This is a genomic window from Bacillus sp. GMa5/1 (assembly GCF_050172015.1).
Taxonomy (GTDB): domain Bacteria; phylum Bacillota; class Bacilli; order Bacillales; family Bacillaceae_G; genus Bacillus_A; species Bacillus_A cereus.
Genome location: NZ_JBNLYC010000018.1, coordinates 1 through 55,607, shown reverse-complemented (window position 1 = coordinate 55,607; position 55,607 = coordinate 1). Strand labels below are relative to the sequence as shown.

The following is a 55,607-nucleotide window of genomic DNA, read 5'->3' as shown; positions in this document are numbered from 1 at the left end:
GAGGTATTGCTCAAACCTAAATTCAAACCTTATTGAAGTAATTAATGGATATTACGTCTAGTTTTCGCTAATGACGGCATTTAAAAGTTCGGCAGGATTACCTGTTCCTGCACCGCCAATTGTAATAGATCCACCAGGAGGAATTTCACCATTCCATCCTGCGTTCGTAATTACATAATGATTATTTGTTTTACTACTAATTTTAGAATCCCAAACTTGTGTTAAATTGCCGCTATAATCAAATTCTAATTTCCAATTTTTAATAGGAGTCGTTCCATTATTTTTGATTATAATCGAGAAGTTATAACCGCTGCCCCAATTCGAAGTGACTGAAAATGTAGCAGTACCATTTCCATCAGGAGGTGTCGTATTAGCTTCATCCGTTTTGACAGTAAGAGCGGTAGGTTGTGATTTATTTCCAGCAGCATCTTTGGCAATTACCGAAAATTTGTATTCCGTATTAGGTTTTAAGTTTTTAATTGTAATGCTATTTGTTGTTGTACTCCATTTCTCTTCTCCAGCAGTAATTTCATATTCCGTAACTCCTACGTTATCAGTAGATACAGTCCAGTTTAATTGAACTGAGTTTGAATTTTTATTCGTAACTACAATGTTTTTAACATTCGTTGGTGGCTCAGTATCTTTTTGACTAATAGGTCCACCAAGTAATTCTTTTACTAGCGTATCAAGTAATTTTGGACCACTGCAACTATATTTTGGACTTGTACGGCAATCTCCGCTTAGTTCCCAAAACATTGCTCCACTTAAACCTTTCGTCTTTATATAGTCTGTTTTGTATTTCATAGATTCATTGTCATCGTAGCTAATAAATGTGCCTGTAGTTGCATTATATAAGTAAGGTACTTTAGCTGTGTCATTCCAGTAGCGTACAAAACCATTTTTATTAACGTAATTGGCTGCTAAATCACCGTAATCATACACACCTGTGTCACCGGTAGAGTAATCATCCCAAGTACCTTTAGAAGCAAGTTTCCCATCACTACCTGGTTTGCAAGGTTGATATTGTCCGTTATTTTCTTTGCCACAACTTTTCCAGCCACGTCCGTAAAAGGGTACGCCTAATACTAGTTTATCGACTGGAACACCTTCATTTGTATAAACATTTATAGCACCATCTACGTAAAAATTCGTATTTGCTGCTGGGTCATTTGGATCCTTATATAGAGCTGCATTATGATTAGAAGTAGCTTCCCATCCGCCGTGGAAATCATATGTCATAATATTAATCCAATCGAGTATTTGAGAAATTTTCTTTAGTTCTGTATGATCAGCGTAGCGTTGACTTGCACCTGAAGCGATTGTTAGTAAATATTGTTTGCCATCTTCAGCACCTGCTTTATTCAAAGCATTTCGGACGTCTTGAAGAAGGAGAGTGAAATTTTGTTTATCTTCAGGACGATAACTACCACCAGGAATCGTTTCAACGCCCGGATATTCCCAGTCTAAATCTACGCCATCAAACCCATATGCGCGAAGAAAAGCTACTGTAGATTCAGCAAATACTTTTCTTGTTTTTTCATCAGCGGCCATATCAGAAAAGCGGTTAGACCAAGTCCAGCCACCAACGGAAATAATTGTTTTTAAGTGAGGATATTTAGCTTTTAATCGTTTTAGTTCCCCGAAATTTCCGCAACGGGCATATTTATCGCAATCTTCCCAAGTTGTCCCTGAGCCAGGATACGATTTGGTAACATCAGCCCATGGTTCACCGAGTACGAGAGTACCATTAGGAACCTCTTTATTTTGCAATGGTACACCAGATTCTTTACAGTTCCACGTTTGTTTATTTGGATTATCAGGATGAGTAGAAGGGTTTCCATGTTTTCCGTTCCAACAAATATCCGCGAAAGCATAGTTAAGGTGAGTAAGTTTTGATGCATCAATGTCAGCAACTTGATAATTACGTCCGTAAACGCCCCACGAAGGAAAGTATCCAACAATTTTTTGACTTTGCTTTGGTGAATCTGCTAATGCGAGATTTGGATTAATAAAATTTGTGAGAAAAAGAGGTAAGAAAAGTAGTAGAGATAGTAATAACAGTGTGAATTTTTGAGACCTCATAGCCATTTCTCCTTTCAAAATAAAAGATATATTTAAAGGCATACGCCAATAAATCAAAATGAATCTAGACGTATAAAACGTCTAGATAAAATGATCAGACATCACGAAGTCTATACAAGGGAGCTGGGGGTGATTAAATCGTAACAAATGTAAGATTTAGTGTAAACGCTTTATTAAATTGAAAAAGACTTTCTCAATACAAAAAGGCTTGAATACAAACTATATATGAAAACGAAAAATCGGTATGGGAGGAAAAAGCTCATTATAAATAAATTTGAGAAAAAATTGTATGGAGCCAATTATTAAAGACGTAGAAAGATAAGGAAATATCATGTAAAATAATAGTAAAAATATGTAAAGGAGGGAATAGTGTGGATGTGTTTTTGAACATTGCTGAAGAAAAAATTCGACAAGCAATACGGAATGGTGATCTTGATTATCTTCCGGGAAAAGGAAAACCACTACAATTAGAAGATCTTTCAATGGTACCTCCAGAACTTAGAATGAGTTATAAAATTTTAAAAAATGCGGGAATGATTCCACCAGAAATGGAACTACAAAAAGATATATTAAAAATAGAGGATCTAATTGCTTGCTGTTATGATGAAGCAGAGAGAAAAGAATTACAAGAAGAGTTAACAGCAAAAACGCTTCGTTTTCAGCAGGTAATGGAAAAGAGAAAGATTAAAGATAGTTCAGCTTTTCGTATGTATCAAGACAAAGTATTTCGTAAATTACGCTAAGAGGGATAAGATGACTACATTTAAAACGATAGAAGAATTAGCGACCTATATCGAAGAACAACAATTGGTACTTCTGTTTATTAAAACGGAAAATTGTGGTGTTTGTGATGTTATGCTAAGAAAAGTAAATTGCGTATTAGAGAATTATGATTACGTAGAGAAAATAGAGATATTACTACAAGATATGCAAGAGATTGCGGGGCGATATGGAGTATTTACAGGGCCAACAATTTTATTATTTCATAATGGAAAAGAAATTCTTCGTGAATCACGCTTCATTTCACTTGAAAATCTAGAGAGAACCATTCAATTATTCGAGGAATAAGGGAGGCTTTTAAATGGAATTTATTATTGTCATACTATTATTTGTTGTAGTTGGAACAATCGTAACAGCAGTTCGATCGAACAAAAAGAAGGTAAATCTTACAAAACAAAATAACATTCATAATTCATCTAACAGCTCATCACCATTATTTTTCTTTGCTGGATCTGATAATGATAGCTCGCATGATGGCGGCTCACATGATTGTGGAGGATCTTTTGGGGGAGATAGCGGAGGAAGCTGTGGTGGCGGTGGTGATTGATAAAAATGCGCCTTATATAGGCGTATTTCTTTTTAAACAAACGTTTGATTAGTCGGCTTACATATGCATAAACATAGTTAAACAAACATTTGTTTAATATTTTAACATACTAAGGGGAATGGAAATGAAAAGGGAACCGAAAGTGAAAAATAAGGGGAAAGTAGTGTTATTTTTATTAGCTGCGGGAGGCGTATTTCTTGTTAAATTAGCATTTAAATTTGGAACCATACATATGATTCGAACTTGGTTTGAAAGTACGTTTTCTTAAATAAGGAATATAGCCTCTTGCGATAGAGGTTTTTGATTTGTTATTATTAGACTGAACGGTCGGTTTAAAGAGGTGTGAATATGAGGAGAAGCGCAGAAGAGATAAAGAAAGAAATTGCATATAAAGCAGAAAGTCTATTTTCACAGAAGGGCTACGCAGCTACATCTATGGAAGAGATTTGTGAAATTACAGAGCGAAGTAAAGGAAGTATTTATTATCACTTTAAAAGTAAAGAAGAATTATTTTTATTTGTAGTGAAACAGCATACGTATGATTGGATTGAAAAATGGAATGAAAAAGAGAAGTTGTATAGCACTAGTACTGAAAAACTATATGGTCTCGCGGAATATCATGTAGAGGACATACAGCAACCAATTTCAAATGCAATAGAGGAATTCTCTATGAGCCAAGTTGTAAGTAAAGAGATTCTGGATGAACTGTTAGCTTTAACTAGAGAATCATATGTTATGTTTGAGAAATTAATTGAAGTAGGTATACAGTCTGGAGAGTTCCGTGAAGATAATACTCGTGATCTTATGTATATTGTAAACGGATTATTATCAGGACTTGGAGTGCTTTATTACGAATTAGATTATAAAGAGCTGAAACGTATTTATAAAAAGGCAATAGATGTATTGTTAAAAGGAATGGCAGCTGAATAATAGGTCAGTTGCTTTTCTTACAAAATAAATTAGACCGAACGGTCGGTTTATGAAAGGGGAATGAAAATGAACGCTTTATTTAAAAACCGAGCATTTATGCTCGTTATGGCGTCTGATATTTTACAACAATTTGCAATTTGGATCAGAAATATGGCTCTTTTGTATTTTATAATGGAGCGAACGAATAATGATCCAGTTTCTGTTTCGTTGTTATCAGTTATGGAATATGCACCTATTTTTATTTTCTCGTTTATCGGTGGTGCGCTAGCTGATCGCTGGAATCCGAAAAGAACAATGGTCGCTGGAGATGTATTAAGTGTACTGTCTATTATAGGAATTGTCTTGTTGTTAAAGCTGGATTATTGGCAGGCTATATTTTTTGCAACACTCATTTCCGCGATTGTAGGTCAGTTTTCTCAGCCCTCATCTTCGCGTATATTTAAGCGCTATGTAAAAGAAGGAGAGGTAGCAAATGCGATTGCATTTAACCAAACATTACAGTCATTATTTCTGATTTTTGGACCAGTGGTAGGATCGCTTGTGTATACACAACTTGGTTTATTTACATCACTATATAGCTTAATCATTTTATTTTTGTTATCTGCTATCGCCCTTTCATTCTTACCAAAATGGGTTGAAAAAGAGCAGGTGGCGAGAGACTCATTAAAAAATGATATAAAAGAAGGTTGGAAGTATGTTCTTCATACGAAAAATTTACGTATGATTACGATCACTTTTACAATTATGGGTTTAGCTGTTGGATTAACGAATCCATTAGAAGTATTCCTTGTAATTGAACGTTTAGGTATGGAAAAAGAAGCTGTTCAATATTTAGCGGCAGCTGACGGAATAGGTATGTTACTCGGTGGTATTGTTGCTGCAGTTTTCGCTTCAAAAGTGAATCCGAAAAAGATGTTTGTATTCGGTATGGGTATATTAGCCATTTCATTTTTAGTAGAAGGGCTATCTACATCATTTTGGATTACTAGTTTCATGAGATTTGGAACAGGTATTTGTTTAGCTTGTGTTAATATTGTTGTCGGTACGCTTATGATTCAACTTGTACCAGAAAATATGGTTGGAAGAGTAAATGGAACGATTTTACCACTGTTTATGGGGGCAATGCTAATTGGAACTTCATTAGCTGGAGGATTAAAGGAACTAACTTCACTAGTTACTGTGTTTTGTATAGCGATGGCACTTATTTTATTAGCGATAGGGCCAGTTGTACGTATGCAAATAAAGAAAGAAGATATCGCTAACAAAGAGGCACTAACAAATTCATTAGCTTCAAAATAACTATTGTAAGGGAGCAATATTGCTCCTTTTTTCTTTGAGGAACTTTTGACAACTATATGAGCCAATTATATACTGATGTTGTAAAAACGATTTTACAGGTTAGGAGCAATGGTGTGAAAAATCAAATCTATGAATTACGCACTGAAAATAATATTTCACAAGGCGCATTAGCTGATAAATGTAAGGTTTCTAGACAAACGATAAATGCAATTGAGAATAATAAATATGATCCAAGCTTAGCGTTAGCGTTCTGTTTAGCTGAAGTATTAGGAACAACTGTTGATAAATTATTTTTGTACAAGCAGTAGAGTCGTTCATTATAAGGCGCACCTTTAAAAATAAAAAAGATCCTCTTCTTATGAGAAGAGGATCTTTTCTTATAGCGTTTTAGTCTTTGGACTAGGTGGTGTAACGGATGTATTATTTTCTGGAACTCTAGTTAGTAAGAATCCTCCGATAATAAATAGAACAATAATACTAAGAACACCAGCGTTTGTTTTTCCTGTTAATTGCGTTGTAACACCGACTAATACCGGACCCATAATTGCGGCAAACTTCCCAAATATATTATAAAATCCGAAGAATTCATTAGCAGATTCTTTTGGTACTAGTTTTGCAAAGTATGAACGACTTAGTGCTTGAATACCACCTTGAGATGTAGCAACTAACATTGCTAAAATCCAAAAATCAAGTGTCGTTTTTAAAAAATAAGCATATGTGCAAATAATGATATAAATAATGATACCGACATATAGCATTTTTTTGCCAGTAAATGTTTCAGATAATTTTCCGTATAGTAAAGCAAATGGACAAGCGACAATTTGTGTTACAAATAATATGATTAATAGATTCGTTGCACTAATACCGAGATCGGTTCCGTAAGCGGTAGACATAGTAATAATTGTATCGACTCCGTCAATATAGAAAAAGTAAGCGATTAGAAACATAAATACAGTTTTATATTCTTTAATATTTTTAAAAGTATCAGCAAGACGTTTGAAGCTCATTCTAATAGGTCTTGGATGACGCTCAATATAGTGTGTTTGCTCTACGTTTTTTAGCATTGGAATTGTAAATAACCCCCACCAAAGAGCTGTTATTGCAAAGGAAATTTGACTAGCAATGCCGACCGATAAGGGAATAGTTCCTTTTTGAGAAAGAATAATAAGAGCGATACAACCGATAAAAGGAATTGTACTCCCGATATAACCTAATGCAAATCCTCTTGTAGAAATTCGGTCCATTCTATCTTCAGAAGTGACGTCTACTAAAAATGCATCATAGAAAATGTTTGCTCCAGCAAAGCCGATTAAGGCGAGCATATAGCACCCTAGCAATAAGTACCACTGAGAGGTTGGAACGACTGCTAACATACTTGTAAATACGATACCGAGTCCAAAGAAGAATGTGAAAAAACGTTTTTTAAATCCTTTATAATCAGCAACTGTGCCAAGAATAGGAGCAAGTATAGAAATTAAAAGTGTTGCGAATGAGTTTGCATATCCCCAATATGCTGTTGAAGTTGCCCCAGATAGTCCAGCTTCTTTTGCAGCTGCTTTAAAGTAAATTGGAAATAATGCAGTTGTAATGACGAGCGAGTATACAGAGTTCGCCCAATCGTATAATATCCAGCTTTTTTCTTGTCTGGACATTTTTTTCATATAATGTTCCCCCTTAAATTTGTTTTACTAACAGTGTACAAAAATAAAAATTATAAAAAGAGAAACAGTGATGAATTTTACATAACTTTTACATATATACACAGTTCTTTACAATTGGAGTAAATCCTCTACAATTGCTCCGTCTGTTTCACCTAAGTGTAAACCGAGTAGTCTAGCGATAGTTGGACCTTCATCAATAAGTCTCATATACGGGACGGTAAAGCCACTTTTTATTCCTTTCCCAGCAGCGATAAAAATTGTTTCATAGTTAGGTTTTGTTGGAGAGTATCCATGCGTACCAAATGTATATTTTTTACTAGGCGTAACATCTTTTTCAGTAATTTCTTTTATAAAATCTCCTGTATAGTTTTCAGTGAAATAATACCCTTCTCGTGCTTCTAACATGAATAAACAATTACCGTCTGCACCGCAGTCTTTGGCAGCTTCATCATGAAGTATAAATTCAATTCCGTTTTGTTTATTTTGAAGTAGTTCTTCAAGGAGTAGTTGTACCTCCCGGATTGTATCCGTATCATTTTTGTCCTTTACATATACATAGGCAGAGCCGTCGCAACTTTGGCAATAGGCTTTCCAGTCTACTAATTTTCCTTTTTTATTAAGAGATATAAGTCCTCTTTGATGGAATAGCACATTTAATTGGATGGATTTGTTTTCACTTAAAGCGCTATGATCACCAAGGGCAATAATTGTACTTTCTTCGTATAGGTTACTTTCTTTTAGTGCTTGAATAATTTTCCCTAGACGTTCGTCGTGTCTCTGGATAGCAGCTGTTGTTTCGTTAGATTCAAAGCCGTGATAGTGTCTTTGTGTGTCTAGATCGGTGAAATGTACGAACATGACATTAGGCTTTTTCGTCTGGATTGTATGCACAGCAGAGGCGAGGACGAAATCATCCAGCTCTGGTTGTGATAAACCATTTCTTATATGGCCGAAACGACGATTTAAATCTAATTGGTATAGTGGGCTACCGCTAAATAAGGAAACTAACACTTGATTTTGCCAAGGTCTATTGGGGAAAATTTCTGGTAAATTGTAATCGATGTTCGCTCTTCCAGTAACAGGCCATAGAAGGGCAGCTGTCGTTAAATTTGCTTTGCGCGCTTCATCATACAATGTTGTTCCTTTTATTGATTTTCGGTACCAATGCCAATCAGGTGATTCACGCCCTGGTTGAAGTAACGTATTGCTAACAACACCGTGCTTGTTAGGGTAATTACCAGTTACGATTGTTGAGTGGCTTGGATATGTTACAGAAGGATAAATTGGTTCTACTTTTTCGACAACCGTGCCCTTTTTTATTAGAGATTGGAAATGAGGTAGTTTTTGTAGTATAGGAAAATCTAAAGCTGATAAACAGTCGAATGATAAAATGATGACGTGGTTTGTTAATGCTTTATCCATAAAGTTCCCTCCTGATTATATAAAACCTATTATTATATATTACTATTAACACCTAGTAATAAATATATATTTTTAGGTGAAAGTTTATTGTTTATTTTCAGAAAAATTAAACATATAATTAAGTATAAGGGAATCTATGGAGGGAGGGAACACTATGGATTGGTTAGAGGGATTTGGTATTTTTTACATCATTGGCGGAATCACGATTATCCTTGTATTTGCTATTTCATATTTACTAAAGAAACGGTTTCCAGACAAACAGTTTGATATTATATTTGCACTTAGTTTAATACTTCTTTGCTTAGCGTCCTTTCCCGTTACAATGATGGTTATTGGTGGGTGGGAAGGAATGGGATATGGATTTATTGGTTTCTTTGTCCTACTTGGTACACTTATCGGTATGATTGCACATCAACTTGTGAAAATTACGCGGAAAAGCTACGTATAAAACTGCAAAAAATGAAAAGGATATATAAAAATAAGAAAATTAGCTATTGTTTTAAAAAAGAATTTGTATTATGATAATCAACAAATTTATTTCGTTATAACGATGAAAAAGGACTAGTACATGTTCAACCTTTTTAGCAGAGAGAGAATCCGTTAGGGTGAAAGATTCTTAAAAAGGCAATATGGAACCTGCCTTTGAGTTCTGCATATGCAGCGGGAATTTCCCGTTATCAAAAAGAGAGCATGCGCAATTTTTGTGCATGAATCAGGGTGGTAACGCCGGCAAAGCTCGGTCCCTATTTAGGGACGCGGGCTTTTTTGTATTTTCTAGAAGGAGGAAGACTGACTATGGCAAAAGAACAAGTGCAAGCCATTACGAAGATGGAAGAGGACTTTGCGCAGTGGTATACCGATATTGTAAAAAAAGCCGAACTTGTTGATTATTCAAGTGTAAAAGGGTGCATGATTTTACGTCCGTATGGCTATGCCTTATGGGAGAATATGCAGAAGGTGATAGATGAGAAGTTAAAAGGAACTGGCCATGAAAATGTATATATGCCAATGTTTATCCCAGAGAGTTTATTGCAAAAAGAGAAGGATCATGTTGAAGGATTTGCTCCTGAAGTAGCATGGGTTACGCATGGTGGAGATGAAAAGTTAGCGGAAAGACTTTGTGTACGTCCTACATCTGAAACTTTATTCTGTGAGCACTTTTCAAAAATTGTGCAATCCTATAATGATTTGCCAAAGTTATATAATCAGTGGTGTTCAGTAGTTCGTTGGGAGAAGACAACTAGGCCATTCCTTCGTACGACTGAATTTTTATGGCAAGAGGGTCATACAATCCATGAAACGGCAGAAGAATCGCAGACTGAAACATTAAATATTTTAAACTTATATGCTTCTTTTTGTGAGGATTATTTAGCGATACCAGTTATTAAAGGGCAAAAAACAGAAAAGGAGAAGTTTGCTGGAGCAAAGGCAACTTATACAATTGAAAGTTTAATGCATGATGGAAAAGCGCTTCAAACAGGAACCTCTCATAACTTTGGAACGAATTTCTCTGAAGCATTTGATATTAAGTTTTTAGATCGTAACGGTAAGTGGCAATATGTGCACCAAACATCTTGGGGTGTATCAACAAGAATGATAGGCGGGCTAATAATGGTTCATAGTGATAATAATGGACTTGTAATGCCACCAAAAGTCGCTCCAGTGCAAGTTGTTATTGTACCGATTGCTCAGCATAAAGAAGGAGTTTTAGCAAAAGCAACAGAGTTACAAGGACATATTCAAAAGGTTGCACGAGTAAAAATAGATGCTAGTAATAAAACACCAGGCTGGAAATTTAATGAGTATGAAATGAAGGGGATTCCAATTCGATTAGAAGTTGGCCCTAAAGATATTGAAAAGAATCAAGTTGTACTTGTAAGAAGAGACACGAAGGAAAAAGAGTTTGTACCAATGGATCAATTAGAAGAACGTATTCCAGCATTACTTGAAGAAATTCATATTGCTTTATTTGATAAAGCAAAAGCATTTCGCGATGAGAATACGTATGTTGCGACAAATTTCGAAGAGATGAAAAAAATAGCTGACGAAAAGCAAGGCTTTATTAAGGCAATGTGGTGCGGGGAATTAGCTTGTGAAGAAAAACTAAAAGAAGAAGTTGGAGTATCTTCACGTTGTATGCCTTTTGAGCAAGAGCATTTAGCTGATGAATGTATTTGTTGTGGTAAAGAAGCTAAACAAATGGTGTATTGGGGAAAAGCGTATTAATACTTTTTCTGATAGGTGATAAAAAGGACTTTGGGCTGCATAATAAAATGCAATCCAAAGTCCTTTTTAGTTTTATAAAGTATTTCATGTATTCTTTAGATGGAAGTATGTTGCTCTTATTTTACGTTTTTACGACGAATAAACAGTAACATACCAATTAGGAATGTTGAAAGACCCATTAAAATAGATATAGGGTAATGCGTTGCGGTATTCGGTAATTTATCACCTTGTTTTTTCGTATTATCTTTTACATTACCCCCTTGAGAACCGTTGCCCTCCTGAGAATTGCTATCGCCTTTAACACGATTGCCACCTTGAGAGCCATTACCGCCGTGTGAGCCACTGCCACCAGAACCATCGCCACCAGAACGGTTACCACCAGAACCGTTACCGCCAGAACCGCTGCCACCAGAGCCGTTGCTACCAGAACGGTTACCACCAGAACCGTTACCGCCAGAACCGCTGCCACCAGAGCCGTTGCTACCAGAGCCATCGCCACCAGAACCGTTATCGCCGGAACCACTGCCACCAGAGTCATTGCCACCAGAACCACTGCCACCGGAACCATTACCGCCGGAACCGTTGCCGCCAGAACCACTGCCGCTAGAACCGTTGCCACCAGAACCGTTACCGCCAGAACCACTGCCACCAGAGTCATTGCCACCAGAACCGTTACCGCCAGAACCACTGCCACCGGAACCGTTGCCGCCATCGCCACCAGAACCACTGCCGCTAGAACCGTTGCCACCAGAACCGTTATCGCCGGAACCATTGCCGCCAGAGCCACTGCCATCAGAACCGTTACCGCCGGAACCATTGCCGCCAGAGCCATCGCCACCAGAACCGTTTTCACCAGAACCGTTTTCACCAGAACCGTTTTCACCAGAACCGTTTTCACCAGAACCGTTTTCACCAGAACCGTTTTCACCAGAGCCGCTGCCACCGGAACCACTATCGTCCTGAGAACCGTTATTTCCTGGAGGTTTATTATTATCCTTTGAGTTTCCTTCTGCAAAATGATTGCTATTTTGTACAATAGCGTTTGTTAATGGTTGGAAGTTTTCAGTTGCAGCATTACCGATATTTAAACCGCTAAAAAAAGATAGAGAGAGTGTTGATGCTAAAATGAAGATTTTCGTCATGGTTTTCCTCCTAAGAAATGAATGTTCCATCTAAAATACATCCCTTTGTAATATTTCTTAGGAAAAAGAGTTTTATGCAAAAAAAACTATATATAGAAAAAGGTGGTATATTTGTCAAAGCAGAAAAGAGTTAATGTAGATTTCCTACAAATAGGTGGAGAATTTACATTCATAACGGTAGAGGAAGTGGCAGTAGATGAAAGAGTATATAGCGTTTGATATTGGCGGTACGCAAATTAAGTATGGCATTATTTCAGAAGCAGGGAGAGTATTAAAGCGTAAAACAGTTGCAACAGAAATTCACTTAGGCGGAGAACAAATTATTCAAAAACTCATTCTTTTATCAAAAAAATTAATGAATGAACATACTATTGCCGGAATTGGTATTAGCACTGCGGGAATTGTTGATATTAATAAGGGAATTGTGACGGGAGGCGCGGATCATATTCCGGGATATAGTACTATTCCTATTATTGATAGATTGCAAGAGATATTAAAAGTTCCAGTATCGATTGACAATGATGTGAATTGTGCAGCGTTTGGAGAAAAGTGGAATGGTAGTGTAAGAGAGAAAGAGAACTTTATTATGCTCACCATTGGAACAGGAGTTGGGGGAGCAATTTTTATAGATGGAGAATTGTACCGAGGACATTCATTTAGTGCTGGTGAATGGGGGAATATGCTAATAGAAGGAAAAACGTTTGAAGAGGTTGCTTCGATTTCAGGATTAATTCGGCTTGTAAGAAAATATAAAGGCAAAGGCGAGTGGAATGGGAGAACAATTTTTGAGTTGTATGATAAAGGAGATAGAGAAGTTGCTCAAGCAGTTGGGATTTTCTTTAAACATTTGGCAATCGGAATTAGTAATCTTGCTTATATTTTTAATCCAGAAACAATTATTATTGGGGGAGGAATTACCGATAGAGGAAATGAGTTTTTAAAAGAAGTAAAAGAAGAGGTCAGTAAATACTTAAATCAAGAGATTTATAATAATTGTGAGATTGAACTTGCACAAAACGGTAATTGTGCAGGAATGATTGGTGCTATTTACCACTTATTACATCATCATAAGTAAATTATATGAATGTTTTCATATAACTGAGAATTTATCCTTTTTATCAATAGGTAAATAATGCTACAATATAAGAGAAGAATACAATATTTTCCGATATGGAAAATGCTTTGTAGAAAGGGAGAAACTTCATGCCTATTATTTTAGAAAAAGGTCAAAAGATCGATTTAACGAAAGGACAACCAAAAGTAGCAAAACTACAGGTTGGCTTAGGCTGGGATCCAATTGGGCAATCAGGTGGATTTCTGTCTTCATTATTTGGAAGTAAACCAAATATAGATTGTGATGCATCTGTTGTTATGTTAGAAGGAGATCGTTTTTTAAACAAAAATGATTTAGTTTACTTCGGAAACAAACTTTCTACTTGTGGTAGTATTATTCATTCAGGAGATAATTTAACAGGTGAAGGCGAAGGTGACGATGAAACAATCTTTGTAGAATTACATAAAGTCCCAAGTCGTATTAACCGTTTAGTATTCGTTGTAAATATTTATGACTGTGTAAACAGACGTCAAGACTTTGGTATGATTCGTAACGCTTATATTCGTATTCAAAATCCTCATACAGGTGAGGAATTAGCACGTTATAATTTATCAGAAAACTATGCTAGTAAAACAACTTTAATTGCAGGAGAAATGTATCGCTACGAAAATGAGTGGAAGTTTTCAGCAGTTGGAGAAGGCACGCAAGATAAAAACTTAAGTGAGATTGTATCACGTTATCAATAGGATAAACTAAGGAGGAATTTTTAAATGGCATCTATTTCTTTAAAAAAGGGACAAAAGGTAGATTTAACAAAAACAAATCCAGGTTTATCAAAGGTACTTGTAGGGCTTGGCTGGGATACAAATCGTTATGATGGACAAGCTGATTTCGATTTAGATGTTAGTATCTTTTTAGTAGGTGCGAACGGTAAAGTTTCAGGAGCAGAAGATTTCGTTTTCTATAATAATCCCAAAGGTGCGAATGGTGCTGTAGAGCATTTAGGAGATAACCGAACTGGTGAAGGCGAAGGCGATGATGAAGCGATTAAAATCGATTTAAAAAATGTTCCTGCTCACATCGAACGTATTTGTTTCACAATTACAATTTATGATGGAGAAGGCCGCAGCCAAAACTTTGGTCAAGTTTCTAACTCATTCGTACGTATTCTCGATGAAGAAAAGAATGCAGAGTTAATTCGTTACGATTTAGGAGAAGATTTCTCTATTGAAACAGCGGTAGTAGTAGGTGAATTATACCGCCATGCAGGTGATTGGAAGTTCAATGCAATCGGAAGTGGATTCCAAGGTGGGTTAACGTCTCTATGTAATAACTTTGGTTTAGATGTAGAGTAATAGATTCAATTTATATATCCATTGGTGAAATGCATGTTTACTGATGGGTATATTTTTAAAGATAAAAATATAGAGGTGAATATAAATGGCTATTCAGTTACAAAAAGGACAGAAGATTGATTTAGGTAAGACGAGTCCTGGTTTAACAAAAGCAGTAATTGGTCTTGGATGGGATATTAAATCTTATGATGGCGGAGACGATTTCGATTTAGATGCATCTGCTTTTTTATTAGATGCGAACGGGAAATGTACGAAGGAAACTGATTTTATCTTCTATAATAATTTAAAGTCTCCTTGTGGATCAGTTTTACATACTGGCGATAACAGAACAGGTGAAGGCGAAGGCGACGATGAGCAACTTGTTGTAGATTTGAAAAAGGTTCCAGCAGACGTTCATAAAATTGCTATTACAGTTACAATTTATGATGCGGAAGGCCGTAATCAAAACTTTGGACAAGTAGGAAACGCATTCGTTCGTTTAGCGAATGAAGAGACGAACGAAGAAGTTCTTCGTTTTGATTTAGGGGAAGACTTCTCTATCGAAACAGCAGTTGTCTTTTGTGAATTATACCGTCATAATGGACAGTGGAAGTTTAATGCAGTAGGAAGTGGATTCCAAGGTGGTTTAGGTGCGCTTGTAAGAGCGTATGGCTTGGATGCATAGAAAGGAAACGATATTCGTTTCCTTTTTTTGACCTTTCTATAAATCTAGCAAAGAATAGGGGATAAAGGTAAGATGAGTATTTTGCAAGGAATCCTTGATACGTATGCTCAGTTTTTCGACTTGGACATGTGGATTAAAGTGTTGCAAGATCCAGTATCTTGGGGATTAATTGGTACACTTGTTGTACTTGAAGGGTTGTTATCTGCTGATAACGCACTTGTGTTAGCGGTAATGGTAAAACACCTTCCTGAAGAGAAACGTAAAAAAGCATTATTCTATGGACTTATTGGAGCTTATATATTCCGCTTTATTGCAATTGGAATCGGAATGTTCTTGATTAAATTATGGTGGGTAAAACTTCTTGGTGCACTTTACCTTGCTTGGTTATCAGTAAAATACTTTATTGATAAGCGTAAAGGTGCAGGTGAAGAAGAGGAAGCTCATGGTATGAACCAAAACAGTATTTTCTTCAGAATGTTCGGTGTCTTCTGGGGAACAGTTGCAATGGTCGAATTAATGGATATCGCATTCTCTGTAGATAGTGTACTTGCTGCATTTGGTGTATCTAATGAAGTTTGGATTTTATTATTAGGCGGAATGCTAGGTATTTTAATGATGCGTGGTATTGCCGGTGTATTCTTGAAATTATTAGAGCGTATTCCAGAGCTTGAAACGACAGCATACATTTTAATCTTAATTATTGCATCGAAAATGTTACTGTCTTTAATCGAGATTGAGATTAGTCATACACTATTCTTTATTATTTTAGTTGTAGCATTTGGAGCAACATTTATAATTCACTACATGAAGAATTCTGGACAAGCTAAAGAAGAAGTTGCAGCTACTAAAGAAGATAATAAATAATTGAAATGGGTTTGCTCGTTTTGCGAGCGCCCATTTTTTATAACAAAAAATAGTTTATAATAGAAGAAGGACTTAGAAAAAACGTAACTGTTTTTGGAGGTGAACTGTTGTGTTTTCACGTTTTACACTTCAACCATATGCATTAAAAGATGAATCAGATTTAAAGCAATTTGAAACGCTTTTAGAAAAACGTCCACAATATGAACTGACAGAGAATGAGATGAAATTTAGTTATATAGCATGTCGAATCCTTGGCGTTCCTAATGATGTAGATGAATATTTTAATGAACTGTTTGATTATAGTGAAGCGAAAGGAATCGAAGTTTTACACGAACAAAATTTAAACAAAGTGATTGATTCGGAAAAGCTTCGTCATATTCAAGAAGTGTTCGGATTACATCAAGAAGCACCAAATGGTCTGACAGTAAATAGGTTAGTTGCACACTTATCTGGGAAACAACTTTTACCGAAAGTAGACAATCCTGATTTACAGCATTACATACATACGACGTTTATTTCACTATTGAAATTATATGAGAAACAACATAATCAGTCGTTAAAGACAGAAGGCTTCCGTCGTTTCTTAATCGACATAATTAAACTAAGCGAAAATTATGTAGCGAAGTGGTTTTCTACGATTAATTATAAGAAACAGATGCCGCGTATCGTTTGGTATGGTGATGCACAGGAAAGCCGTATATATTTCTTATACTTTCTTATTATGCTCGGTTGTGATGTGCTTTATTATCACCCAGAAGGAAAAGATGGATTTGAGAATGTTGATGAAGAGGGAAGGACCTTTATTGTGTCTCATCCAGGCCGTATTTCTCTTGAACCATTTCCAGATCGCCGCCGCGAGCGTGTGGCAACAGTAGCGTATCAAGCTTCAAAAGAAATTGAGCAAGTACTTCACCACGATAATTCACTGCTGTACAAGCCGTGGCAATTCCGTTCCTATACGCCTGTAGCTCGTACACTAAAAACAACATATGATGAGCTCTTTTTAATTACGAAAGAAAAGGCGTTTGTACGCCCGACATTCTTTGTTGAAAATAAACATATTTATATCCCTTCTTTATTTGCGAAAATATCAGGCGTTTCAAAGAATGATAAAGAGTATTTTCAACGATTAAAGGCTGTTACATCATTTGATAACAGTATACTAGTTAATACATTCCCATTTACGAAAGAGCAAAAAGCAAACTTCCAATATCATTATCGAGATGCATTAGACCGTGGGGGGAAATTACATCCTGATCTAATTATGAATAGCCATTGGTGGCCGCATAAGCGTTTACCGGAAGGTTTACAACATGGGATTGCAGAAGCGATTATCCATACGTGTGAAAGTGAAATGTGCAAACCAATTGCGAAAGAGACAAAACAAGATGTAGCGCTATATGTTTTCGCGCAACTTTCTCAAATACCACCGAATATTTTAGAACAGCTTGAGAAATTTGATTATTCACAAGATGTGCCGAAAATTGTTATATTTAATAATGAGAAGAGTGGAGAGTTAACTCGTTCTGATGCTGTTTTATTACTATTTTTAAATCAAATTGGAGTAGATGTATTCCATTTCAATCCAACGGGAAGAAACGATATTGAACCGTATATTGAAGCGGGGGCATTTGATTCCCATTGGCTTGAAGAGGTTAATTTCGATCTTGAGTTTCATGGTTCATCAGCCTATAAAAATTTATCACAAACAATAAAAGGACTATTTCGTCCATTTTTATAAGGAAAGGGAGAATACCATATGAATAACCCAGTCGTACTAGATCCGAAAACAGAATTAAATGAGCAAACAGCACAAGATGTTCGCTTGCAACTTAGACAAGATGCGGATGTACAACGTATTTATAATGCGGTAGATATTAAAGATCAATTAGAATTAATTGAACTTGGAAAAGAACCTTCTATGGAAATTTCACGTTTTGCTGATCAAATTTTACATACAATGTCATTATCAAAGATAGAAGATTCTGGTGAATTATTAAAACAGCTTGGTAAAATTATGGACAGATTTGATAGCAAAGACTTTGCGGAAGAGAAAAGTGGTTTCTTCTCACGTATGTTCAAAAAAGCGGATAAAATGATTGAACAAATCTTTAGCAAGTATCAAACGATGGGCCGTGAAATTGATAAAGTGTATGTGGAAATTACGAAGTACCAAGATGAGATGAAAAAATCAATTGGTACGTTAGATGGCTTGTATGAGCAAAACTTAAAATATTATTTAGACTTAGAGAAGTATGTAGTAGCAGGAGAAATGCTATTAGAGCGTTTAAATACAGAATTAGTTCCGATGTATGAAGAGCGTGTGCGTAATAATGATCAATTAGCAGGTATTGAATTAGAGTCGCTTAAAAACTCGGTTGAAATTTTAGAGCAACGTATTGATGATTTAGAAAAAGCGCGTATGGTTGCACTACTTACAGCACCACAAATTCGTATGATTCAACGTGGTAATAATAAATTAATTGGTAAAATTAATACAGCATTTATTACAACGATTCCGATCTTTAAAAATGGTATCATTCAAGCGGTAAATGCGAAGCGTCAAAAGCTTGTTGCAGATTCTATGGCTGAACTGGATCGCCGTACAAATGAATTACTTAAGAAAAATGCACAAAATATCGCAACGCAAAGTGTAGAAGTAGCGAGATTATCAGGTTCTTCTAGTATTAAGATGGAAACACTTGAGGAAACTTGGAACATTATTTCAAGAGGTATGCAAGAAACACAACAAATTGAAGAACAAAACAAACGTGAGCGTGAAGAAAGCCGCAAGCGTATGGCTACATTAACTGAAAACATTAAAAAAGAATTACAAGGATAAAGTGAAACTTTAATCAGTGGGGTTTTGTTCATCCCCACCGATTATTAGCCTTCACCAATTGGACATTTAGGGGCAGTTAATCTACCACCTAACTTCTTTGCTCAAACTGAATTTTGAGGTGGGAGTTTTACTGCACGGAAAATAGTAGGGTAAATGAAAAGGCAATGAGGAATAGTCCTCATTGCCTTTTAGTTTCTCTTCACTAATTTAATAATCTCATTCACAATAAGTGGAATGATACTTAATAAGAGAACAAATCCCCAATCTCGCATCGTTAATGCATGTACACCGAATATATTTGCAAGGGGCGGGATGGAGATGATACAAACTTGCATAAGAACACCGATAAGAAGGGAGAAGACTAAATATTTATTGGTAAAGATCCCAATTGAAAAAATTGATTTCGTTCTTGAACGCAAGTTAAATGAATGAACGAGCTGAGAAAAACTAAGAACGACAAATGCCATCGTTTGAGCGTGTAATAGAGCATCGTCATCAATTCGTTCTGGGAAAAGAGGGAATAAATTTGTATCTCCAGTATAGAATTTTGCTCCGGCGATAAAAGCTATTAGCGTTAACAGTCCAATGATAACCCCATTGAAAATCAGAAAAGGAATGCTACCACTAAATAAACTTTCTTTCGCATGTCGTGGTTTTTCCTTCATCACATCTGGATCTTCAGGATCAACCCCAAGTGATAATGCAGGAAGTGTATCTGTAATTAAATTCACCCACAAAATGTGAATAGGTCGTAGAGGTGTTGCCCAGCCAAGTAAAATGGCTAAAAATAAAGCGATAATTTCTCCGAAGTTACAAGAGAGTAGGAAGAGGATTGATTTTTTTATGTTACGATAAATATTTCTACCTTCCTCAACAGCCTTCACAATAGATGAGAAATTATCATCTGTTAACACGACATCTGCTGCCCCTTTTGCAACGTCTGTTCCTGTAATGCCCATCGCTACGCCAACATCAGCTTGCTTTAAAGATGGTGCATCATTGACACCATCACCAGTCATAGAAACGATATTTCCTTTCGCGCGTAATGCCTTTACAATTTTCACTTTATGCTCTGGAGAGACTCTAGCGAATACATTTAAATGATTAATTTTGCTAGCTAGTTCTGTATCAGAAATGTTATCTAATTCAGTTCCAATCATAATTTCCGATATTTCTTCAGCAATGCCAAGTTCTTTGGCAATTGCAAAGGCGGTATCTTTATGGTCACCGGTAATCATAACTGTGCGAATACCGGCTTTTTTACATTCTTTAATTGAATCTTTCACTTCAGTTCGTGGTGGATCAATCATACCGACAAGACCAATAAAGATAAGATTTTCTTCAAGATGATTTATATCCATATCGTTTGAATTGTATTGTTTAAATGCGAATGAAAGTACTCTTAAAGCTTCTTGAGACATTGCTCCGGAAGCTTCTAATATTTGATTTTTATCAGAATCAGTTAAAATCTCGATTTTGCCGTTTTTAAAAATATGGGTACATTGAGGTAAGAGCTTATCGATAGCGCCTTTCGTCATGCTATAGTAGCTTTCATCGTATGTATGCACGGTTGACATCATTTTACGATCTGAATCGAAAGGTACTTCGTTAACACGTTCATGTATTTTTTCTAAATAATCTTTTTGCATGTTAAAAGTGGTTCCAGCAACGAGAAGTGCAATTTCAGTCGGGTCTCCCGTTTGTGATTCTTTATTATAAGATGCATCATTACATAGCACCATATTTTCTAACAATAGACGTTGCACATCATTATTTACATTTAAACTTTCTAAGCGATCGTATGTGTTATCACTATAAAAGTGAGTAACGGTCATTTTATTTTGCGTTAACGTACCTGTTTTATCTGAACAAATAATTGTGACAGAACCGAGGGCCTCAACAGCTGGTAGTTTGCGAATGATAACGTTTTGTTTAATCATACGTTGCACACCAATTGCAAGAACGATGGAAACGATAGCTGGCAAGCCTTCTGGAATAGCTGCAACGGCTAAACTAATAGCAGTCATAAACATTTCTAACGTATCCCGCCCTTGTAAAAAACCGATGAGGAACATAATGATACAAATAGCTACAGCGACAAAGCCTAAATATTTTCCGACTTGTGCTAAGCTTTTTTGAAGTGGTGTCATATCATCGTCTGCTTCATGTAAAAGGGTAGCAATCTTACCAATTTGTGAGTTCATTCCAGTTTCAACAGCAACACCGACGCCTCTTCCGTATGTTACAAGAGTAGACATAAAGGCCATGTTTTTTTGATCGCCGAGTGGTACTTGTTCATCACTTTGCATGGAAGGGTGGTAGATTGCATCTTTATCAACAGGGACAGATTCACCAGTTAGAGCAGATTCTTCAACTTTTAAATTTGCGGTTTCAATAAGGCGTAAATCGCATGGGATATATCGTCCGGCATCGAGCATAACGATATCCCCTGGAACGACGTGTTCAGATGGAATTTCTTTTAGTTCACCATGTCTCTTGACGATAGCTTTAGGTGTTGCCATCTTTTTTAGTGCCTCTAAAGCTTGTTCTGCTTTAGATTCTTGGACAACACCGATAACAGCATTTAAAACTACAACAAGCGCGATAATACTGGCATCCGCCCATTCACCTACAAAGGCAGAAATAAGGGCAGCAATAATAAGGACATATACGAGGACGTCATTAATTTGGGCGAAAATACGCTGCCATAAAGTGCGTTTTTGTTTTGTAGCTAATTCATTAGAACCGTATTGCTTTAAACGTTCACTTACAATTTCATCTGTTAAACCGTGTTGTTCGTTTGTTTCTAGGTCAATTAATGTTTGATCTTTCGTCTTACTGTACCAATTGCTCATAAGTAAGCACCTCCAGTAAAAACAGTTAGCAATGGTAGTGTTGCTATTATTTGTGAGTAGTATGTATGGAGAAAAAATCTAAGATGAGGTTCTACTTCTATTGTACAATATTTTACAGTTGGTTGAGGGAAAGAGATGAGTTGTCATGAATTTGTTGGAAATAAAAAAGAGCCTCATATAAGAGAGGCTTTTTTACTTTTTAATTAATGTACCTAATTCTTCTGTAATAGCTTGCATTTCACTAATGCTGAATGTTTCACGTTTCATAACATGATCATAAATGTCACGTAAATCTTCGTACATTTCTTCGTTAAAACTAGCAGCTCTCATCGCTCCAGCATTAACCATACGTAATTTTTCTTTAATAGCTTCGACCATATATTCAACGTTTTCTTCTGACTTTACGGATAAATCCACCGAAGTGTCCCCCTTTAAAATAACATAAGGCTATCTTAACATTTTTTATCATTTTCGTTAATGAATCTTTTCAATCCCATTAAATTAGTAGGGATTTCCTTTATATTTAATAATTGGTTGTTTATACTATAAGTATATATTAAGAAATGCACCAAGAAGGGAAGAAACAAAAGTATGGTTCAAGTATTGTTTGTTTGTCTTGGGAACATTTGCCGTTCTCCGATGGCAGAAGCGATTTTTCGAAATCTTGTCGTAAAAGAGGGACTTGAAGAGAAAATTGTCATTGATTCTGCAGGAACTGGAGATTGGCATGTTGGCCATCCGCCACATAAAGGAACACAAAAAATTTTAAAAGAAAATGCAGTCACTTTTGAAGGAATTAAAGCAAGGCAAGTAGAAAAAGAAGACTTAACAAAGTTTGATTATATTATTGCCATGGACAACAAGAATATAGCAGATTTAAAAAGTTTAGGTAAAACTGGAGGCTATATTGGTAGGCTGTCCGACTTTGTTCCAGACGGTGGCTGGACAGACGTTCCTGACCCTTACTATACAGGGAATTTCCAAGAAGTATATGACCTTGTAACAGAAGGGTGTGCAAAGCTATTAGCTTTCATTCGAAATGAACAAGGAATATGAGGAAGCTTAGAAAGAAATACTTTCTAACATAAGAAATGAAAGGGTGAAGGAATATGGCAAAGAAAAATAATATTGCTCGAAACATTGCGATTGGTGTAGCGGCAGGTGTAGCTGTATCCATGTTAAAGAAAGAAAACCGTGAAAAAGTAAAAAATACAGCAGAAAAAGCAAAAACAAAGATGATTGAAATTGGTGAAAATGCAAAGATCAAAGAAAAAGTGCAAACTGTTACAGATAAAGGACGCGAACTTGCTGATTTCAATGTGGTAAAAGCGAAAGTAGCAGAAATTAAAAAATTAACGCCATCTGTTGTAGAGACGTTAAAAGAAACGAAAGAAATTTTTAGTAAGAAAAAAGTTGAGCCAGAAGAAAAGCCAGAAACGATTGAAATTCAAGCTGTATCTCCAAAGGTAGATGAGCTGAAAGCAGAAGAAGAGCCAGTAGTTGCTGAAGATGGTGGTATGAAAGAAGCGCGTGAATTATTTATGAAAGACTCAAATGCAGTGGAAAAAAAAACTGAAGCGTACATTGAGTTAAAGCAAGATAAAGAAGAGAAGAAAAGCGTTTAAACATATATGAGAAAAATTTTAGAAAAGGTGAGAAGAAATCGTACTTATTCGTTTGGTAAAGATTTATATGACCGGACGATGCGCGATGATGTAGCGGGCTTGGCAGCACAGCTCGCTTATTTCTTCTTGCTTGCAATTTTTCCTGGGCTCGTTTTCTTAATTACGCTTCTTGGATTTATTCCCATTCAAACAGAGGATGTGCTTAGTTTATTAGAGGTTTATGTACCAGATGATGCAATGAACTTAATTGAGGTAAATGTAGATAAAGTTGTAAACCAGCAAAATGGTGGTTTATTATCATTTGGTTTATTATCCATGTTATGGTTTGCCTCAAATGGTGTTAATGCGGTTATGAATGCTTTTAACCGCGCTTATGACGTGAAGGAAACACGTTCTTTTATTACAACAAGAGCGTTATCAATTGTGTTTACATTAGCTATTATTTTTATGATTGTCTTTGCGTTAATTGTTCCGGTATTCGGACAAGTTATTGGAGCAGCAGTGTTTAAAGCACTCGGTTTATCAGATAGTTTTTCTTTCGTGTGGAGCATTACACGATTAGTAGCGAGTTTCTTCGTGCTATTTGCTTTGTTTAGTTTCTTATATACATTTGCCCCAGATCGAAAGTTAAAAAGAAGAGAAGTTATTTCAGGGGCGTTATTTGCTACTGTAGGATGGATTGTGGTATCGTACTCATTTGCTTATTATGTAGATAAGTTTGCGAATTACGCCAATACATATGGTGGTCTCGGTGGTATCATTATTTTAATGTTATGGTTTTACTTAACTGGATGGGTAATTTTACTTGGCGGTGAAATTAATGGTTTACTCCACCATTATAGAACCGGTGACAATAATTCCCGTAATGAATAATGAGCTCTTGTTCCATAATAAAAAGGAACAGGGGGGATATTTCATGAGTAATAATAAAAAGAACCATAATAATAAAAGTAATAATAAACAAAAGAGCAGTTCGCATCCAAAGCATAAAACGAGTAGCAGTGCGAACGGTCATAATAGCTATCATTAAAAAAAACGGGTCCTCTATGAGGGACCCGTTTTATTTGCTGCCTTTTAATAATCGTAAGCCATTCAAAATGACAAGAATCGTACTTCCTTCATGGCCAATAACACCGAATGGAAGAGCTAAAAATTGCAAGAAGTTTGAACAAATTAGCATGGCAATAACGGCTAGCGAAAAGATTACGTTTTGCTTCACAATACGGTTCATTCGTTTTGATAAACGAATTGCTTGGGAAAGACGAGATAGTTCGTTCTTCATCAGTACAACATCCGCAGTTTCTAAAGCTACATCTGTTCCTTCTCCCATTGCGACACCAATGCTAGCAGTAGCTAGTGCAGGTGCATCATTTATACCGTCTCCGACCATTGCTACTGTACCGTATTTTTCTTTTAACTTTTTAATCGTTTCAACTTTTGTTTCTGGTAAACATGATGCGTAATATTCCTTTATATTACTTTCAGAGGCAATTGCTTTTGCCGTTTCTTCATTATCTCCAGTAATCATAATTGCTTCGACACCAATGCTTTGTAATTCACGAATAGCAGCTATTGTTTCTTGGCGAAGCGTATCTTTTAAAGCGATAAGTCCAAGAATGCCTCCCTCATCACTAATATAAACGACAGTTTTACCTTCCTTTTCAAGTGAGGCAGAAATACCATTATGAAATGTTTTTGTTTCTTCACCGATAAAATCAGCTTTACCTATTTTATAAGCGTTGTTTTCGAATATTCCTTTTAGCCCAAAACCAGTTACATCTTCAACCTTTTCAGGTTTTTTTAATGTAATGTCGTACGCATGTTGTGCATATTTAACAATAGATGCAGCCAAAGGATGTGTAGAGTGACTTTCAATGGATGCTGTAATAGAAAGTACTTCTTTTTCTGTCATATTTTCTCGAACATATACATCTGTTACGGTAGGTTTTCCTTCTGTTAATGTTCCTGTTTTATCAAAGGCGATTGCTTTTACTGAAGCGAGGCGTTCTAAATGTATGCCACCTTTAAAGAGAATTCCATTTCTTGCTCCGTTAGAAATTGCAGATAACGTTGCTGGTGTAATGGCAGCAACGAGTGCACAAGGAGATGCGACTACAAGTAAGATCATAGCGCGATAAAACGTTTCATTCCAGCTCCAGTCAAGTAAGAAATGAGGAACGAACATCATAAGCGCAACAACGAGTAGTACACCTTTTACGTATGTTCCTTCAAACTTTTCGATGAATAGTTGTGATGGTGATTTTTCACTTTGTGCACTTTGGACGAGACGGATAATTTTTTGGAATAATGTTTGATCGCTTGGCTTCGTAATTTTAACTTCGATAGCACCACGTAAATTTACAGTACCTGCAAATACTTCATCGCCATGTCTTTTCTCATTTGGAATAGGTTCTCCCGTGATTGCTGCTTCATCAATATTTGTTTCACCGTTATGAATCGTACCGTCAGCGGGAACACGTTCACCTGGTTTAATTAAAATAATGTCGTTAATTTGTAACTCTCCAACAGGAACACGTTCCTCCGTTCCGTTGGAAATGCGTAATGCTTCTTCGGGTTGTAAGTCAAGAAGAGCGGAAATTTCTTTTTGGCTCTTACTTAATGTATAAGATTCCATAGCACCGCTGAGCGCAAAGATAAAGATTAAGATAGCCCCTTCTGCCCAGTAGCCAATAATTGCAGCACCAATAGCTGCAAAGAGCATTAGCATTTCAACATTTAGCTCTTTTTCTTCAATCGTATCTTCAATGCCTTCTTTCGCTTTTGCATATCCACCAACTATATAAGCAAGGATATAGCAAGTAATACCTACATTCATTACATCGTTCTTTGTGAATAACCAGCCAACTAAAATAAAAATACCAGATGCTACTGCAAATACAAGTTCATAATGTTTTTTTAATGTGTCCCATAAAGAGGAATGAGAAATTGTTTCTTTTGACTGTAACGTTTTTACTTCTGAGTTCATTACTACCCGCTCCTTCCGCATTCTTATTGAGAAAAATAATCAAAATCGAAACCCCTATAAAACGACGAAAGCTGCCATCCATAATGGATAGCAGCATTTCTGTTGAATCTGTTTTTAATAGTTCTTATGTTGTAATTATTCTATAGTATATCATATGTTTTTATGAGATGGTACGGTTTTGTTTCAAGTATAAACGGAAAACTTGTGTTTTCGCAACTCCTCTGGTATATATGAATATTGTTCATAAAAAGATCGGAAAGGAAGACAACAAGTGAAGACAGAGAAAATTTTTACCCATCCGATTGGCGTATTTATTGCTGCAATAGTAGCAACTTTTTTATGGGGAAGCGCATTTCCTTTTATTAAATTAAGTTATGTTGAACTTGGAATTCAACCACAAGAAGTTGGAGAGCAAATATTATTTGCCGGTTATCGTTTCTTTTTATCTGGAGTCATGCTCTTATTATTCTTTAAAGTGTTAGGAAAAGATATGAGCTTCAAAAAAGGAACAGGGAAACAGTTAATACAAATTGGTTTATTCCAAACGTTTCTTCAATATATCTGTTTTTACATTGGAATGAGTTATAGTTCAGGAATTGAAGGAGCTATCATTTCAGGAACATCATCATTCTTTCAAATTTTACTCGCCCATTTTTTATATAAAGATGATGCTCTCAATATGCGAAAATTAATTGGGGTATCTATTGGTTTTTGTGGCGTCATTTTAGTAAATGTGCCGAGTGATGGTAGCTTATCATTTCATTTTGGGATCGGAAGCTTATTACTTCTTAGTGCAGCAATGCTGTATTCATATGGAAACATATTAGCAAAAGAAGGTAGTAAAACATTAGATATTGGTTATATGACAGCATACCAAATGATTTTTGGTTCTACAGGATTATTATGTATAGGGGCTTTACAAGTTGGAGTCATGCCATTCACATTTAGTCTACATGCACTACTTATGCTAATTTATTTATCTTTCTTATCTGCAGCTGGTTTTTGCATTTGGAATACAATTATGAAGTATAACAAGGTTGGAAAAGTATCTATGTATATGTTCTTTATACCCGTATTTGGTGTGTTATTATCGAGCATGATTTTAGGTGAAGCAATTCATTCATTTGTGCTACTCGGTTTAGCATGTGTAGCCGCGGGAATCATTGTGGTAAATAGGACACCAGCTAAGCAAAAAATGGAGCAAGAAAAACAAGTAGCATAGAGAGCAGAAAAGCGATTACAATGGAAGAACAGTACTGTTCTTCTTTTTTTATAGAAAAAGGATAATAGACTAAGTGTAACGAAAAAAGATACAAAAAGCATTTATTGAGGAGAAAATATTATGAATCTACTTTACGTGGTGTTAATTGGGCAAATATTTCTTTTTTTTATTGGTGCAATTTATGCAATGGGGCAGACAAAAAGAACGAAAGATAATATGCCGTTACCTTTAGCAATTCGTCTTATTCTTAGTTTTTCTTTAACAGGTAGTGCAATTTGCATATGGTTACAAGATCCATCTGTAGAGTATAGTACGTGGGTTGCACTTGGTATGACTTTATCAACTGTGGGAGATTTGTTTATGGCTGGGCTGATTCCAATTGGTCATCGATTAATTGGAGGGATGGTTACTTTCGCTGTTGCTCATTGTTTTTATGTAAAAGCATTTTTGCAAACAGGAATTTCATGGAATGGTTTTTGGATTGGCTTACTCGTATATGGGCTCTTTCTAATTGTAGGATGGTTCTTCTTTATCCGAAATGATAAACAGGATAAGTTGTTTACGATAGGAGCTCTAATTTACGGATTGTGGGTTGGAGGAATGGCTTGCTTTGCATTCGCCTTATATTATGAAAATACAGGGATATGGTGGATACCAGCGTTTGGTGGCTTACTGTTTGTAATTTCTGATTTCATTATTGGCGTGACAGATATCGGAGGGCGTAAATTGAAGTATGAGCCACTTTGGATTTGGTTTACATATGTAGCTGCTCAAATGTGTATTATATATGTGGGATTATAAAAAGATACTCTCAAAATAGTGGATAGACTATTTTGAGAGTATCTTTTTTGCTTGTTAATTTGATTAGTATTTTTATTTTGAAATTTCTAATATTATAATTTTATAATTCAGAATTTTGTAGAAAATCATCGGTCGTATTATTTATAATAAAAGTAAAAAGATGATGAGTTGGTGAAATGATGCAAAAGAAAAAACGTTGGCGTGAATTCTTTGGAACTATTGCAATTGCATGTTTATTGGTGTTTTTGGCGAAAATTTTTGTGTTTTTTCCGACGACTGTAAAAGGAGCATCTATGAGGCCAACGTTGCAAGATGGAGATAAGGTGATTGTTAATAAGTTAGCAAAACAATTTGAAAGCTATGGGAGAGAAGATATTATTGTTGTGAAAACAGATAATTTTTATGTCAAAAGAGTGATTGGATTGCCTGGAGATATAATTGAGATGAGAAATGATCAATTATATGTAAATTCTGAAGTGAAAGATGAAGAGTATTTGGATAGTAATAAAAAACAAGCAGAAAAAAAACTTATGAATTTAACAGAGGACTTTGGACCGATTACAGTTCCTAAAAATAAGATTTTTGTTATGGGAGATAATCGCTTAATAAGTAAAGATAGTAGAAATGGTTTAGGTTTTATTGATAGAGAAGATGTGTTAGGAAAGTTAGCAGGCATTTATTATCCGTTTGAACATATGAAAATAATAAAGTAAAAAAACCAAGCAAATTTTAGTTTGCTTGGTTTTTTTGTTAAACAGTAGGAGATTCGTTTGATACAGAGATATCTTCATGTTTCTTTGTAGTACTTAAAACAAATTTATGTTGTAGTAATTGTAGTTTAAATAACGCCAAAGGATCATGATATGTTTCTGGATTGCTTCTTAGCGTCGCTAATGTTTGCTCGTCTTCCTGTATCTCAAGTTGAGCTGCATCTACATTTTGTTTCAATATATTAAGTGGATCTTTGAAGAACATCATGATATCACGTTCTAATGCACCTTCAAATACTTCAAATTGAAGGAAGAATTGTTTGGAAATTGTGTGAGCAATTTCTGTATAGTCTTCTGTTTCAATATATTGTTTATATTTGTTGGCGAGCATAGATTGGTTTTTTTGCATATTACCAAATAATTTTCCGGCACTTTTTAAGAAAAACTGTGTCGGTGTAAAGCGTAATAAAATATTGATGTTCGTTACTGTAATTCGATTTGTCATTCGTGCAACATCTCGATTCCAATCATCTAATAATTTGAAATCGCAAGGAAGTTTCATACGTTCTTCTTTATATAATTTATTAAACGTTTCACTCATTTCATCTAAATAAGCTTGAGCTTGAATAAATTCATTATGTGCTGTTTCAATCCATTCTTGAATAGACCCAGTAAATTTAGGAAGAAGTACCTGTTGTACATGCTTTTGAACACGTTCATTCATTGCAGCATTTAATTCTTCATGAACTAGTTTGAAATCACTATCTTCTTGAACAAGATCAGAGCAACTCTGTAATAATTCAGGAATTTGAGAATGTATATCTCGTGTAATTTCTTCTTTCGTTAAAAGATAGGATTCGGTAATAGAGCGAATTTTATCTTTTTCAAGAGCAGTAAGGTTATTAATAAATCCAGTAAGTTTCACTGAGATGTGTTTATTCCAGCGTACGGATTTTACTAATGTATTTTCTAATTCCACACGTTCATTTATGAGATAAGCAATTGTCTTTTGTGTAAACCATATTAGCTTTTCTATACGTTCTTTTTCTATATCGCGTTTTGCAAGATTAGAGAGAATAGATTCTGTTACATCTCCAAGTTGCTGGCTACTCTCTTGCGAAGGAGAGTATGGGAAGAATTGTGCATCTGGAAAATGTACTTTAAGTTTACTAATTAGTTTTTCATTAGTAGTCGTATTATTTGTGTGTAATACGAAGTGAATTTGTAAGTTTGGTACTTGTTCACGTAAATAAATTAATGTATCAATTTCTTTACTATGCAATGGTGAAGAAGAATTTAATACGTAAACAAGACTATCTGCTGCTTGTAAGTATTCAAAGTATGCATTGTTTTTATCCAATTGCTCTTGAATGGATGGTGTAAGAAGAAATGTAAACTTATTTTTTCTTAAAAACCTACTTGGTAGCTTAATTTCTATACATTTTTTCTCAAGTTCTGACTGAGCAGATGTAGCCGTTATTTGATGGAATTCATCAAGGTTAGGGATATTTCGTATATCTAACTCGGTAAATTCTGTTATTTCAGTTTGACTAGCGTCTTTAAATAGAATAGGAGTTGTTAAAGTTTCAGTTAAGATGTTCTCTCCCAATATTGAATTAACAAATGATGTTTTATCATGGTCACTAGTTCCGGCTATTAGTAGTGGTGTGACATTTAAATCACATAGTTCATGGACTAGTAGCGTAAATTGATGACTTAAATCTACATCATTTTTCTCAGCCCATACAGCGATTGTTTCGAATAAATGAGAAACTGTTTCCATATTTACATCTGCTTCAGCTGATGTATTAGAAAGTAAGGATCCAGCACTTTTTACGAGTAATGATTCTAAAGTTGTAGGTGAGACTTCATTCCATGCTAACACTGCTGCAGAGACAACTAGAGAATCTTTTGCTTTCGTTAAACTAAACCAATTTGTTAATAAATTTGGTACAAGTCCGTTTAATTCATGCATAAAATGATTTCCGGTAATTAATGCAAAGTATGTTTCTTGATAGCGAGTAGAAATTTCATTCCAATCGTCATTATTGTCTGTTTCAATATGCAAGAATAAATGATTAATACTTTGAATCCAAGGAAGGTATAAGGATTCATGTTGATAGCTATTCCAAAGAGCAATAACAAGCTCTTTAAATTGAGCTTGATCAACAGCATATAGAGCTTTTAAAGACTCATAGAAATATTCAGGCTTAATATTTTTTGTAAATCCTTTGTTTATGTAATTTATTAACGTATCAAACCAGTGTAAAGATTGTGTTCGAATACCTTCTTGAACAGCTAGTTCGATAGCGTTGTTCCAATCTTCTTGTTTTTCATAGAAAGAACGTGCAATTGCAGTAATATTTGGATAATCCGGTTGGAATGCAACAGCTTCACTAATCGTCTTAAAAGCGAGTCCTAAACGATCTTGTTCGATATAAAGAGAAAGAAGTTGTAAGGAAACCTCCATCGTAAGAGTTGTATCTTCCGTTTGAATAGATTGATAAATTTCTTCTGCCTTTGGTAAGAATCCTAGTTCAAAATAAGCATCTGCAATATTTTTTGTCGCCCAAAGTGCAAGAGCATTATTTACTTTTTCCCATTTAAATATAGCTGCTTCAAAATCTTTATTTTGATAATAAAATTCACCTTGAGCAAATCGAATATTAGAAATGTTGGAGAATTCATTTTTAGATTCATTTATATATGCTTCACCGAGTACTTCCGATGCAGGAGTAGAAGTTTCTTCTGTTAAAAATGTTTTATAGTAAACTTTTTGAATAAATTGATTTTCAATGGTCATGTTCGTTCCCCCCTGTATAATTTAGAAAAATGATGTCGTATGTAAAAGGGTGTATGTTCTTTTAATAGGTAGAAGTTGCATTATATAGACCAAACTATGTTTTTGCTAGATATATCATTTTTCTTGAGAGTTAAACCGTTGCGAAAAGTAACTTTCCTTTATTGTAACAAAAAAACACGCATATGAATTTTTATTTTTTATCGGGTTATTTGCGGGCAGTAAGAATCTAATCTCAAAATTGTTGAATGTAAGTAAGTTATGTGGGAGTCGGGATGTCTGTAGAAGCAAGATTGGCATAGGTTAATAATTAGTAGAGGATGAACAAAACTCCCACTGATTAAAGTTTCACTTTATCTCTGTTAAAGGAAAGAATAGAAGTAGAGTTCATTATAAAAACAATGTATAGTGAATATGTATACCATGTTTGCCTTAAAGATAGAAAGGGTACAATGTGGAATAACGATCGTGCATAGGATGTGTCTTCCGAATGGAACAACATATTGGCGAGTTAATCGCGCATTATGGCTATTTTGGAATTGTTATAGCTTTGGCTGGTGGTATTGTCGGATTACCGATACCAGACGAGTTTTTATTGACCTTTGTTGGTTATAATGTTTCAAAAGGAGTTATGTCAGGAACTGCTGCTTTTTTAAGTGGGATGGCTGGTGCGATGTTAGGGATCACGTTAAGCTACATATTAGGTTTAAAACTTGGGCTCCCTGTTTTAAAGAAATATGGGCCGAAAATTAGAATTAAAGAACATCACATTGAAAAAACACATATTTTATTTGAAAAATATGGGCCATTTCTTTTAATGATTGGTTATTTTATACCGGGAGTACGTCATTTAACGGCATATTTTGCTGGGGTATCAAATTTGACACTTTGGCGTTTTTGTTTGTACGCTTACGGTGGTGCGCTCATTTGGATAAGTGTTTTTATTGGGCTTGGCTGGAAGTTAGGCGAGAAGTGGCGCTTCGTTGAGTATAGTTTACATCATTATGGAATATGGATTTTATTAATTTCAGCAGTTGTTACATGTGTTGTATGGTTGTACATAAAGAAAAAGAAAAACCGCTAATAGCGGTTTTTTTAGCTGAAAGCAATAAATAATACACCAGCTGTAATAAAGACTACACCAACACCGGTCATAAAGTTTAACTTTTCACCGAGGATAATCATAGCGAGAATGATAGAAAATACGACGCTTAATTTATCGACAGGAGCTACTTGTGAAACCTTTCCTGTTTTGAGGGCAAGAAAATAAAATAGCCATGACGAAGCACCTGCAACCCCACTTAATGTGATAAATAGCAGTGCTTTTTTATTTAGCAGTACGTCGCCGATATTTTGAAATTTACCTTGTATGATAATAACGCCTATCATAAATAATGCCATAATAATAGATCGAATTGTTGTTGCAACGTTTGCATCGATGCCGTCTAAACCAAACTTTCCAAAAATAGATACAAGGGCAGCAGCAATTGCTGATAATAGTGCAAATAAGAGCCACGAACTCATAGTAAAATTCCTCCAATCTTACAGTATTATACATGAAAATGATTCTCATGTATAAAGTTGAAGCAATTGAGCTTTATAGGAAGTGCGACTTCAACTTAACTTCTTGCTCCACCTGAATTTTAAGGTGGGAGTTTTACTGCCTGTAAATAGTGGGCTAAATAACGAAATAATCCCCACCTTATATTTTTAATAAGGTGGGGATTATTATACTACTCTGCAATTTCCTCATATAAAAAGTACGTTACATTATAAATATGTTCTACTTCATCGTCTGTCATAAACAATAATTCGTCACGCTCAATCCCTTTTTTCTTTTCAATAAACTCAATCATATTTTTGCGTTCTTCTCTCTTCATCAATTTTATTTCTCCTCTCAATCTGTTTTAATACAGTTTATTTAAGTTACTGCTATTATATAACAGAATCTTTGGAAAGTTCCACCTATTTTATTATTTTTTTTAAAAGAACTTTTCGACAAAACAAGCCCACCTAAGGGGGGCTTGTTTTATTTTATAGTCGTAAAAACTCAGGCTCCGTCGTACCCGCACCATCAATGTAATAAATTGTGTCGGGATTGATTTTGATCAATACGTAATTAGGGTCTTCAGGACCGAGTAACCAACGTTTTAAGCTATTATTCCAAAACTTGTTTTTTAATGTTGAGTCTTCCTCGATTGAAGCTAACCCTTCAACTTCAATATAATCTTCATCTAATTTTTTTCCTTCTCGTCCGAGTAGTACATGGACATTAGGATTTTGTTCAATATCTGTTATCTTTTTTGATTGTCGATCTGTTGCAACATATAGTACAAAATCTTCATGGAAAAACATCATAAAGGCGCTATGAGGTTTCTCATTTCGTACTGTAGATAATACACCAGTACGTTGACCTTGAATAATAGTTGCGATTTTTTCTTTTAAGTGCATAATTTTAACCCCTTTTCACAATTTATAATTCTGTCTGTTTAAACAAGATAATTTAAATATCTTTCATACTGTTTTCTTCAATCCGATTTTTTAAACGTAATTGTGATGAAATCGGACAAGTTAGGAGAAGAATAATAATAATATTGAGGAGAAATACATACGATGGAAGGATGAAAAGCATGTTTAATAAAATATTTCTTATAGTAGCGCTTATAGGTGTACCACTATCTGTACTTGGAAAAACACTTCATTGGCCAGAAACAATTATGTTCGCTGTGTATTGTATTACGATTATCGCATTAGCTGGTTTTATGGGGAGAGCAACAGAGAGTCTAGCAATTGTTTCTGGTCCTAGAATAGGCGGATTATTAAATGCTACTTTCGGTAATGCTGTTGAACTTATCATTTCAATTTTTGCACTTCAAGCAGGGTTAATTGAAGTGGTGTTAGCTTCTTTAACCGGTTCTGTACTTGGAAATTTATTATTGGTAGGAGGGTTATCTTTCTTTGTTGGAGGTCTTAAATACAAAAGACAAAGTTTTAATGTATATGATGCAAGGCATAATTCAGCTTTATTAATATTTGCTGTTGTTGTGGCCTTTGTTATTCCAGAGATCTTTTCAATGAAGATGGACGCTGGCAAGACGTATCAATTAAGTATAGGTGTTTCTATTATTATGATTATCATGTACCTTGCTGCATTACTATTTAAGTTAGTTACGCACCGTGGTGTATATCAACATAAAAGTGACGAAGTAGCGCATGAAGAAGAGCCAGAGTGGTCAAAAGGGAAGGCGCTCCTTATTTTAGCGATAGCAACACTGGCAGTAGCTTATGTGTCAGAGGCACTCGTACATACTTTTGAAACTGTTGCAAAGTCATTTGGTTGGTCAGAGTTATTTATAGGGGTTATTATCGTTGCGATTGTTGGGAATGCAGCGGAACATGCGTCTGCAATTATTATGGCTTATAAAAATAAAGTAAATATTGCAGTCGAAATTGCAATAGGCTCTACATTACAAATCGCCATGTTTGTTGCTCCTGTATTAGTATTGCTATCTATGTTCTTCGCGCAAAGGATGCCTTTAGTATTTACTATACCAGAACTTGTGTCTATGATTACAGCCGTTTTCTTAACGATTGCGATTTCCAATGATGGAGATACAAACTGGTTTGAAGGTGGCACTTTACTAGCGGCGTATGTCATTATGGGAATTGGTTTTTATTTATTATGAAAAATAGGCATAACAATTGCGCTCAGAGAAAACAATAAACGAAGTAGTATATATACCTACATAGGAAGGAGCCAGACAGGTGAAACGAGTATACAGCATATGTCTTTCAACTATGGTCTCGTTTATTTTATTATTTCCTAACATGAGTTTTGCAAAGACAACAGTAGGAACAAAAATGCCTTCATCTGTTTTAAATATTTCAAAAGACAATACATTTCCAAATGATGCGCAAGATTTGCCACGTTTACAACCAAGTAAATTTGCTCAAGAGCTATTGAAAACGGCTAATATTAAAATTGAAAATCCAGACTTAATTCGGATGTTTAATGAAACGACAATTTCAAATGCGCCGCTTGCAGTAGGGTATCGGGCAAAAATTTATTTGGGTCAATGGGCTTTACATTATGAATCAGTAGACACATCGATTAATTGGGAATATAAACAAGTGAATCGAAATGTGTATGATAATCGCGGAGGAGACCGTTTATATCCACTTCGCTATAAGCAAGAAACACAAAAGACGGTTGAAGGCGATTTAACAGCAGATATGAAAGATGCTGCAGATGTGAAAAAAATGATGCTTCTCAAAGCACTTGAAAAAGTACAATTACCCCTTTCGTTTAAAACGACCATTGGTTATGGTACTGGACATGAGCGTGTGTATAATATTAGTCCGAGTCAACTCGGATATTTATACGCTTATACACCAGCAGTAAATGAAAAAGGAAAAGTAACATTTGGAGAAGTGTATCTTGTATTAAAGGGAAATCAAAAAAGACTTGTTGTGAAAAATATTACTTCTCAAGGAATTGGAGCTGCTATTCCAATTCATGATCATTTGTATTTTAAATTCATTTCTTCTTCCCACTCGCAATAACATGAAAAAACGTCAGCTTATAAGCTGACGTTTTTTTATAATGTAATGTTTGCTGTTTTTGATAAGAAATCTTCTGTCGGATAGTAGCTGTTTTTTACAAGAACATTTGGTCCAAGACATTTTACTGCAGGACAGTGACAGCTTAATGATTTTGCTGTTTTTGAAGCGCTCCATTTTTCATACGCTTCTTGTAATGTGTTTGTTTGTATGTTTCCTAGAAGTGGAACATCACCAAAATCAGTAACGATAATATTGCCATCAAAAATATTTACATTTAAGCGTGAACGACCATCTGGATCGTTACGAACAGTTACATTTTTGCTCTCTTGTAACTTTTTAAATGTGGCAATGTCTCGCTCGTCATCGCTACAAGCATAGAAAGGTAAAGTTCCAAATAACATCCATACATTTTCATCGCGAATTTCTAGTAAATGCTCAATCGCATCACGAATTTCAGCTTTTGTTAAAATCTCTAGATTACTCGCGAAGTCACTTGGATACATTGGATGAACTTCATGACGTTTACAGCCCATCTCTTCGACGATTTGGCGGTGAATATGTTCAATATGTGGTAGAGTTCTTTTGTTTAACATTGTTTCGGCAGATACAAGTACACCTGCATCTGATAGAGCCTTACTATTTGTAATCATTCTTTCGAATAATTTTGCACGTTGTTCGTAAGTAGGCTTACGCTCCATCATTGCAAATCCGCCTTCAACGAAGTCATCAATTGTTCCCCAGTTATGAGAGATATGCAATACGTCTAAATAAGGAATAATCTGTTCGTAACGTGCTAAATCTATAGTTAAGTTAGAGTTGATTTGAGTGCGAACGCCTCGTTCATGGGCATATTTTAAGAGTGGTGTTACATAGTTGTCGACGGATTTTTTTGAAAGCATAGGTTCTCCGCCAGTAATACTTAAAGAACGTAAATGAGGAATCTCATCTAATCGTTTTAATAAAAGATCCATCGGAAGCGGATTTGGGTCTTTCGGCTGTAACGTGTAACCAACAGCGCAATGCTCACAGCGCATATTGCATAACGTCGTCGTTGTAAATTCAACATTTGTTAATAGTAGTTTGCCGTACTCTTCAAGGTCCATATACGCTTCCCATGGATCGTAAGAAGGAGTAATCGGCTTCATTTTTTGTGATATCGTCATATGAAATACTCCTTTGACTATTGAAATAACAATTTGTCCATTCTCTATAATAGAAGAATATGTGCTTTTTATAAAGTGAAACTTTTTAGCATGAAAAGAGAGAGGGCTTACATTATAGTGGATGACTGTGACAAAATTGATGAAATTTCATGCCCATAGCAATCGTTTTTGCGGTATAATAAAAGCAACTCGAATTAAAAGGAGAGTGCCTTCATGGGAAAAGCAATTCAAGATAAAGATACACAATTAGTATATTTAAAAGAACGTTTAAATATGTTCATTGAAGTAATTGATACAATTGAACCCGAAGAAGTAGAATTAGAAGATGTAGATCGTCTTCTTGCAATGTTAGATGAATTAGAATTAAAATGTGAGCAATTTAAAAAAGACGAATAATATATTAAAAAGGCTACCAATTCCAATTTGGTAGCCTTTTTCTGTTCGGGTAATAGAAGGACGATAGAAAAAGAGGTATAATCAAGTTGTGAAAAATTTCATTTATGCTCTAATAGCGTGAAATAAATAGCTAAAGAGCATAACAATTGAATTTTCAGCTCATAACGTTTTGGTAGCGTTCACAATTGAGGGGGAAGTAACAATGGAAAAGCTTCAAGAAAGCATGTATCAACTAATTGTTGAAACGTCAACGAACTTACCGAAAGATGTTCGTCGTGCGATTCAACAAGCGAAAGAGCGAGAAAATGCAGGGACTCGTTCTGCGATGGCACTTGGCACAATTACAAATAATATTAAAATGGCTGATGATAACATTTCGCCGATTTGCCAAGATACAGGGATGCCAACGTTTAAAATTTATACACCAGTTGGTGTGAATCAATTAAAGTTGAAGGAAGCTATCTATAATGCGCTTGAGCGGGCGACAAAAGATGGTAAACTTCGTCCCAATTCTGTTGATTCTCTTTTTGGAGATAATAGTGGAAATAATTTAGGACCAGGTACGCCGGTGATTAAGTTTGAACAATGGGAAAAAGATTATATTGATGCACGTTTAATCCTAAAAGGTGGTGGCTGTGAGAATAAAAATATTCAATATAGCTTACCGTGTGAACTAGAAGGACTTGGACGAGCTGGCCGTGATTTAGAAGGGATTCGTAAATGCCTTCTTCATGCAGTATATCAAGCACAAGGGCAAGGATGTAGCGCTGGTGTAATTGGTGTTGGTATCGGGGGAGACCGCACATCAGGTTATGAATTAGCAAAAAATCAATTATTCCGTACATTAGATGATGTCAATCCAGTACCAGAGTTACAACATCTTGAAGAGTACGTATTAGAAAATGCGAACAAGCTTGGCATTGGTACGATGGGATTTGGCGGAGAAACAACTTTACTTGGTTGTAAAATTGGCGTCTATAATCGTTTGCCAGCTAGTTTCTATGTATCTGTTGCGTATAATTGCTGGGCATATCGTCGCCTTGGTGTGAAAATCCATCCTGAAACAGGAGACATTATGGATTGGCTATATCAAGAAGGGGAAGATACACTTCAGCATGAAGTACAAGAAAAAACAGAGCAACGTGAGATTGTATTAGAAGCACCAATTACAGAAGAGCAAATTCGTGAACTTCGCGTTGGTGATGTTGTAACAATTAATGGCATGATGTATACAGGTCGTGACGCAATCCATAAGCATTTAATGGATAATGATTGTCCAGTAGATTTAAATGGACAAATTATTTACCACTGTGGTCCAGTTGTTGTGAAAGATGACAATGACAATTGGCAAATTAAAGCGGCAGGTCCAACGACAAGTATTCGTGAAGAACCGTACCAAGGCGATATTATGAAGAAATTCGGTATTCGCGCTGTCATTGGAAAAGGCGGTATGGGTGCGAAAACATTAGCGGCTTTAGAAGAACATGGCGGTGTATATTTAAACGCAATCGGTGGTGCAGCGCAATATTATGCTGAATGTATTAAAGAAGTGAAAGATGTTGATTTCTTACAATTTGGTATTCCAGAAGCAATGTGGCATTTACGTATCGACGGGTTTAAAGCAGTTGTAACGATGGACTCTCATGGTAATAGCTTACATGCAGATGTTGATAAAACATCACTTGAAAAATTAGCTAGCTTTAAAGAGCCAGTATTTAAGTAAATAAAAAATGCATCTCGAATGATTCGAGATGCATTTTTTTGGTATATATAGAAAAACATGTTCAGCATGAAAGAATGCGTTGCAACAGAAACTACAAGTACGATTATATATGGAAAGGAGACTATTTATGAAATATAAATGGTTATATATCGGTCTCATTTTTTCAATTATGATGGCACTTGTTCCAGTTTCAGCACTGGCTTATACAAATACTCCACATAACTGGGGAATCCCGCGTCCTAAAAATGAAACAGTACCAGATGCAGGAAAGTTATATACAGATTTACTACAAAAAAATGGCGGGTTTTATTTAGGAGATACGAAGAAAAAAGATATTTATTTGACATTTGATAATGGATATGAGAATGGATACACAGGGAAAATATTAGATGTATTAAAAGAGAAAAAAGTACCAGCAACTTTCTTTGTAACGGGACATTACATTAAAACACAAAAAGATTTATTGTTAAGAATGAAGGATGAAGGACACATTATTGGAAACCATTCTTGGAGTCATCCTGATTTTACAGCGGTAAATGATGAGAAACTTCGTGAAGAATTAACGAGTGTAACGGAAGAAATTAAAAAAGTAACTGGGCAAAAAGAAGTGAAATATGTACGTCCTCCGCGCGGTGTATTTAGTGAAAGAACGTTAGCTCTTACGAAAGAAATGGGCTATTATAATGTATTTTGGTCACTTGCATTTTTGGATTGGAAAGTGGATCAGCAAAGAGGATGGCAATATGCGCATAATAATGTTATGACGATGATTCATCCAGGATCTATTTTATTACTTCATGCAATATCAAAAGATAATGCAGAAGCACTTGCAAAAATCATTGATGATTTGCGCGAGAAAGGGTATCATTTTAAAAGTCTAGATGACTTAGTAAAAGGCAATCAACCGTAAGCATGTATGCTTACGGTTTTCTCATGCTATAATGATGTGTAAAAAGGATGGGGAAACGTATGTGGAGCGAGCATGTTACGTTAGAGTATCCGTATCATTTTGAAGAAGTATTAAAACGTTTATTTTTTGATCCCCTTAACGTCATTCAATTAGATGAGAAAGTTATTTATATCCCGCTTTGTATCGACGAGGAACAGGTTGTTGTTCGCTTACAAGGGATTGGTACTGTTCAAAATCCACAGTTTTGGATTTCTAGTCAGACAGGAGATCCAGAGAAAGTCATGAAACGAATGAGAGCCATTTTTCATTGGAATGAACCGTTTCAAGATATACAAAATCATTTTTTAAACACATCATTACGTCCACTATTTGAAACATATGCTTATACTCCAATTATTTTAGAATTTGATTATTTTGCTTGTCTGCTTCGCTGTATCATTCACCAACAAATAAATTTGAAATTTGCTACTGTGTTAACAGAACAATTTGTGAAACGGTATGGAACAGAGAAGAACGGTGTATTCTTTTTCCCCACTCCGGAAATAGTAGCAAATATTTCAATAGAAGAATTGAGAGAGCAGAAGTTTAGTCAGCGAAAGGCTGAATATATAGTAGGATTAGGTCGAAGTATTGTCAGTGGTACATTAAATTTAGCGAGTATAGAAAATGGGACGGAAGAAGACATTTCAGCACAATTGTTGCCAATTAGGGGAATTGGTGCATGGACAGTGCAAAACTTTTTAATGTTTGGGCTTGGACGGAAAAATATGTTCCCGAAAGCGGACATTGGGATTCAGCGTGCAGTGCAAGGTATATTTCAATTAGATGATAAACCTGATGATGCATTTTTAGAAAAATTGAAACAAGAGTGTGAACCATACTGCAGTTATGCAGCGTTATATTTATGGAAAAGTATAGAGTAGAGGTGTAATAATGATACAAAAGCAACATGAGAGTAAGTTGGAAGTTGGTCAAACGTTTCCTGTGACAATTAAACGTCTTGGGATTAACGGAGAAGGCGTTGGTTATTTTAAGAGACAAGTTGTTTTCATTCCAGGGGCATTACCAGGAGAAGAAGTTGTTGCAGAAACAACGAAAATTCAACGTGGCTTCGCTGAAGCGAAAGTGAAAAAAGTTCGTAAAGCTTCACCGCATCGTGTGAAAGCACCGTGTCCAGTATATGAGGAGTGTGGCGGTTGTCAGCTGCAACATTTAGATTATAAAGAACAATTGAATCAAAAGCGTGATATCGTTGTACAAGCATTTGAGAAGTACATGAAAAATAGTATGGAAGAGAAAATTCGTCCAACGCTTGGCATGGAAAATCCATGGCATTATCGTAATAAGAGTCAATTACAAGTGGGGCGTAAAGACGAAAAGGTTATTACAGGGCTATATAAACAAAACTCACATCAGTTAATTGATATCGCTCACTGTATGATTCAACATAAAGCAACGAATGAAGCGACAAAAGTTGTAAGACGTATTTTAGAAAAATTAAATGTTTCTATTTACAATGAGAAAAAACAAAAAGGTTTAGTACGCACAATTGTAACACGTACTGCAGTTCAAACAGGTGAAGTACAAGTTACACTTATTACAACAAAAGAAGAATTACCAAATAAAGAACAATTTATTGCAGAAGTACAAAAACAGATGCCAGCGGTTAAATCAATTATGCAAAATGTAAACTGGCGTAAAACATCTGTTATTTTTGGCGACAAAACATTTAAATTAGCTGGAAAAGAAGTAATTCAAGAAACACTTGGTGATTTATCATTTGAATTATCAGCACGTGCGTTCTTCCAGTTGAATCCAGAGCAAACCGTTGTTTTATATAATGAAGCAAAAAAAGCCGCTGCGTTAACAGGCGATGAGAAAATTGTAGATGCGTATTGTGGCGTTGGTACAATCGGTCTTTGGCTTGCAAATGATGCAGCGGAAGTACGTGGTATGGATGTAATTCCAGAAGCGATTGCAGATGCAAGAAAAAATGCAAAGCGTCACGGATTTACAAATACGAAATATGAAGCAGGTAAAGCTGAACAATGGTTACCGAAATGGGTAAAAGAAGGATGGCGTCCAGATGTAATTGTTGTCGACCCACCACGTACAGGTTGCGATGATAAATTACTGGAAACAATTTTAAAAGTGAAGCCGAAACAAGTTGTGTACGTGTCTTGTAATCCTTCTTCATTAGCACGTGATGTACAAGCATTAATGAAGAGCTATGAAGTGGAGTATGTGCAACCAGTTGATATGTTCCCGCATACAGCTCACGTAGAAAATGTAGTGAAGCTTGTTAGAAAGTAAAGTTTATTAATATTCCCTCATGGTATGAGGGAATATTTTCTATGAAGGAGAATATTATGCATAATTATAAATTAACAATTCAGTACGATGGCGCACGTTTTAAAGGATGGCAACGTCTCGGTAATAACGATAATACAATTCAAGGAAAAATCGAAAGTGTCATATCTGAAATGGTCGGAAAAGAAATTGAAATTATCGGTTGTAGTAGAACAGACGCTGGTGTACATGCTTTGAATCAAGTTGCTAACTTTCAAAGTGATGAGAAGTTAGTGGAACATAAAGTGAAAAAATATTTAAATCAATATTTACCTAATGATATTAGCATTACGAATGTGGAAGAAGTACATGATCGTTTCCATGCTCGTTACAATTCTAAAGCAAAAACATATCTGTATAAAATTTGGAATGAAGAGCATACAAATCCATTTATGCGTAAATACAGCATGCATGTGAATAAAAAATTAAATGTGAAAAGCATGAAAGCAGCTGCGAAACATTTAGTTGGTTCACATGACTTTACTGCTTTTTCAAATGCGAAATCAAAGAAAAAATCTATGGTTCGAGAAGTATATACACTTGATGTGATGGAAGAGGCAGGGTTTGTACAAATTAGAGTAAGTGGTAACGGCTTCCTTCATAATATGGTAAGAAAAATTGTCGGGGCATTAATTGAAGTTGGATTAGGACAATTAGACGCTGAAGCAATTCCAAACATTTTAGAGGAAAAGCAGCGCAATCAAATTAATTGTCTTGCTGAGGCAAGTGGGTTGTATTTAGAGAATGTTGAGTTTTAATGGCAAATAAAAAAATCGGGCTAAGTAGCTCGATTTTTTTAGTATTACGAAGATTTCTCGTTTTTTATACGTAGCTTCAAATTCCAAAAAGCAGCAAGCATAATAGCTGCAAAGGAGCCGCTAATTGTTCCTAATAGCTTTGCATAAGGATAGGCGTTTATATCAATTAGTAACATCATACATACAATGGTAGGGAAGAAGGCTAAGTATTGTAATAACTTTAATTTGTTATCATTACTCATATATATCGCTCCTTTCTAGTATGTTATATGTTTATTGTAGCATATTTTACCAAGTGTTTATTTGTATGTTAAAGCAGATTTATGCTGCATTAACAAGCAATAAAAGTCGAATTGATTAGGGCTAGCAATCCACTCATCCAAGTTTCATTTCATATGTGTAAATGCAGTTTTTTAATTCGATATTGTAAGTTTTGTCTACTTAATCCTAAAAATTTTGCAGCTTGTGAGATATTCCCGTGATACTCTTTTAGAATTTGATTGATGTAGTTTTTTTCCATTTCTTCTATTGTGTGCTTTAACGTTTTAGGCGTATCAGTATCGTTATTAGTTAAGAAAGGTTGCATATTGAATTCTTTTTTTATTCGTTCGCGAAAGCGAGTGGGAAGATGAAACGCTGTAATGATGTTTTCATCTTCAACTAAATTCATTGAACCTTCAATGATATGTTCCAATTCTCTTACGTTTCCAGGCCAATCATATGCATATAAAAACTCTCTTACATGCACATCTACATCTGTTACACTAAGTCCGAATTGAATATTGTATTTTTCGATAAAGTGCTGAACAAGAGCCGGAATATCTTCTTTTCGTTCACGTAAAGGCGGAAGACATAAAGTAACGACGCTTAATCGATAATATAAGTCTTCTCGTAATCGATTGTGTGTAATAGCTTCAAGAGGATCTTCATTAATAGTTGCTATAATACGAACGTCAATTTCTTTTTCTTGTGTGCCTCCGATTCTTCTTATTGTTTTTTCTTGTATAGCTCGCAGTAACTTCGCTTGAAGTGCTGGACTTAATGAATTAATCTCATCTAATAACAAAGTTCCTCCGTTCGCTTCTTCGAATAAGCCTGATTTATCTATTGCTCCTGTAAAGGCACCTCGATTTGTGCCAAATAGTAGGCTTTCCATTAAGGTATCAGGTATAGCGGCACAGTTTTGTGAAATAAAGGGTTTTGTTGAACGCTGACTTTCATTATGGATGCTTTGTGCAAATAGTTCTTTACCAGTGCCTGTTTCTCCTACTAGAAGTATGGAGGAAGATGTACGAATTACTCTTTTTCCTTCTGTAATGATTGATTGAATGGCTTTAGAATCACCAATTATGTGATCAAAGGTAAATTTGGTGCTTTGTTTTCGAGAAGGACCCATTTTTATCGTTTGCTTTAAGTGACTAATTTCTTTTGATATTTCAATAGCGCCTTTAATTTTTCCATTTTCTATTATAGGGAAAGTATCGTTAATCGTTGTAATTTCTTGTCCTTTATTGTTAAAATACGTTTGTTTTATATTTTTCTTTGTTTTTCCAAATTTTAATGCCTCTATAAGAGTACTATTTTTATTTTCTTCAAATGCAAATATTTCTAAAGGACTTTTATATAATACATCTAAGCGATCCATTGATTCAATTTCCATCATTTTGCGGTTATAGACAATCGTTTTACTTTCCTCATTAATAATATGAATCCCGATATCGAGTTCATTGAGTAAAGTTTCATATAGCATATTCATTTCAACGATCTGTTTTAAATTAATTTCTTCTGTACGCATAGATTATCTTCTCCTCATTTCACCCTATGAAGACTGACTTTTTATAATTTTATTAAAATTCTTATAAAATCGCAAAATTTTTTTGCTATTTTTCTCTTAAAACTTTTCAAATGATAGAAAAATTTTGCGGTTGTGCACACTTTTTTGTGTGAAACTCTCATTTAATATATGAATCAGAGACTTGGTACGTATTTTGCATAAATAATATTCGAAATCTCTAGAGGGGAGAATATGAATTTTTACAGGATATACAACGTTTTGGTGTCAATTAATAAGAGGGAGGAATTTATAAAGTGAAGACAGTTATAGAAGGTGTGTATAGTCCTTGTTATGGAAAAGTAGAGAAGCTATTTGTTGCGGAAAGTTCATACGTATACGAGTGGGAGAAATTAGCGTTAATTGAAACAATAGATAAACAGAAAGTAGAAATTAAGGTAGGAATCAGTGGGTATATCGAATCATTAGAAGTAGTAGAAGGACAAGCCATTGCTGATAAAAAGTTATTAATAACAGTGAGGGATGATCTTTTAATAACAGGTAGTGATTAATAAGTGCTATGTATTTCGCTCTTTTCAATAATCATTTTTATTATGAATGATTTTAAAAACGCTTACATGAAATGGGTTTCCAAAGGGAAAAGGGGGGATTTATATGATGGATCAAAACCAAGGTTTAAAACGTGAATTGAAAAGCAGGCACATATTTATGATTGCACTTGGAGGAGTTATTGGTACCGGTCTTTTTTTAGGATCTGGGTATACAATTCATGAAGCTGGGCCTGGGGGAGCAATTGTAGCGTATCTTGTTGGAGGGTTTGTTATGTATTTAACGATGCTCTGTCTTGGAGAGTTAGCTGTTGCGATGCCCGACGCAGGATCTTATCAAACGTATGCAACGAAGCACATTTCCCCTGCAGCGGGTTATGTAGTCGGATGGATGTCGTGGTTAAACTGGTCTGCTACGATAGGTATTGAACTGATTGCAGTTAGTATTTTGATGAAACGTTGGTTTCCTGATGTACCGTCATGGATTTGGTGTGTAGTGTTTGCGGTGCTTCTCTTTGCTATCAATGCATTATCTTCAAGAAGTTTTGCAGAAGTTGAATTTTGGTTTGCAAGTATTAAAGTAATTACAATCATTGCATTTATTATTTTAGGCGGGGCGGCAATGTTTGGTTTTCTAGATATGAAAGGAAATGAACCAGCACCGATGTTCTCTAGCTTTACTGATTACGGGGGACTGTTTCCGAATGGATTATCAGCCATTTTAATTACGATGATTGCAGTTAATTTTTCTTTCCAAGGAACAGAACTAGTCGGTATTGCAGCAGGTGAGAGTGAAAATCCAGAAAAAACAATCCCAAAGGCAATTAACAATACAGTTTGGCGTATACTTGTTTTCTTTGTACTATCTATTTTTATTCTTGCTGGACTATTCCCTTGGCAGCAAGCAGGAGTAATAGAAAGTCCATTTGTAGTTGTATTTGATAAAATTGGTATTCCTTATGCAGCTGATATTATAAATTTCGTTATTATTACAGCAGTTCTATCCGTTGCGAATTCAGGATTATATGCAACTTCTCGTATGCTATGGTCTATGTCTAATCAAGGAATGATTAGTCCGATTTTTGGTAAGTTATCTAAAAACGGTGTTCCTATTTATGCATTGATTGTAAGCACAATTGTAGGTTGTCTCTCATTATTATCAGGTATTTATGCGGAAGATACAGTTTATTTATGGCTGCTTTCTATCGCTGGATTTGGAGCGATACTAGTTTGGGCATCTATTGCTCTATCTAACTTATTAGCTAGAAGGTCATACATAAAGCAGGGCGGGGATGTCAAAGACCTGAAATTTAAAACACCGCTGTATCCATTCGTACCACTGCTTGCGTTAGTATTAAATGTAACAGTAATCGTTGGCATGGCCTTTATTCCAGAACAAAGAATGGCATTGTATTGTGGTATTCCATTTATGATTGTTTGTTTACTGTTTTATCGTGCTACAAGAAATAAGGGAAGTAATGTAGAGCATATTGAAAAGACAAATACAACGGAAGTAGAGAGTTTATAATAGTGATCAATTAGGAGACTGTAAAATTGTAAACAGTCTCTTTTTTTGTGAAAATAAAGCTGGAAACATACTATGTATGCAAAGGGGAATTAGCGATGAATCGAGAAATTTCGCAGTTGTTAAAACAAATAGATTCAAGGAAAGAGGAATTGTTAGAACTTACAAAAATATTAATTCGTTTTGAAACACCAGCACCGCCAGCGAGAAATACAAATGAAGCGCAAGAATTTGTTGCAGAGTTTTTAAGAAAACGAAATTTTAGTATTAATAAATGGGATGTATATCCGAATGATCCGAACGTTGTTGGGGTAAAAAAAGGAATAAAAAGTGACTCATATAAAAGTCTTATTATTAATGGGCATATGGATGTAGCTGAAGTGTCAGCAGATGAGGCGTGGGAAACAGATCCATTTGATCCATTTATAAAAGATGGCTGGTTAGTTGGACGTGGCGCAGCAGATATGAAAGGTGGGCTGGCTGGAGCGCTATTTGCCATTCAACTTTTACAAGAAGCTGGTATTGAATTACCTGGAGATTTAATCTTTCAATCAGTAATAGGGGAAGAAGTTGGAGAGGCAGGAACACTTCAATGCTGCAGGCGAGGTTACGATGCTGATTTTGCAGTCGTAGTGGATACGAGTGATTTGCATATGCAAGGGCAAGGTGGTGTCATTACTGGATGGATTACAGTGAAAAGTCCGCAAACGTTTCATGATGCAACGCGCAGACAAATGATCCATGCTGGAGGACGTTTATTTGGAGCGAGTGCGATTGAAAAAATGATGAAAATTGTGCAGAGCTTACAAGAATTAGAGCGTCACTGGGCAGTCATGAAAACATATGAAGGCTATCCATCTGGAACAACAACAATTAATCCAGCTGTTATTGAGGGGGGAAGGCATGCGGCGTTTATTGCGGATGAGTGCCAGTTATGGATAACAGTGCACTTCTATCCGAACGAAACACATGAACAAATAATAAAAGAAATTGAAGAATATATTGGAAAGGTAGCAGCTGCCGATCCATGGTTAAGTGAAAATCCGCCACAATTTAAGTGGGGCGGAGAATCAATGATTGTAGATCGTGGTGAAATTTTCCCTTCATTAGAAGTAGATAGGGAACATGCAGCTGTAAAAAAACTTAGCTCAGTACACGAGTCTATTTTATCAAAAAATGCAATTTTAGATATGTCTGCAACGGTAACTGATGGCGGTTGGTTTAGTGAGTTTCATATTCCAGCGATTATATATGGACCAGGTACATTAGAAGAAGCACATTCTGTAAATGAGAAAGTTGAAATTGAACAGTTAATTGAATTTACAAAAGTAATAACAGCATTTATATATGAATGGTGCCACACGAAAAAATAGATTTGTATAGTAAAATCGTACGAGTATGTATACTTGTACGGTTTTTTAGTGAACTATTTCAGAGGTGAAAATAAACAACTGAAATAGTTCTTTATTTTGCTATGTCTTTCGTTTTATTTCAAGTAATTTCTCTTTTGCTAATTCAACGGCGATCGCATCATCTAAATAGCCAATTGGAAAGAGATAGTCGGGAATAATATCTGTCGATAAAATGAAATACAGTAATGCGCTTCCAAGAACTGCACGTTCTTCTTTTGAAATGGTTTCATTGCAAAATTGTTGATACATATCTGTTAATTGTTCAATAAAAGGACCAGCACTATCAATTTGCTCTAATTTGCTTGCGAAACTGTCATGAATACGTTTTTCGCCTTCTGTTGTCTGGGCATAGCGTTCGTAATTTTCGAGTTCTTGTTTTACGCGAGTTGTAGTGTAATCGAAATCGAATAAGTTAGAGGATTGCAGCGTTTGCTGAATGGTATCAAGAGATGTGTACATATCTGTTTTTTCTTTATTAATGTGAGGAGAATCAGGGTACATTTCATCAAATAACAATTGGGGTGGAACTTGAAGACATTCTGCAAATTTTTGTAGATGTTTTTGTTTTGGTGGTTGTTTACCATTAATAATTCTTGAGACTGTTGCAGGATCAATATTTGTAAGTATTCCTAGTTGGCGCATAGATAAGGCGCGTTCTTTTAAAAGTTTTTTTATTAATTTGCCAAGCCGATCATTCGGGTTTTCATTAGCCATAGTGTAGGCACTCCTTTTTTAGTGTTGAAAAAATATTGAGCATTTATTACAAGTATATGAAACAGACAGGCACAGTTGCTCAACATTTTCATAATATGCATTGAAAAGTGAGAAAAAGGGGTGACTATTTATGAGTACGGTAGGCTTATTTTCAATTTTTTTAATCGGGATCGCTTCTAATTTAGATAATGCAGGTGTTGGAATTGCATATGGCATTCGTAAAATTCGTATTTCGTGGTTTAACAATTTTATCATTGCATTCTTTGGATTTTTATTTACTTTACTAGCTGGATTTTTTGGAAACTGGATTGCGTTATTTATTTCAGAGTTTACAGCAAATCTGATTGGAGCAATCGTTTTAGGGATAATCGGTGTGTTTATTTTATGTCAGCCTTTCTTGGGCCAAAAAAATACTGCAGGTTCTAAAGATGATAATGTACTTATGGGAATTTTACGTGATCCGGAAAAAGCAGATTTTGATGGTTCTAAAACAATTAGTTTCTCAGAAGCAATTGTTTTAGGAGTTGCGTTGTCTATTAATAATATTGCAGGTGGATTTGATGCAGGGGTAACAAATTTAAATCTTTGGCTTACAGCGACTATTTCTGGGGTGTTTAGTTTTATTTGTATTAGTGGTTTTGCGTATGTAGGAAAACGATTTTTAGCAGAATACTTAGGGAAATGGGCGACAGTTATCGCAGGAGTGTTATTAATTCTTATTGGGATCGATCAGTTGTTGTAAGGAGAGTAGAAAACAAGGTTCGAGTATTTCCTTGGAAATACAGCAAGAGATTGCATATATCGACGTACTTTTCTCCATACTAATACGGATTTCTTTTAAGAAAGGGGGATTTGTATGGGACGCGGGAAAGCATTTGATCATAAGAAAAAAGGGCATGATCATCAACCACCTAAAGGTGCGTTCATTCATAAAGATGTAAATGAACATACTTTGGAAGAGGAAGAGCTACCAGTAAATATTGAGGCGTATAAAAATAGTTTAAAAAAACATTAAAAGCACCTACATAGGTGCTTTTTTACCGTATATCTTCAATTAATTGTTCGGATTCTTCATGCATACTGTACTCACTTAATACTTGAATGCAAAGCCACTTTAATTCCTCAATCGTATGCTCAAGTTCTTCAGGAAGCACATGATAAATGTCTTCAAGTCCCATCCCGAAATGAATAAGTTCAAGTACTTGATCATCGATGTTCCGATCCATTAATAATTCAAGTACTTCTAAATTGAATATGTATCGGTGAGCTTCGTCGAGTGAAACAACTTTTAACTTCAAGCTTTCTACAATACTCAATATAAAAAGAAGGATTGTTTTTTCAAGAACAGGTTGTTTTCCCATTTGAAATATTAGTTTCATCTTTCACACCTCCACATATAGCGCTAGGTTGTACTATATTATTCAGGAGGGGGGAACAAATATGCATGATATAGAGAAACTTTCAGCACTGTTTTTGTAAGAGGATTGATAACTGACAAAAGTGAGGTTTTGGCGAAATAAAAAATCCTGCTAGTATAGCAGGATAACTCGCGATTAAAAAATGCTCCAACCTTCTTGAGCAGAAAGAAGTTCAAGGATTTTAAAACCGGCAATACTATTTCCGTTTGCATCTAAAGCTGGTCCGAAAATACCGATTCCCATGTCTCCTTTTACGCAGCCAAAAATACCACCGGCTACACCACTTTTTGCAGGAATACCAACACGAATTGCAAATTCACCAGATTCGTTATACATACCACATGTGACCATAAATGTTTTGCAAATTTTTGTAATATGCTTAGGGATAATTTGTTTTTTCTTATATGGATCATATCCATCCATTGCAAAAATTAAGCCGATACGTGCTAAATCGATGCAGTTTACTTCAACTGCGCATTGACGAGTATATAAATCCATAAGTTCTTCAATATCACAATCGATAATTCCGTTTTGTTTCATATAATAACAAAGTGAACGGTTTAGGTAAGCGGTCTCTAGTTCTGAATCGGCAACTTTAGAGGAATAATTAATAGTAGGATTATCTGTTATTTCACGTACAAAATGAAGAATACGTTCCATTTTTTCCTCGTTATCTTTTCCTGCTAACATGCTTGTAATAGCTAAAGCTCCTGCATTTATCATTGGATTAAGGGGTTTGGACGGACTTGTCGTTTCTAACTTAATAATAGAATTAAATGGGTCACCCGTTGGTTCCATTCCAACTTTAGAAAATACATATTCTTCACCACGGTCTAAAAGGGCAAGGGCAAGTGTAATTACTTTGGAAATACTTTGAAGAGTAAATAGTGTTTGTGAGTTGCCTGCATGGATATATTCTGTTTCTTTATGGAAAATGGCAATCCCTAAATCGTCTGGATTTGCATTTCCTAGTTCGGGGATATAAGTAGCAAGTTTTCCTTTTTTCGTATATGGTTTTACTTGTTCTAACAACTGTTGTAAGTTGTTTGTTTCAATGCACTGCATAGTACCAACGCTCCTATTTTGAATTAACTAAGTTTACTTTTCCCGATATGCTCGGAAATAAATAATAACATGAAAAAGTGGAATGATAAAACGAAAGTTCAATGTGCTATAATAGGTCTTTCGTTTCGAGTATTCTGTATTTTAAAAAGGAGAATTTTCCTTTTATATAACAGTTTGGAAATAGGAGATTTATCCATAAAAAGTTCAGAAATAAAAACTACACATCTATACAACTATATGTTATTATGGTTATGTAATAGAAAGCGTTTTCTAAAGCGTACTTATAATGATAACGATTTCATAAATTTAATTAGGGGGAATTAAAATGTTGCAGTTTTTACAACGTATTGGTAAAGCTTTAATGCTTCCGATCGCAGTACTACCAGCAGCAGGATTATTGCTTCGTTTAGGGCAACCAGATGTATTTGATATTCCTGTTATGGCACAGGCCGGCGCAGCAGTTTTTGATAACTTAGCACTTATTTTTGCAATTGGTATTGCAATCGGTCTTTCAGTGGATGGTAGTGGTGCAGCAGGTCTTGCAGGTGCAATTGGTTATCTTGTTATGAAAAATAGTATTGATGCACTTAGCAAAGGGTATTCAACTGCTGAATTACAAGGTAAATTAAGTAAAGTCCAAGATTTAATAGGTAATAGCGCAAATGTAGATCCATCTAAGCTTGCGGATACAATGACACAAGTATCTAAGGCTGCTGAATTATCGACTAAAGTAGATATGAAAGTCTTAGGTGGTATTATTGTTGGTGTTATAGCAGGACTTCTTTATAATAAATTCCATAAGATTAAACTTCCAGAATGGTTAGGTTTCTTTGCTGGAAAACGTTTCGTTCCAATTGTTACATCAGTCGTGATGCTGATATTAGGAATTCTATTTGCACAAATTTGGCCAACAATTCAAAATGGTATTGATGCATTAGCTCATGGAATTGTTAATTTAGGTGCAATTGGTTCAGGATTATTTGGTTTATTAAACCGTTTATTAATCCCAATTGGTTTACACCACGTAATGAACACATACTTCTGGTTTGTATTTGGGGACTTTACAAATGCAGCAGGTAATGTTGTTAATGGTGATATTGCTCGTTTCCTTGCAGGTGACAAAACAGCAGGTATGTTTATGACTGGTTTCTTCCCAGTTATGATGTTCGGTTTACCAGCAGCATGTTTCGCAATGATTGCAGCTGCTAAACCAGAAAAGCGTAAAGCAGTTACTGGTATGTTAGCTGGTCTAGCATTAACTTCATTCTTAACTGGTATTACAGAGCCTATTGAATTCTCATTCATGTTCTTATCACCAGTATTATATGGTATTCATGCTGTATTAACAGGTCTTTCTTTATTCATTACAACATCGCTTGGCATTCATGATGGTTTCTCATTTAGTGCCGGTGCAATCGATTACGCTTTAAACTTCGGTATTGCAACAAAACCAGTCTTACTAGCAGGTATCGGTTTAATTTACGCAGCAATTTATTTCATAGTATTCTACTTCTTAATTAAGAAGTTCGATTTAAAAACTCCTGGTCGTGAAGATGACGATGAGTTAGTTGAAGATGGTGAGGCACCAGTTGCAGGTTCAATCGGTGAAACTTACGTAGCAGCTTTAGGCGGAAAAGAAAACTTAACAGTTATTGATAACTGTGCAACACGTCTACGCTTACAAGTAAAAGATGCTGGTCAAGTAAATGAAGCAGCATTAAAACGTGCTGGTGCAAAAGGTGTTATGAAATTAAGTAATACAAGTGTACAAGTTATCGTAGGTACAAATGTTGAATCTGTTGCCGATGATATGAAAAAACACGTATAAATAATGAGATAAGAGGATGTCCAAAAAGATTGATAAAATCAATTTTTTAGAGGATATCCTCTTTTTTTTGTTAATAATTTAACGGGAATCTTACTTTTGTAAATTTTCTTTTTCTTTTTTGTACATATAGGTTGGTAATATGTGCAGTGCGTGATAAAGTAGGGATGATATAGAATGGATTATCCATAATCTACTAAAATAAATCTTTAATAGAGGAATTAAATTATTGGTGAGTAAGGGGAAAAAAGCAATTATGGATCAGGAAAAAAATAATGCGAATGGGAAAGTACGTCGGCCGATTGTATACATAAAAAGAACAATCATTCTCGTCTTACTATTATCACTTGTATATTTTATGTATACAAAAATTGTTGCGCATAATAAGAAAGAAGAAACTTTAAAAGCGGCAGCAGAAATGAAGAAACAAGAAGAGCTAAAAAAGAAAGAAGAAAAAAAGAAACAAGAAGTACAGAAGCAAAAACAAAAAGAGCAGGAAGAACAAGTGAAGCAAGCGCAAGCTGTGGAGAAGCTTCCCGAGGGACCACCTCAAGAAATTAATGAAAACGCTCAATTAGACCAGTATTTACAAAACGCAGGATTTAGCGGGACAGCTGTTATTGTAAAGAATGGAAAAGTTCTTTTGAATAAAGGGTACGGTATGGCAAATAAAGAACAGAAAGTACCGAATAATTCAGAGACGACTTTTTATATTGGTTCTATTTCAAAGGCATTTGTAGCAACTGCTATTATGCAGTTGAAAGATCAAAATAAATTACAAGTAGAAGATACTGTTGCAAAGTATATTCCAAATTTTCCTCAAGGTAATAGTATTCAGCTAAAACATCTATTAACACATACATCAGGGATTCCCGAATATGAGCAGGGAAAAGAAGATATTTCTCATGAAGAACTGATAAAGCGGATAGGAAATCAAAAGCGTATTGGTGGTCCAGGAGAGAAATGGAAGTATTCTGACTCGAACTACTCTATACTTGCATACATTGCCGAGAAGGTAAGTGGACAGTCGCTCGAAGAATATATTAAGCAACATATTTTTGCTATTGCGGGTATGAAACATTCTGGTTTTGGCACAGCGTTAGAACAAACAAGATTCCCATCAACGGGTTATAAAATAGTAAATAATAATATGACAACACCTAATATTCCGAGCATGTCACAACTATATGGTTGTGGTGATATATACACAAGTGCGCATGATTTATATTTATTTAACGAAGCACTATTCTCTGGTAAATTAATTTCAAAAGAGAGTTACGATCAAATGTTTACGGGTGGAAAAAAGGATTACGGGTTTGGATGGTACGTAGACCCAGGAAGCTATTCGAATCACGGTGTAATGCCAGGATGGAATTGCTTAAACGGATTTAGTAAAAATGGTAGTGTATATGTTGTTTTATTATCTAACATTCAAAATAACATTAAATCATTTGGTAAAGTGAATAACGATATTTATTCGATATTGCGGAATATTGAAGTGTAAGAAACTATCCTTTTGGATAGTTTTTTTTATGCCTTGAACCAAATATTTCTTTTAGAAAATGTATGTCTTACCTAT

The 55,607-nt window shown here is 35.3% G+C and carries 55 protein-coding genes, 2 pseudogenes and 1 other annotated feature; of the genes and pseudogenes, 40 read left to right on the top strand and 17 right to left on the bottom strand.

The features are described from left to right. Window positions 1–57: 57 nt before the first annotated feature. Window positions 58–2,082 (bottom strand): glycosyl hydrolase family 18 protein, encoded by a 2,025-nt coding sequence (locus tag ACQGSG_RS07335; protein WP_001257472.1) that lies wholly within the window; start codon window positions 2,080–2,082, stop codon window positions 58–60. 371 nt (window positions 2,083–2,453) lie between these two features. Here ACQGSG_RS07335 and ACQGSG_RS07330 point away from each other — a divergent pair, with 371 nt between their 5' ends. From ACQGSG_RS07330 to ACQGSG_RS07300, 7 genes are all read left to right on the top strand, one after another. Continuing rightward, window positions 2,454–2,825 (top strand): DnaJ family domain-containing protein, encoded by a 372-nt coding sequence (locus tag ACQGSG_RS07330; RefSeq protein ID WP_016111321.1) that lies wholly within the window; start codon window positions 2,454–2,456, stop codon window positions 2,823–2,825. Between the two features lie 10 nt (window positions 2,826–2,835). Next, on the top strand, window positions 2,836–3,150 hold the full coding sequence (locus tag ACQGSG_RS07325; RefSeq protein WP_000206517.1) for a thioredoxin family protein: 315 nt from the start codon (window positions 2,836–2,838) through the stop codon (window positions 3,148–3,150). Window positions 3,151–3,163: 13 nt separating this feature from the next. Further along, entirely contained in the window at window positions 3,164–3,409 is a 246-nt protein-coding gene (locus tag ACQGSG_RS07320) for a hypothetical protein (RefSeq protein WP_000394369.1), read from the top strand. Between the two features lie 124 nt (window positions 3,410–3,533). Then, window positions 3,534–3,677, top strand: a complete 144-nt coding sequence (locus ACQGSG_RS07315) for a hypothetical protein (protein ID WP_000817981.1) — start codon at window positions 3,534–3,536, stop codon at window positions 3,675–3,677. Window positions 3,678–3,757: 80 nt separating this feature from the next. After that, window positions 3,758–4,339, top strand: a complete 582-nt coding sequence (locus tag ACQGSG_RS07310; RefSeq protein WP_001254434.1) for a TetR/AcrR family transcriptional regulator — start codon at window positions 3,758–3,760, stop codon at window positions 4,337–4,339. A gap of 66 nt (window positions 4,340–4,405) precedes the next feature. Next, the gene (locus ACQGSG_RS07305) at window positions 4,406–5,638 is read left to right on the top strand and encodes an MFS transporter (RefSeq protein ID WP_000992567.1); all 1,233 of its coding nucleotides are present in this window, start codon (window positions 4,406–4,408) and stop codon (window positions 5,636–5,638) included. A gap of 56 nt (window positions 5,639–5,694) precedes the next feature. After that, window positions 5,695–5,946, top strand: a complete 252-nt coding sequence (locus ACQGSG_RS07300) for a helix-turn-helix transcriptional regulator (protein WP_325842807.1) — start codon at window positions 5,695–5,697, stop codon at window positions 5,944–5,946. A 69-nt stretch (window positions 5,947–6,015) separates the two neighbouring features. Here the strand turns inward: ACQGSG_RS07300 and ACQGSG_RS07295 are convergent, their stop codons facing one another. After that, a complete protein-coding gene (locus ACQGSG_RS07295) occupies window positions 6,016–7,299 on the bottom strand; it encodes an MFS transporter (protein WP_000738812.1) in 1,284 nt (427 codons plus the stop codon). A gap of 108 nt (window positions 7,300–7,407) precedes the next feature. Next, window positions 7,408–8,721 (bottom strand): ectonucleotide pyrophosphatase/phosphodiesterase, encoded by a 1,314-nt coding sequence (locus ACQGSG_RS07290; protein ID WP_000356418.1) that lies wholly within the window; start codon window positions 8,719–8,721, stop codon window positions 7,408–7,410. Window positions 8,722–8,875: 154 nt separating this feature from the next. On the opposite strand from ACQGSG_RS07290, the gene ACQGSG_RS07285 reads away from it, so the two are divergent. Both ACQGSG_RS07285 and proS read left to right on the top strand, forming a co-directional pair. Next, window positions 8,876–9,169, top strand: coding sequence for a YesK-like family protein (locus tag ACQGSG_RS07285; protein ID WP_325842808.1), 294 nt, complete (start codon window positions 8,876–8,878; stop codon window positions 9,167–9,169). A 93-nt stretch (window positions 9,170–9,262) separates the two neighbouring features. Further along, window positions 9,263–9,469: a binding site (T-box leader), on the top strand. 47 nt (window positions 9,470–9,516) lie between these two features. Beyond that, window positions 9,517–10,947, top strand: a complete 1,431-nt coding sequence (gene proS, locus ACQGSG_RS07280) for a proline--tRNA ligase (protein WP_098926667.1) — start codon at window positions 9,517–9,519, stop codon at window positions 10,945–10,947. A gap of 116 nt (window positions 10,948–11,063) precedes the next feature. Here the strand turns inward: proS and ACQGSG_RS07275 are convergent. Next, a pseudogene (locus tag ACQGSG_RS07275) lies at window positions 11,064–11,174 on the bottom strand (LPXTG cell wall anchor domain-containing protein); the annotation flags it as partial. 129 nt (window positions 11,175–11,303) lie between these two features. Here ACQGSG_RS07275 and ACQGSG_RS07270 point away from each other — a divergent pair. The 8 genes from ACQGSG_RS07270 to ACQGSG_RS07235 all read left to right on the top strand — a co-directional run bounded on the left by ACQGSG_RS07270 (window position 11,304) and on the right by ACQGSG_RS07235 (window position 18,868). Further along, on the top strand, window positions 11,304–11,948 hold the full coding sequence (locus ACQGSG_RS07270; RefSeq protein ID WP_426947147.1) for a pentapeptide repeat-containing protein: 645 nt from the start codon (window positions 11,304–11,306) through the stop codon (window positions 11,946–11,948). A gap of 337 nt (window positions 11,949–12,285) precedes the next feature. Continuing rightward, a complete protein-coding gene (locus tag ACQGSG_RS07265) occupies window positions 12,286–13,164 on the top strand; it encodes an ROK family protein (protein ID WP_000666107.1) in 879 nt (292 codons plus the stop codon). Window positions 13,165–13,292: 128 nt separating this feature from the next. Beyond that, window positions 13,293–13,889, top strand: coding sequence for a TerD family protein (locus ACQGSG_RS07260; protein ID WP_001121578.1), 597 nt, complete (start codon window positions 13,293–13,295; stop codon window positions 13,887–13,889). 24 nt (window positions 13,890–13,913) lie between these two features. Beyond that, window positions 13,914–14,498, top strand: a complete 585-nt coding sequence (locus ACQGSG_RS07255) for a TerD family protein (protein WP_325842810.1) — start codon at window positions 13,914–13,916, stop codon at window positions 14,496–14,498. Between the two features lie 85 nt (window positions 14,499–14,583). After that, window positions 14,584–15,162, top strand: a complete 579-nt coding sequence (locus ACQGSG_RS07250) for a TerD family protein (RefSeq protein ID WP_001007532.1) — start codon at window positions 14,584–14,586, stop codon at window positions 15,160–15,162. 72 nt (window positions 15,163–15,234) lie between these two features. Next, the gene (locus tag ACQGSG_RS07245; protein WP_000025688.1) at window positions 15,235–16,026 is read left to right on the top strand and encodes a TerC family protein; all 792 of its coding nucleotides are present in this window, start codon (window positions 15,235–15,237) and stop codon (window positions 16,024–16,026) included. Window positions 16,027–16,135: 109 nt separating this feature from the next. Then, window positions 16,136–17,767, top strand: coding sequence for a YceG family protein (locus tag ACQGSG_RS07240; RefSeq protein WP_000492865.1), 1,632 nt, complete (start codon window positions 16,136–16,138; stop codon window positions 17,765–17,767). 18 nt (window positions 17,768–17,785) lie between these two features. Beyond that, window positions 17,786–18,868 carry a toxic anion resistance protein gene (locus ACQGSG_RS07235; protein ID WP_001064409.1) on the top strand — a complete coding sequence of 361 codons (1,083 nt, stop codon included), beginning with the start codon at window positions 17,786–17,788 and terminating at the stop codon, window positions 18,866–18,868. 188 nt (window positions 18,869–19,056) lie between these two features. On the opposite strand, the gene ACQGSG_RS07230 is transcribed toward ACQGSG_RS07235, so the two are convergent. Both ACQGSG_RS07230 and ACQGSG_RS07225 read right to left on the bottom strand, forming a co-directional pair. Then, window positions 19,057–21,723 (bottom strand): cation-translocating P-type ATPase, encoded by a 2,667-nt coding sequence (locus ACQGSG_RS07230; protein WP_325842811.1) that lies wholly within the window; start codon window positions 21,721–21,723, stop codon window positions 19,057–19,059. Window positions 21,724–21,915: 192 nt separating this feature from the next. Then, the gene (locus ACQGSG_RS07225) at window positions 21,916–22,140 is read right to left on the bottom strand and encodes a DUF1128 domain-containing protein (protein WP_000366196.1); all 225 of its coding nucleotides are present in this window, start codon (window positions 22,138–22,140) and stop codon (window positions 21,916–21,918) included. 174 nt (window positions 22,141–22,314) lie between these two features. On the opposite strand from ACQGSG_RS07225, the gene ACQGSG_RS07220 reads away from it, so the two are divergent. The 3 genes from ACQGSG_RS07220 to ACQGSG_RS07210 are packed head-to-tail and all read left to right on the top strand — an operon-like array spanning window position 22,315 to window position 24,221. After that, window positions 22,315–22,779 (top strand): low molecular weight protein-tyrosine-phosphatase, encoded by a 465-nt coding sequence (locus ACQGSG_RS07220; protein WP_000250916.1) that lies wholly within the window; start codon window positions 22,315–22,317, stop codon window positions 22,777–22,779. A gap of 53 nt (window positions 22,780–22,832) precedes the next feature. Further along, a complete protein-coding gene (locus ACQGSG_RS07215) occupies window positions 22,833–23,348 on the top strand; it encodes a DUF4075 domain-containing protein (RefSeq protein WP_001085388.1) in 516 nt (171 codons plus the stop codon). Between the two features lie 6 nt (window positions 23,349–23,354). After that, window positions 23,355–24,221 (top strand): YihY/virulence factor BrkB family protein, encoded by an 867-nt coding sequence (locus ACQGSG_RS07210; protein WP_001226536.1) that lies wholly within the window; start codon window positions 23,355–23,357, stop codon window positions 24,219–24,221. Between the two features lie 187 nt (window positions 24,222–24,408). Here ACQGSG_RS07210 and ACQGSG_RS07205 read toward each other — a convergent pair whose 3' ends face one another. Next, window positions 24,409–26,334: a heavy metal translocating P-type ATPase gene (locus ACQGSG_RS07205; RefSeq protein ID WP_325842812.1), complete on the bottom strand. Its 1,926-nt coding sequence runs from the start codon at window positions 26,332–26,334 to the stop codon at window positions 24,409–24,411. A gap of 271 nt (window positions 26,335–26,605) precedes the next feature. Here ACQGSG_RS07205 and ACQGSG_RS07200 point away from each other — a divergent pair, with 271 nt between their 5' ends. From ACQGSG_RS07200 to lepB, 3 genes are all read left to right on the top strand, one after another. Then, a complete protein-coding gene (locus ACQGSG_RS07200; RefSeq protein ID WP_000845729.1) occupies window positions 26,606–27,556 on the top strand; it encodes a DMT family transporter in 951 nt (316 codons plus the stop codon). A 120-nt stretch (window positions 27,557–27,676) separates the two neighbouring features. Continuing rightward, a complete protein-coding gene (locus tag ACQGSG_RS07195) occupies window positions 27,677–28,357 on the top strand; it encodes a lysoplasmalogenase (RefSeq protein WP_001051073.1) in 681 nt (226 codons plus the stop codon). 176 nt (window positions 28,358–28,533) lie between these two features. After that, entirely contained in the window at window positions 28,534–29,070 is a 537-nt protein-coding gene (gene lepB, locus ACQGSG_RS07190; RefSeq protein WP_000983308.1) for a signal peptidase I, read from the top strand. Between the two features lie 37 nt (window positions 29,071–29,107). Here lepB and ACQGSG_RS07185 read toward each other — a convergent pair whose 3' ends face one another. After that, on the bottom strand, window positions 29,108–31,870 hold the full coding sequence (locus ACQGSG_RS07185; protein ID WP_061655991.1) for a tetratricopeptide repeat protein: 2,763 nt from the start codon (window positions 31,868–31,870) through the stop codon (window positions 29,108–29,110). Window positions 31,871–32,357: 487 nt separating this feature from the next. On the opposite strand from ACQGSG_RS07185, the gene ACQGSG_RS07180 reads away from it, so the two are divergent. Beyond that, window positions 32,358–32,951, top strand: a complete 594-nt coding sequence (locus ACQGSG_RS07180) for a DedA family protein (RefSeq protein ID WP_000434878.1) — start codon at window positions 32,358–32,360, stop codon at window positions 32,949–32,951. A gap of 11 nt (window positions 32,952–32,962) precedes the next feature. Here ACQGSG_RS07180 and ACQGSG_RS07175 read toward each other — a convergent pair whose 3' ends face one another. The 3 genes from ACQGSG_RS07175 to ACQGSG_RS07165 all read right to left on the bottom strand — a co-directional run bounded on the left by ACQGSG_RS07175 (window position 32,963) and on the right by ACQGSG_RS07165 (window position 34,318). Beyond that, window positions 32,963–33,391 carry an EamA family transporter gene (locus ACQGSG_RS07175; protein WP_000100296.1) on the bottom strand — a complete coding sequence of 143 codons (429 nt, stop codon included), beginning with the start codon at window positions 33,389–33,391 and terminating at the stop codon, window positions 32,963–32,965. A gap of 209 nt (window positions 33,392–33,600) precedes the next feature. After that, on the bottom strand, window positions 33,601–33,747 hold the full coding sequence (locus ACQGSG_RS07170; RefSeq protein WP_000817786.1) for a BH0509 family protein: 147 nt from the start codon (window positions 33,745–33,747) through the stop codon (window positions 33,601–33,603). A 154-nt stretch (window positions 33,748–33,901) separates the two neighbouring features. Further along, window positions 33,902–34,318 carry a pyridoxamine 5'-phosphate oxidase family protein gene (locus ACQGSG_RS07165; protein ID WP_000550220.1) on the bottom strand — a complete coding sequence of 139 codons (417 nt, stop codon included), beginning with the start codon at window positions 34,316–34,318 and terminating at the stop codon, window positions 33,902–33,904. Window positions 34,319–34,497: 179 nt separating this feature from the next. Here ACQGSG_RS07165 and cax point away from each other — a divergent pair, with 179 nt between their 5' ends. Together cax and ACQGSG_RS07155 are read left to right on the top strand one after the other, a co-directional pair. Next, a complete protein-coding gene (gene cax, locus ACQGSG_RS07160) occupies window positions 34,498–35,553 on the top strand; it encodes a calcium/proton exchanger (protein ID WP_000482133.1) in 1,056 nt (351 codons plus the stop codon). A 79-nt stretch (window positions 35,554–35,632) separates the two neighbouring features. Then, on the top strand, window positions 35,633–36,430 hold the full coding sequence (locus tag ACQGSG_RS07155) for a YfkD famly protein (protein ID WP_002102695.1): 798 nt from the start codon (window positions 35,633–35,635) through the stop codon (window positions 36,428–36,430). Window positions 36,431–36,465: 35 nt separating this feature from the next. On the opposite strand, the gene yfkAB is transcribed toward ACQGSG_RS07155, so the two are convergent. Beyond that, window positions 36,466–37,593 (bottom strand): radical SAM/CxCxxxxC motif protein YfkAB, encoded by a 1,128-nt coding sequence (gene yfkAB / locus ACQGSG_RS07150; RefSeq protein WP_000156023.1) that lies wholly within the window; start codon window positions 37,591–37,593, stop codon window positions 36,466–36,468. Window positions 37,594–37,806: 213 nt separating this feature from the next. On the opposite strand from yfkAB, the gene ACQGSG_RS07145 reads away from it, so the two are divergent. The 6 genes from ACQGSG_RS07145 (at window position 37,807) to truA (ending at window position 43,729) form a co-directional block, all read left to right on the top strand. Continuing rightward, the gene (locus ACQGSG_RS07145) at window positions 37,807–37,989 is read left to right on the top strand and encodes an SE1561 family protein (RefSeq protein ID WP_000513558.1); all 183 of its coding nucleotides are present in this window, start codon (window positions 37,807–37,809) and stop codon (window positions 37,987–37,989) included. Window positions 37,990–38,191: 202 nt separating this feature from the next. Beyond that, window positions 38,192–39,712 (top strand): class I fumarate hydratase, encoded by a 1,521-nt coding sequence (gene fumA, locus ACQGSG_RS07140; protein WP_000413520.1) that lies wholly within the window; start codon window positions 38,192–38,194, stop codon window positions 39,710–39,712. A gap of 127 nt (window positions 39,713–39,839) precedes the next feature. Then, a complete protein-coding gene (pdaA, locus tag ACQGSG_RS07135) occupies window positions 39,840–40,622 on the top strand; it encodes a delta-lactam-biosynthetic de-N-acetylase (RefSeq protein WP_000875956.1) in 783 nt (260 codons plus the stop codon). 59 nt (window positions 40,623–40,681) lie between these two features. Then, complete coding sequence (locus tag ACQGSG_RS07130) at window positions 40,682–41,545, top strand: DNA-3-methyladenine glycosylase (RefSeq protein ID WP_325842813.1); 864 nt, start codon at window positions 40,682–40,684, stop codon at window positions 41,543–41,545. 10 nt (window positions 41,546–41,555) lie between these two features. Further along, entirely contained in the window at window positions 41,556–42,935 is a 1,380-nt protein-coding gene (gene rlmD, locus ACQGSG_RS07125; RefSeq protein ID WP_000615200.1) for a 23S rRNA (uracil(1939)-C(5))-methyltransferase RlmD, read from the top strand. A gap of 56 nt (window positions 42,936–42,991) precedes the next feature. After that, window positions 42,992–43,729, top strand: a complete 738-nt coding sequence (truA, locus tag ACQGSG_RS07120) for a tRNA pseudouridine(38-40) synthase TruA (protein ID WP_000553118.1) — start codon at window positions 42,992–42,994, stop codon at window positions 43,727–43,729. Between the two features lie 44 nt (window positions 43,730–43,773). Here the strand turns inward: truA and ACQGSG_RS07115 are convergent, their stop codons facing one another. Continuing rightward, entirely contained in the window at window positions 43,774–43,971 is a 198-nt protein-coding gene (locus tag ACQGSG_RS07115) for a hypothetical protein (RefSeq protein WP_325842814.1), read from the bottom strand. 149 nt (window positions 43,972–44,120) lie between these two features. Continuing rightward, on the bottom strand, window positions 44,121–45,524 hold the full coding sequence (locus ACQGSG_RS07110; protein ID WP_325842815.1) for a sigma 54-interacting transcriptional regulator: 1,404 nt from the start codon (window positions 45,522–45,524) through the stop codon (window positions 44,121–44,123). A 293-nt stretch (window positions 45,525–45,817) separates the two neighbouring features. Between ACQGSG_RS07110 and ACQGSG_RS07105 the strand changes: the two genes are divergently transcribed. The 3 genes from ACQGSG_RS07105 (at window position 45,818) to ACQGSG_RS07095 (ending at window position 48,967) form a co-directional block, all read left to right on the top strand. Then, window positions 45,818–46,072: a biotin/lipoyl-containing protein gene (locus ACQGSG_RS07105; protein ID WP_000859483.1), complete on the top strand. Its 255-nt coding sequence runs from the start codon at window positions 45,818–45,820 to the stop codon at window positions 46,070–46,072. Window positions 46,073–46,175: 103 nt separating this feature from the next. Then, entirely contained in the window at window positions 46,176–47,597 is a 1,422-nt protein-coding gene (locus ACQGSG_RS07100) for an amino acid permease (protein ID WP_000969250.1), read from the top strand. Window positions 47,598–47,692: 95 nt separating this feature from the next. Then, on the top strand, window positions 47,693–48,967 hold the full coding sequence (locus ACQGSG_RS07095; RefSeq protein WP_193533413.1) for an acetylornithine deacetylase: 1,275 nt from the start codon (window positions 47,693–47,695) through the stop codon (window positions 48,965–48,967). Window positions 48,968–49,066: 99 nt separating this feature from the next. Here ACQGSG_RS07095 and ACQGSG_RS07090 read toward each other — a convergent pair whose 3' ends face one another. Beyond that, complete coding sequence (locus ACQGSG_RS07090; RefSeq protein ID WP_001262772.1) at window positions 49,067–49,720, bottom strand: DUF1232 domain-containing protein; 654 nt, start codon at window positions 49,718–49,720, stop codon at window positions 49,067–49,069. 130 nt (window positions 49,721–49,850) lie between these two features. Between ACQGSG_RS07090 and ytaF the strand changes: the two genes are divergently transcribed. Then, the gene (ytaF, locus tag ACQGSG_RS07085) at window positions 49,851–50,462 is read left to right on the top strand and encodes a sporulation membrane protein YtaF (protein ID WP_000108728.1); all 612 of its coding nucleotides are present in this window, start codon (window positions 49,851–49,853) and stop codon (window positions 50,460–50,462) included. 114 nt (window positions 50,463–50,576) lie between these two features. Beyond that, the gene (locus ACQGSG_RS07080) at window positions 50,577–50,735 is read left to right on the top strand and encodes a hypothetical protein (RefSeq protein WP_000532409.1); all 159 of its coding nucleotides are present in this window, start codon (window positions 50,577–50,579) and stop codon (window positions 50,733–50,735) included. A gap of 22 nt (window positions 50,736–50,757) precedes the next feature. Here ACQGSG_RS07080 and ACQGSG_RS07075 read toward each other — a convergent pair whose 3' ends face one another. Then, window positions 50,758–51,099 carry a DUF3969 family protein gene (locus ACQGSG_RS07075; protein ID WP_000766604.1) on the bottom strand — a complete coding sequence of 114 codons (342 nt, stop codon included), beginning with the start codon at window positions 51,097–51,099 and terminating at the stop codon, window positions 50,758–50,760. Between the two features lie 174 nt (window positions 51,100–51,273). Next, window positions 51,274–52,203, bottom strand: coding sequence for a glutaminase A (gene glsA, locus ACQGSG_RS07070; RefSeq protein WP_001149850.1), 930 nt, complete (start codon window positions 52,201–52,203; stop codon window positions 51,274–51,276). A gap of 69 nt (window positions 52,204–52,272) precedes the next feature. On the opposite strand from glsA, the pseudogene ACQGSG_RS07065 reads away from it, so the two are divergent. The 3 genes and pseudogenes from ACQGSG_RS07065 (at window position 52,273) to ACQGSG_RS07055 (ending at window position 55,532) form a co-directional block, all read left to right on the top strand. After that, window positions 52,273–52,387: pseudogene (locus ACQGSG_RS07065) on the top strand (transcriptional regulator). A gap of 141 nt (window positions 52,388–52,528) precedes the next feature. Then, entirely contained in the window at window positions 52,529–54,031 is a 1,503-nt protein-coding gene (gene nagE, locus ACQGSG_RS07060; protein ID WP_000938903.1) for an N-acetylglucosamine-specific PTS transporter subunit IIBC, read from the top strand. 253 nt (window positions 54,032–54,284) lie between these two features. After that, a complete protein-coding gene (locus ACQGSG_RS07055; RefSeq protein WP_000371841.1) occupies window positions 54,285–55,532 on the top strand; it encodes a serine hydrolase domain-containing protein in 1,248 nt (415 codons plus the stop codon). Window positions 55,533–55,607 lie beyond the last annotated feature (75 nt).

Coding starts and splice junctions, on each gene's coding strand:
- ACQGSG_RS07295 (WP_000738812.1), bottom strand. CDS start 7,299: ATGAAAAAAATGTCCAGACAAGAAAAAAGCTGGATATTATACGATTGG.
- yfkAB (WP_000156023.1), bottom strand. CDS start 37,593: ATGACGATATCACAAAAAATGAAGCCGATTACTCCTTCTTACGATCCA.
- ACQGSG_RS07175 (WP_000100296.1), bottom strand. CDS start 33,391: ATGAGTTCGTGGCTCTTATTTGCACTATTATCAGCAATTGCTGCTGCC.
- ACQGSG_RS07170 (WP_000817786.1), bottom strand. CDS start 33,747: ATGAAGAGAGAAGAACGCAAAAATATGATTGAGTTTATTGAAAAGAAA.
- truA (WP_000553118.1), top strand. CDS start 42,992: ATGCATAATTATAAATTAACAATTCAGTACGATGGCGCACGTTTTAAA.
- ACQGSG_RS07300 (WP_325842807.1), top strand. CDS start 5,695: ATGAGCCAATTATATACTGATGTTGTAAAAACGATTTTACAGGTTAGG.
- ACQGSG_RS07285 (WP_325842808.1), top strand. CDS start 8,876: ATGGATTGGTTAGAGGGATTTGGTATTTTTTACATCATTGGCGGAATC.
- ACQGSG_RS07305 (WP_000992567.1), top strand. CDS start 4,406: ATGAACGCTTTATTTAAAAACCGAGCATTTATGCTCGTTATGGCGTCT.
- pdaA (WP_000875956.1), top strand. CDS start 39,840: ATGAAATATAAATGGTTATATATCGGTCTCATTTTTTCAATTATGATG.
- ACQGSG_RS07335 (WP_001257472.1), bottom strand. CDS start 2,082: ATGAGGTCTCAAAAATTCACACTGTTATTACTATCTCTACTACTTTTC.
- ytaF (WP_000108728.1), top strand. CDS start 49,851: ATGAGTACGGTAGGCTTATTTTCAATTTTTTTAATCGGGATCGCTTCT.
- ACQGSG_RS07195 (WP_001051073.1), top strand. CDS start 27,677: ATGAATCTACTTTACGTGGTGTTAATTGGGCAAATATTTCTTTTTTTT.
- ACQGSG_RS07290 (WP_000356418.1), bottom strand. CDS start 8,721: ATGGATAAAGCATTAACAAACCACGTCATCATTTTATCATTCGACTGT.
- nagE (WP_000938903.1), top strand. CDS start 52,529: ATGTTGCAGTTTTTACAACGTATTGGTAAAGCTTTAATGCTTCCGATC.
- ACQGSG_RS07315 (WP_000817981.1), top strand. CDS start 3,534: ATGAAAAGGGAACCGAAAGTGAAAAATAAGGGGAAAGTAGTGTTATTT.
- ACQGSG_RS07100 (WP_000969250.1), top strand. CDS start 46,176: ATGATGGATCAAAACCAAGGTTTAAAACGTGAATTGAAAAGCAGGCAC.
- glsA (WP_001149850.1), bottom strand. CDS start 52,203: ATGCAGTGCATTGAAACAAACAACTTACAACAGTTGTTAGAACAAGTA.
- ACQGSG_RS07325 (WP_000206517.1), top strand. CDS start 2,836: ATGACTACATTTAAAACGATAGAAGAATTAGCGACCTATATCGAAGAA.
- ACQGSG_RS07090 (WP_001262772.1), bottom strand. CDS start 49,720: ATGGCTAATGAAAACCCGAATGATCGGCTTGGCAAATTAATAAAAAAA.
- ACQGSG_RS07075 (WP_000766604.1), bottom strand. CDS start 51,099: ATGAAACTAATATTTCAAATGGGAAAACAACCTGTTCTTGAAAAAACA.
- ACQGSG_RS07145 (WP_000513558.1), top strand. CDS start 37,807: ATGGGAAAAGCAATTCAAGATAAAGATACACAATTAGTATATTTAAAA.
- cax (WP_000482133.1), top strand. CDS start 34,498: ATGTTTAATAAAATATTTCTTATAGTAGCGCTTATAGGTGTACCACTA.
- ACQGSG_RS07260 (WP_001121578.1), top strand. CDS start 13,293: ATGCCTATTATTTTAGAAAAAGGTCAAAAGATCGATTTAACGAAAGGA.
- ACQGSG_RS07185 (WP_061655991.1), bottom strand. CDS start 31,870: ATGACCATTGAAAATCAATTTATTCAAAAAGTTTACTATAAAACATTT.
- ACQGSG_RS07055 (WP_000371841.1), top strand. CDS start 54,285: ATGGATCAGGAAAAAAATAATGCGAATGGGAAAGTACGTCGGCCGATT.
- proS (WP_098926667.1), top strand. CDS start 9,517: ATGGCAAAAGAACAAGTGCAAGCCATTACGAAGATGGAAGAGGACTTT.
- ACQGSG_RS07265 (WP_000666107.1), top strand. CDS start 12,286: ATGAAAGAGTATATAGCGTTTGATATTGGCGGTACGCAAATTAAGTAT.
- ACQGSG_RS07320 (WP_000394369.1), top strand. CDS start 3,164: ATGGAATTTATTATTGTCATACTATTATTTGTTGTAGTTGGAACAATC.
- ACQGSG_RS07080 (WP_000532409.1), top strand. CDS start 50,577: ATGGGACGCGGGAAAGCATTTGATCATAAGAAAAAAGGGCATGATCAT.
- ACQGSG_RS07215 (WP_001085388.1), top strand. CDS start 22,833: ATGGCAAAGAAAAATAATATTGCTCGAAACATTGCGATTGGTGTAGCG.
- ACQGSG_RS07115 (WP_325842814.1), bottom strand. CDS start 43,971: ATGAGTAATGATAACAAATTAAAGTTATTACAATACTTAGCCTTCTTC.
- ACQGSG_RS07130 (WP_325842813.1), top strand. CDS start 40,682: ATGTGGAGCGAGCATGTTACGTTAGAGTATCCGTATCATTTTGAAGAA.
- ACQGSG_RS07250 (WP_001007532.1), top strand. CDS start 14,584: ATGGCTATTCAGTTACAAAAAGGACAGAAGATTGATTTAGGTAAGACG.
- ACQGSG_RS07180 (WP_000434878.1), top strand. CDS start 32,358: ATGGAACAACATATTGGCGAGTTAATCGCGCATTATGGCTATTTTGGA.
- ACQGSG_RS07210 (WP_001226536.1), top strand. CDS start 23,355: ATGAGAAAAATTTTAGAAAAGGTGAGAAGAAATCGTACTTATTCGTTT.
- ACQGSG_RS07095 (WP_193533413.1), top strand. CDS start 47,693: ATGAATCGAGAAATTTCGCAGTTGTTAAAACAAATAGATTCAAGGAAA.
- ACQGSG_RS07230 (WP_325842811.1), bottom strand. CDS start 21,723: ATGAGCAATTGGTACAGTAAGACGAAAGATCAAACATTAATTGACCTA.
- ACQGSG_RS07235 (WP_001064409.1), top strand. CDS start 17,786: ATGAATAACCCAGTCGTACTAGATCCGAAAACAGAATTAAATGAGCAA.
- ACQGSG_RS07255 (WP_325842810.1), top strand. CDS start 13,914: ATGGCATCTATTTCTTTAAAAAAGGGACAAAAGGTAGATTTAACAAAA.
- ACQGSG_RS07310 (WP_001254434.1), top strand. CDS start 3,758: ATGAGGAGAAGCGCAGAAGAGATAAAGAAAGAAATTGCATATAAAGCA.
- ACQGSG_RS07165 (WP_000550220.1), bottom strand. CDS start 34,318: ATGCACTTAAAAGAAAAAATCGCAACTATTATTCAAGGTCAACGTACT.
- lepB (WP_000983308.1), top strand. CDS start 28,534: ATGATGCAAAAGAAAAAACGTTGGCGTGAATTCTTTGGAACTATTGCA.
- ACQGSG_RS07110 (WP_325842815.1), bottom strand. CDS start 45,524: ATGCGTACAGAAGAAATTAATTTAAAACAGATCGTTGAAATGAATATG.
- rlmD (WP_000615200.1), top strand. CDS start 41,556: ATGATACAAAAGCAACATGAGAGTAAGTTGGAAGTTGGTCAAACGTTT.
- ACQGSG_RS07220 (WP_000250916.1), top strand. CDS start 22,315: ATGGTTCAAGTATTGTTTGTTTGTCTTGGGAACATTTGCCGTTCTCCG.
- ACQGSG_RS07205 (WP_325842812.1), bottom strand. CDS start 26,334: ATGAACTCAGAAGTAAAAACGTTACAGTCAAAAGAAACAATTTCTCAT.
- ACQGSG_RS07245 (WP_000025688.1), top strand. CDS start 15,235: ATGAGTATTTTGCAAGGAATCCTTGATACGTATGCTCAGTTTTTCGAC.
- fumA (WP_000413520.1), top strand. CDS start 38,192: ATGGAAAAGCTTCAAGAAAGCATGTATCAACTAATTGTTGAAACGTCA.